The organism is Mycobacterium sp. NPDC006124 (assembly GCF_040614235.1).
Classification (GTDB): domain Bacteria; phylum Actinomycetota; class Actinomycetes; order Mycobacteriales; family Mycobacteriaceae; genus Mycobacterium.
Genome location: NZ_JBEXUA010000019.1, coordinates 1 through 57,671, shown reverse-complemented (window position 1 = coordinate 57,671; position 57,671 = coordinate 1). Strand labels below are relative to the sequence as shown.

50 protein-coding genes and 1 riboswitch (1 of these 51 running past the window's edge) are annotated in these 57,671 nt (G+C 69.1%); of the genes, 19 read left to right on the top strand and 31 right to left on the bottom strand.

The window, feature by feature from the left end; translation table 11 throughout:
* The 7 genes from ABZ195_RS26180 to ABZ195_RS26150 all read right to left on the bottom strand — a co-directional run.
* Positions 1-1,890, bottom strand: the 5' portion of a protein-coding gene (locus ABZ195_RS26180; RefSeq protein ID WP_355222812.1) for a bifunctional aldolase/short-chain dehydrogenase. The gene continues 147 nt to the left of window position 1, outside the view; only the first 1,890 of its 2,037 coding nucleotides appear in the window; its start codon is at positions 1,888-1,890; its stop codon lies beyond the left edge, outside the window.
* Positions 1,891-1,895: 5 nt separating this feature from the next.
* Positions 1,896-3,041: an L-rhamnose isomerase gene (rhaI, locus tag ABZ195_RS26175; RefSeq protein WP_355222811.1), complete on the bottom strand. Its 1,146-nt coding sequence runs from the start codon at positions 3,039-3,041 to the stop codon at positions 1,896-1,898.
* Positions 3,038-4,378: an MFS transporter gene (locus ABZ195_RS26170; protein ID WP_355222810.1), complete on the bottom strand. Its 1,341-nt coding sequence runs from the start codon at positions 4,376-4,378 to the stop codon at positions 3,038-3,040. Before ABZ195_RS26170 ends, rhaI begins: the two co-directional genes overlap by 4 nt.
* Before the next feature lie 8 nt (positions 4,379-4,386).
* Entirely contained in the window at positions 4,387-4,713 is a 327-nt protein-coding gene (locus ABZ195_RS26165; protein WP_355222809.1) for an L-rhamnose mutarotase, read from the bottom strand.
* Between the two features lie 96 nt (positions 4,714-4,809).
* A complete protein-coding gene (locus ABZ195_RS26160; RefSeq protein WP_355222808.1) occupies positions 4,810-6,282 on the bottom strand; it encodes an acetyl-CoA acetyltransferase in 1,473 nt (490 codons plus the stop codon).
* A gap of 26 nt (positions 6,283-6,308) precedes the next feature.
* Positions 6,309-7,754 (bottom strand): aldehyde dehydrogenase, encoded by a 1,446-nt coding sequence (locus ABZ195_RS26155; protein WP_355222807.1) that lies wholly within the window; start codon positions 7,752-7,754, stop codon positions 6,309-6,311.
* Entirely contained in the window at positions 7,751-10,114 is a 2,364-nt protein-coding gene (locus ABZ195_RS26150) for a CoA transferase (protein WP_355222806.1), read from the bottom strand. Before ABZ195_RS26150 ends, ABZ195_RS26155 begins: the two co-directional genes overlap by 4 nt.
* Before the next feature lie 134 nt (positions 10,115-10,248).
* Between ABZ195_RS26150 and ABZ195_RS26145 the strand changes: the two genes are divergently transcribed.
* Positions 10,249-11,013 carry a CPBP family intramembrane glutamic endopeptidase gene (locus ABZ195_RS26145; RefSeq protein ID WP_355222805.1) on the top strand — a complete coding sequence of 255 codons (765 nt, stop codon included), beginning with the start codon at positions 10,249-10,251 and terminating at the stop codon, positions 11,011-11,013.
* Between the two features lie 54 nt (positions 11,014-11,067).
* Here ABZ195_RS26145 and ABZ195_RS26140 read toward each other — a convergent pair whose 3' ends face one another.
* From ABZ195_RS26140 to modA, 5 genes are all read right to left on the bottom strand, one after another.
* A complete protein-coding gene (locus ABZ195_RS26140; protein ID WP_355222804.1) occupies positions 11,068-11,370 on the bottom strand; it encodes a GlsB/YeaQ/YmgE family stress response membrane protein in 303 nt (100 codons plus the stop codon).
* A gap of 117 nt (positions 11,371-11,487) precedes the next feature.
* Positions 11,488-12,411, bottom strand: a complete 924-nt coding sequence (locus ABZ195_RS26135; protein ID WP_355222803.1) for an APA family fibronectin-binding glycoprotein — start codon at positions 12,409-12,411, stop codon at positions 11,488-11,490.
* 197 nt (positions 12,412-12,608) lie between these two features.
* The gene (locus tag ABZ195_RS26130; RefSeq protein WP_355222802.1) at positions 12,609-13,697 is read right to left on the bottom strand and encodes an ATP-binding cassette domain-containing protein; all 1,089 of its coding nucleotides are present in this window, start codon (positions 13,695-13,697) and stop codon (positions 12,609-12,611) included.
* A 3-nt stretch (positions 13,698-13,700) separates the two neighbouring features.
* On the bottom strand, positions 13,701-14,504 hold the full coding sequence (locus ABZ195_RS26125; RefSeq protein WP_355222801.1) for an ABC transporter permease: 804 nt from the start codon (positions 14,502-14,504) through the stop codon (positions 13,701-13,703).
* Positions 14,501-15,283 (bottom strand): molybdate ABC transporter substrate-binding protein, encoded by a 783-nt coding sequence (gene modA, locus ABZ195_RS26120; protein ID WP_355222800.1) that lies wholly within the window; start codon positions 15,281-15,283, stop codon positions 14,501-14,503. The genes ABZ195_RS26125 and modA overlap by 4 nt, the downstream gene beginning before the upstream one ends.
* Positions 15,284-15,416: 133 nt before the next feature.
* On the opposite strand from modA, the gene ABZ195_RS26115 reads away from it, so the two are divergent.
* The 3 genes from ABZ195_RS26115 to ABZ195_RS26105 all read left to right on the top strand — a co-directional run bounded on the left by ABZ195_RS26115 (position 15,417) and on the right by ABZ195_RS26105 (position 18,608).
* Positions 15,417-16,091 carry an SDR family oxidoreductase gene (locus tag ABZ195_RS26115; protein WP_355222799.1) on the top strand — a complete coding sequence of 225 codons (675 nt, stop codon included), beginning with the start codon at positions 15,417-15,419 and terminating at the stop codon, positions 16,089-16,091.
* A gap of 72 nt (positions 16,092-16,163) precedes the next feature.
* Positions 16,164-17,093 carry an LLM class F420-dependent oxidoreductase gene (locus ABZ195_RS26110; RefSeq protein WP_355222798.1) on the top strand — a complete coding sequence of 310 codons (930 nt, stop codon included), beginning with the start codon at positions 16,164-16,166 and terminating at the stop codon, positions 17,091-17,093.
* 129 nt (positions 17,094-17,222) lie between these two features.
* Positions 17,223-18,608 (top strand): NAD(P)/FAD-dependent oxidoreductase, encoded by a 1,386-nt coding sequence (locus tag ABZ195_RS26105; protein WP_355222797.1) that lies wholly within the window; start codon positions 17,223-17,225, stop codon positions 18,606-18,608.
* On the opposite strand, the gene ABZ195_RS26100 is transcribed toward ABZ195_RS26105, so the two are convergent.
* The 8 genes from ABZ195_RS26100 to ABZ195_RS26065 form a co-directional block, all read right to left on the bottom strand.
* Positions 18,605-19,231 carry an urease accessory protein UreD gene (locus ABZ195_RS26100; RefSeq protein ID WP_355222796.1) on the bottom strand — a complete coding sequence of 209 codons (627 nt, stop codon included), beginning with the start codon at positions 19,229-19,231 and terminating at the stop codon, positions 18,605-18,607. The two genes, ABZ195_RS26105 and ABZ195_RS26100, sit on opposite strands and share 4 nt — an antisense overlap.
* A 3-nt stretch (positions 19,232-19,234) precedes the next feature.
* The gene (ureG, locus tag ABZ195_RS26095; protein ID WP_355222795.1) at positions 19,235-19,909 is read right to left on the bottom strand and encodes an urease accessory protein UreG; all 675 of its coding nucleotides are present in this window, start codon (positions 19,907-19,909) and stop codon (positions 19,235-19,237) included.
* A gap of 10 nt (positions 19,910-19,919) precedes the next feature.
* On the bottom strand, positions 19,920-20,555 hold the full coding sequence (locus ABZ195_RS26090) for an urease accessory UreF family protein (protein ID WP_355222794.1): 636 nt from the start codon (positions 20,553-20,555) through the stop codon (positions 19,920-19,922).
* Between the two features lies 1 nt (position 20,556).
* Positions 20,557-22,278 (bottom strand): urease subunit alpha, encoded by a 1,722-nt coding sequence (locus ABZ195_RS26085; protein ID WP_355222793.1) that lies wholly within the window; start codon positions 22,276-22,278, stop codon positions 20,557-20,559.
* Positions 22,275-22,586: an urease subunit beta gene (locus ABZ195_RS26080; protein ID WP_355222792.1), complete on the bottom strand. Its 312-nt coding sequence runs from the start codon at positions 22,584-22,586 to the stop codon at positions 22,275-22,277. The genes ABZ195_RS26085 and ABZ195_RS26080 overlap by 4 nt, the downstream gene beginning before the upstream one ends.
* A gap of 40 nt (positions 22,587-22,626) precedes the next feature.
* Positions 22,627-22,929: an urease subunit gamma gene (locus tag ABZ195_RS26075; protein ID WP_355222791.1), complete on the bottom strand. Its 303-nt coding sequence runs from the start codon at positions 22,927-22,929 to the stop codon at positions 22,627-22,629.
* 59 nt (positions 22,930-22,988) lie between these two features.
* Entirely contained in the window at positions 22,989-23,399 is a 411-nt protein-coding gene (locus tag ABZ195_RS26070; RefSeq protein ID WP_355222790.1) for a PaaI family thioesterase, read from the bottom strand.
* 191 nt (positions 23,400-23,590) lie between these two features.
* Positions 23,591-24,340 (bottom strand): iron reductase, encoded by a 750-nt coding sequence (locus ABZ195_RS26065; protein ID WP_355222789.1) that lies wholly within the window; start codon positions 24,338-24,340, stop codon positions 23,591-23,593.
* Between the two features lie 171 nt (positions 24,341-24,511).
* Between ABZ195_RS26065 and ABZ195_RS26060 the strand changes: the two genes are divergently transcribed.
* The 11 genes from ABZ195_RS26060 to ABZ195_RS26010 all read left to right on the top strand — a co-directional run bounded on the left by ABZ195_RS26060 (position 24,512) and on the right by ABZ195_RS26010 (position 39,425).
* The gene (locus tag ABZ195_RS26060; RefSeq protein ID WP_355222788.1) at positions 24,512-24,928 is read left to right on the top strand and encodes a BlaI/MecI/CopY family transcriptional regulator; all 417 of its coding nucleotides are present in this window, start codon (positions 24,512-24,514) and stop codon (positions 24,926-24,928) included.
* Between the two features lie 14 nt (positions 24,929-24,942).
* Positions 24,943-25,881, top strand: coding sequence for a M56 family metallopeptidase (locus tag ABZ195_RS26055; RefSeq protein ID WP_355222787.1), 939 nt, complete (start codon positions 24,943-24,945; stop codon positions 25,879-25,881).
* 49 nt (positions 25,882-25,930) lie between these two features.
* On the top strand, positions 25,931-27,385 hold the full coding sequence (gene gndA / locus ABZ195_RS26050; RefSeq protein ID WP_355222786.1) for an NADP-dependent phosphogluconate dehydrogenase: 1,455 nt from the start codon (positions 25,931-25,933) through the stop codon (positions 27,383-27,385).
* 109 nt (positions 27,386-27,494) lie between these two features.
* Entirely contained in the window at positions 27,495-28,934 is a 1,440-nt protein-coding gene (locus tag ABZ195_RS26045) for a GuaB1 family IMP dehydrogenase-related protein (RefSeq protein WP_355222785.1), read from the top strand.
* Between the two features lie 176 nt (positions 28,935-29,110).
* On the top strand, positions 29,111-30,466 hold the full coding sequence (locus ABZ195_RS26040) for a hemolysin family protein (protein WP_355222784.1): 1,356 nt from the start codon (positions 29,111-29,113) through the stop codon (positions 30,464-30,466).
* Positions 30,466-31,518, top strand: coding sequence for a hemolysin family protein (locus ABZ195_RS26035; protein WP_355222783.1), 1,053 nt, complete (start codon positions 30,466-30,468; stop codon positions 31,516-31,518). The genes ABZ195_RS26040 and ABZ195_RS26035 overlap by 1 nt, the downstream gene beginning before the upstream one ends.
* Entirely contained in the window at positions 31,511-32,398 is an 888-nt protein-coding gene (locus tag ABZ195_RS26030) for a 3-methyladenine DNA glycosylase (RefSeq protein WP_355222782.1), read from the top strand. The genes ABZ195_RS26035 and ABZ195_RS26030 overlap by 8 nt, the downstream gene beginning before the upstream one ends.
* A 17-nt stretch (positions 32,399-32,415) precedes the next feature.
* Positions 32,416-33,645 carry a lipase family protein gene (locus tag ABZ195_RS26025; RefSeq protein WP_355222781.1) on the top strand — a complete coding sequence of 410 codons (1,230 nt, stop codon included), beginning with the start codon at positions 32,416-32,418 and terminating at the stop codon, positions 33,643-33,645.
* A gap of 45 nt (positions 33,646-33,690) precedes the next feature.
* Entirely contained in the window at positions 33,691-35,052 is a 1,362-nt protein-coding gene (locus ABZ195_RS26020; protein WP_355222780.1) for an alpha/beta hydrolase-fold protein, read from the top strand.
* A gap of 73 nt (positions 35,053-35,125) precedes the next feature.
* The gene (locus ABZ195_RS26015) at positions 35,126-37,318 is read left to right on the top strand and encodes a malate synthase G (RefSeq protein WP_355222779.1); all 2,193 of its coding nucleotides are present in this window, start codon (positions 35,126-35,128) and stop codon (positions 37,316-37,318) included.
* Between the two features lie 55 nt (positions 37,319-37,373).
* Entirely contained in the window at positions 37,374-39,425 is a 2,052-nt protein-coding gene (locus ABZ195_RS26010) for a substrate-binding domain-containing protein (protein WP_355222778.1), read from the top strand.
* Between the two features lie 13 nt (positions 39,426-39,438).
* Here ABZ195_RS26010 and gcvP read toward each other — a convergent pair whose 3' ends face one another.
* The 11 genes from gcvP to secA2 form a co-directional block, all read right to left on the bottom strand.
* Positions 39,439-42,309 carry an aminomethyl-transferring glycine dehydrogenase gene (gcvP, locus tag ABZ195_RS26005; protein WP_355222830.1) on the bottom strand — a complete coding sequence of 957 codons (2,871 nt, stop codon included), beginning with the start codon at positions 42,307-42,309 and terminating at the stop codon, positions 39,439-39,441.
* Positions 42,310-42,457: 148 nt separating this feature from the next.
* A riboswitch (glycine riboswitch) is annotated at positions 42,458-42,555 on the bottom strand.
* Between the two features lie 24 nt (positions 42,556-42,579).
* Complete coding sequence (locus ABZ195_RS26000; RefSeq protein ID WP_355222777.1) at positions 42,580-43,203, bottom strand: MerR family transcriptional regulator; 624 nt, start codon at positions 43,201-43,203, stop codon at positions 42,580-42,582.
* Positions 43,204-43,419: 216 nt separating this feature from the next.
* Complete coding sequence (locus ABZ195_RS25995) at positions 43,420-43,914, bottom strand: bifunctional nuclease family protein (protein WP_355222776.1); 495 nt, start codon at positions 43,912-43,914, stop codon at positions 43,420-43,422.
* Between the two features lie 59 nt (positions 43,915-43,973).
* Entirely contained in the window at positions 43,974-44,720 is a 747-nt protein-coding gene (locus tag ABZ195_RS25990; RefSeq protein ID WP_355222775.1) for a MerR family transcriptional regulator, read from the bottom strand.
* Entirely contained in the window at positions 44,720-45,199 is a 480-nt protein-coding gene (garA, locus tag ABZ195_RS25985) for a glycogen accumulation regulator GarA (RefSeq protein WP_355222774.1), read from the bottom strand. The genes ABZ195_RS25990 and garA overlap by 1 nt, the downstream gene beginning before the upstream one ends.
* Positions 45,200-45,336: 137 nt before the next feature.
* Positions 45,337-45,732: a glycine cleavage system protein GcvH gene (gene gcvH / locus ABZ195_RS25980; RefSeq protein ID WP_355222773.1), complete on the bottom strand. Its 396-nt coding sequence runs from the start codon at positions 45,730-45,732 to the stop codon at positions 45,337-45,339.
* A gap of 16 nt (positions 45,733-45,748) precedes the next feature.
* Positions 45,749-46,507, bottom strand: a complete 759-nt coding sequence (locus tag ABZ195_RS25975; RefSeq protein WP_355222772.1) for a DUF881 domain-containing protein — start codon at positions 46,505-46,507, stop codon at positions 45,749-45,751.
* 3 nt (positions 46,508-46,510) lie between these two features.
* Positions 46,511-46,843, bottom strand: a complete 333-nt coding sequence (locus ABZ195_RS25970; RefSeq protein WP_149482834.1) for a DUF1290 domain-containing protein — start codon at positions 46,841-46,843, stop codon at positions 46,511-46,513.
* Positions 46,840-47,754 carry a DUF881 domain-containing protein gene (locus tag ABZ195_RS25965; RefSeq protein WP_355222771.1) on the bottom strand — a complete coding sequence of 305 codons (915 nt, stop codon included), beginning with the start codon at positions 47,752-47,754 and terminating at the stop codon, positions 46,840-46,842. Before ABZ195_RS25965 ends, ABZ195_RS25970 begins: the two co-directional genes overlap by 4 nt.
* Positions 47,747-48,361 carry a CDP-alcohol phosphatidyltransferase family protein gene (locus tag ABZ195_RS25960; RefSeq protein ID WP_355222770.1) on the bottom strand — a complete coding sequence of 205 codons (615 nt, stop codon included), beginning with the start codon at positions 48,359-48,361 and terminating at the stop codon, positions 47,747-47,749. The genes ABZ195_RS25965 and ABZ195_RS25960 overlap by 8 nt, the downstream gene beginning before the upstream one ends.
* Before the next feature lie 10 nt (positions 48,362-48,371).
* Positions 48,372-50,699 (bottom strand): accessory Sec system translocase SecA2, encoded by a 2,328-nt coding sequence (gene secA2 / locus ABZ195_RS25955; protein ID WP_355222829.1) that lies wholly within the window; start codon positions 50,697-50,699, stop codon positions 48,372-48,374.
* Between the two features lie 157 nt (positions 50,700-50,856).
* On the opposite strand from secA2, the gene ABZ195_RS25950 reads away from it, so the two are divergent.
* The 4 genes from ABZ195_RS25950 to ABZ195_RS25935 all read left to right on the top strand — a co-directional run.
* Entirely contained in the window at positions 50,857-52,752 is a 1,896-nt protein-coding gene (locus ABZ195_RS25950) for an ABC transporter ATP-binding protein/permease (RefSeq protein ID WP_355222769.1), read from the top strand.
* 54 nt (positions 52,753-52,806) lie between these two features.
* Positions 52,807-54,726 (top strand): ABC transporter ATP-binding protein/permease, encoded by a 1,920-nt coding sequence (locus ABZ195_RS25945; protein WP_355222828.1) that lies wholly within the window; start codon positions 52,807-52,809, stop codon positions 54,724-54,726.
* A gap of 25 nt (positions 54,727-54,751) precedes the next feature.
* A complete protein-coding gene (locus ABZ195_RS25940) occupies positions 54,752-56,653 on the top strand; it encodes an ABC transporter ATP-binding protein/permease (protein WP_355222768.1) in 1,902 nt (633 codons plus the stop codon).
* A 281-nt stretch (positions 56,654-56,934) separates the two neighbouring features.
* Positions 56,935-57,671: DUF222 domain-containing protein (locus ABZ195_RS25935; RefSeq protein WP_355222767.1), on the top strand; the 737-nt coding region annotated here is incomplete at its 3' end.

The following is a 57,671-nucleotide window of genomic DNA, read 5'->3' as shown; positions in this document are numbered from 1 at the left end:
GTAGGCGCCCAGCTCCTCTTCGGGCACGCCGTAGACCGCAGCCCGCTTCGCCCCCCAGCCCCCGGCAAAGATGCCCGACCCGCGCACCACGCCGTCGGGGTTGATGCCGTTGACCTTGATGCCGTGCTCACCGAGCTCGGCGGCCAGCAGACGCACCTGATGGGCCTGGTCGGCCTTGGTGGCCGAGTACGCGATGTTGTTGGGACCGGCGAACACCGAGTTCTTCGACGAGATGTAGATGATGTCGCCACCGAGCTTCTGATCGATCAAGGCTCGCGCCGCCGCCTTGGACACCAGGAACGAGCCGCGCGCCATCACGTCGTGCTGCAGGTCCCAGTCCGCGGCGGTGGTCTCCAACAACGACTTCGACAACGACAGGCCGGCGTTGTTGACCACCAGGTCGATGCCGCCGAACGCGAGCACGCAGGCGTCGACCGCCGCCTGGACGGCGGCCTCGTCGGTGACGTCGGCGGCGATCCCCACCGCCACGTCGGAGCCGCCAATCTCCGACGCGGCCGCCCGTGCCTTCTCGGCGTCGAGGTCGGCGATGACGACGCACGCTCCCTCGGCGGCCAAGCGCTGGGCGATGGCCTTGCCGATGCCCGACGCCGCACCGGTCACCAGCGCGATGCGGGTGGCCAGTGGTCTTGGCTTGGGCATGCGCGCGAGCTTCGCCTCCTCCAGGGCCCAGTATTCGATGCGGAATTTCTCCGCCTCGTCGATGGGGGCGTAGGTGGAGATGGCCTCCGCGCCGCGCATCACGTTGACGGCGTTGAGGTAGAACTCCCCCGCCACGCGTGCGGTCTGCTTGTCCTTGCCGTAGCTGAACATGCCGACGCCGGGAATCAGCACGATGGCCGGGTCGGCACCCCGCATCGCAGGTGAGTCCGCGTCGGCGTAACGCTCGTAGTAGGCGGCGTAGTCGGCGCGGTACTGCTCGTGCAGTTCGGTCAGCCTGGCCTTGGCGTCGTCGACGGACGCGTCCGCAGGCAGGTCGAGCACCATCGGCTTGACCTTGGTCCGCAGGAAGTGGTCGGGGCAGCTGGTGCCCAGCGCGGCCAACCTGGGATGCTCTGCACTGCCGAGGAATTCGAGCACCCGCGGGTCGTCGGTGAAATGACCGACCTGGGGCTTGTCGGTCGACGCCAGACCGCGGATGAACGGTGCCAACGCCGCGGCCTTCGCACGCCGCCCGTCGTCCGGCAGCGCACCGTAGCCGTCCAACGGTGCGCCGAACGGCTGCGGCCGCCCGTTGGCGTCGACGTACCTCTGCACCGTGTCGATGATCTCCAGCGACCTCGCCTCGGCCTCGGCCGACGTGTCACCCCAGGCGGTGATGCCGTGCCCGCCGAGGATGGTCCCGATCGCCTGCGGATTGCGCGCCTTGACCTCGGCGATGTCGAGGCCGAGTTGAAAACCGGGCCTGCGCCAGGGGATCCACGACACACGGTCGCCGAAGATCTGCTTGGTCAGGGCCTCGCCGTCGGCGGCGGTCGCCAGTGCGATGCCGGAATCGGGGTGCAGGTGGTCGACGTGGGCCGCGTCGACCAGTCCGTGCATGGCGGTGTCGATCGAGGGCGCGGCCCCGCCGCGGCCGTGCAGGCAGTAGTCGAAGGCGGCGACCATCTCGTCCTCGCGCTCGACTCCGGGGTAGACGTCGACCAGTGCGCGCATGCGGTCCAGGCGCAGCACGGCCAGTCCGTTCTCGGTCAGCGTGCCGAGGTCTCCCCCGGAACCCTTGACCCACAACAGGTCTACGGGCGCACCGGTGACGGGGTCGAGGTCGGTACCCTTCGCCGAGGTGTTGCCCCCGGCGTAGTTGGTGTTCTTCGGGTCGGCGCCGAGCCGGTTGGACCGGGCGATCAAGTCGGCAACGGTGGAATTGGTCATGCTGGTCATGCTCCCCACGAGGATTGGGTGCCGCCGACGCGCTCGGCGACGACGGTGTCCTGGTAACCGGATTCGGCGAAGGCACGCATCGGGTGCTCGGGCAGGCCGCGGTCGGCACGCCACTGGGCCATCGCCGGTCGGACGTCGGTGTAGAACGCGTCCATGAAGATCTCGTTGGCGCCCAGCACGTCGCCGGACTCCTGCGCGACGGTCAGGGCGTCGACGTCGACGAGTTGCGCGCGGGCGGTCATCTCGGCGACGTTGAGCACCGAGCGGATCTGGCCGGGGATCTTGGCCTCCACGTTGTGACACTGGTCGAGCATCAGAGCCAGGTCCGAGTCGGCTTCCAGCCCGCCACCACGGATCACCTCGAACATGATGCGGAACAACTGGAACGGGTCGGCCGCGCCGACGATGAGGTCGTCGTCGGCGTAGAACCGGGAGTTGAAGTCGAAGGACCCCAGCCGTCCGAGGCGCAGCAGCTGCGCGACGATGAACTCGATGTTGGTGCCGGGCGCGTGGTGTCCGGTGTCCAGACACACCATGGCACGCTCACCGAGGGCGCTGACCTGCGCGTAGGACGTGCCCCAGTCGGGAACGTCGGTCATGTACATGGCGGGCTCGAAGAACTTGTACTCCAACACCATTCGCTGGCCCTCGCCGATGTGCTGGTAGATCGCGGCGAGCGATTCGGCCAGCCGGTCCTGCCTGCCGCGGATGTCGCCCTGGCCGGGGTAGTTCGTACCGTCGGCCAGCCAGATCTTCAGGTCCCGCGACGCGGTCTGGTTCATGATCTCGATGCACGCCAGGTGGTGGTCGATCGCCTTCTGCCGCACCGACTTGTCGGTGTGGGTCAGGCTGCCGAACTTGTAGTCGTCGTCCTGGAAGGTGTTGGAGTTGATCGTGCCCAGCGCGACGCCGTGCTCGGCGGCGTGCGCAGCCAGAGCCGTGTAGTCGTCGACCCGGTCCCACGGGATATGCAGGGCGACGGTCGGCGCCATCCCGGTGAAGCGGTGCACCGTCGCCGCGTCGGCGATCTTCTCCTCGACGGTCCGCGGCGTGCCGGGCGTACTGAACACCTTGAACCGCGTACCGGAGTTTCCGAACGCCCACGAGGGCAGTTCGATGGCCACGTTGTCGAGCAGGTTCACTTGGCTGCCACCTCTGTCGCGGTTGGGCTCTTGCTGCCATCATCGTCGGTCGTGGTGCTCCCCTGACACCCGTATCGCTCGAGTTCAATCTGACGTAATGACTTACCCCGAGTCTGCGGGGCCCACACGGCGCCGATGACCAGTGCCACCAGCAACAGTCCGATGAGCAGCAGACCCACGCCCGTCAACCCGGTCAGGGCCAGCAGCGTCGGGAAGAAGTAGCTCAGCAGCCCGGTGAAGCTGCGCACCACGCAGAACATCACGCCCTGGGCGCTGGCTCGATACGGGGTGGCGAACAGCTCGCTGGCCCAGAGTCCGTAGAACGCCTGCGCCCCGATGCCCGCCGAGAGGCCCCACAGCACGGCGAAGGCCAGCATGGTCGGCACGCCGCCGTCGGTGAACGCCACCAGCACGACCCAGCCGGCGACGCCGAGTGCGGCGCCGATGACGTAGAGCAACCGCTGCGACATGCGGTCGGCGTAACGCATGAAGCCGAAGTAGGTCGCCGCGACCGTGCACCCCCACACCAGGACCTGCAGCATGTTCTGCGCCATCGCACTGTGCAGTCCTGCGGCGTCGTAGACGCGAGGCATGAAGATGCCGGCCTGCCCGGCGACGGTGTTCCAGAACAGGTAGATGCCGCCGAGGAACAACAGGGCGGTGACGTTGACCTTGCGGGAGAACAGACCGCGCAGGCCGCGCACTCCGACCCCGTTGGTGGGCACCGATTCCTCGCGGCCCTCCTCCGCCCAGATCGTCGATTCGGCCAGACCTTGGCGCACCCACCAGACCACTGCGGCGACGACGAAGAGGTGCAGGAAGATGATGCGCGAGCCGAGCAGTCCCAGCGGCGCCAGGGCGGCGGCCAGAGCGAACCCGATCAGCGGGCCGACCGACCAGGCCAACTGGGCGGTGCCGACGTGCTTGGCCCGTCCCTCGGTGGGCGCCTGCTCGGCGATGTAGGTCCACGACGCCGGGACGCCCGCACCGACGGCCACCCCGGTCACGACGAAGGCCGCCAGCAGCATGGCGTAGTTCACCGCGAACGCGGCGAGTAGGACACCGGCCATGTAGACCAGCAGATCGTAGGTGTAGATCGCCTTGCGGCCGTACCGGTCGCACAGCGGGCCACCGAGGATGGCACCAAAGGCCGCACCAAAGGCGTTGGCGCTCAACGCCGCCAGCAGTCCGACCGCGAAGTTGCCGAGGTGGAATTCGGACTGCCAGAAGGCCAGGCTGGTGGCGATCGCGATGATCGACCCGGCCTCGATGTAGTTGGACATGGCGACCGCGATGGTCGCCCGCCAGCCAGTGGTGCTGCCTGCTCCGATTCTCATGGGTTCCTTCAGTCGAGGTGGAAGTACTCGGTGAGCGGGGTCATCGCCTCGTCCGGCGCGACGCCGGCGGGGTGGTCGAAGAACTTGGACATCGCGGCCTGCCAGCGGGCGTTGACCTCGGTGGCGGCCATGCGGGCCTGCGCGGCGGCGAAGTCGTCGGTCTCGAGGTACCCGACGACCAGTCCGTCCTCCGGTCGGACGAACAGTGAATAGTCATGCCAGCCTGCGTCTTTCAGGGCGTCGAGCATGTCGGGCCACACGTGCTCGTGCGCGGCGACGTACTCGTCGAGGCGTTCAGGCCTCAGATGAAGGACGAAGCACACCCGTCGACTCATTGGCGCTCCCGGTAATTGAAACGTTTCAATTGGTGACCGCAGTCACGATAGGGAGCGGTCACGAGGAAGTCAACCCCCGCGATGTCGGCGGCGGCCTCAGAGGAGAGTGGCGGTCCCGTCGGCCTCGACCCGGACCTTCCCACCCGCGATGTCCTCGCGGGTGCTGGCCTCGGCCTGCGACTCATCGGTGATGACGGCGAGCGCCCGACTGTCCGACGGTGTGCGCACCGCGAGGAACACCTTCTCCGCGGCACCGTCGCGACTGACCGGGGTCGTCCACGATTCGACGGTCCCGACGCCTTCCCAATGATCCTCGGCAACCCGGGTCGGCTCGGCGTCGACCGCCGATTGCACGTCCTCCCAACGGAATTCACCCGACGGCGGCTCCGTGCCGTATACCCCGAAGCTGTGCTTGGTCAAATAGCCGCCGTTGGCCGTGATCAGCCCGAGCGCGCCGGGCGAGGCCACCAGGTGCTCGGCCATCGTCGCGATCGAGTGCGTGACGTAGTTGTTCCACGGTCCGCCCGCGAAGGTCAGGCCACCGGTGACGGTCAACGGACGGTCACCGTCGAGCGGCAGTCCGAGTTCGCGTGCCGCCACCTGCACCGCGGAGGGGAAGCACGAGTACAGGTCGACGAAGTCCATGTCGTCGACGCCCTTGCCGGCCAACTCGAGCGCGCGCCCACCCGCGATGCGGATGGCGGGTGAGCGGTCCAGGTCGGCCCGCTCGGCGATCAGGTAGGTGTCATGCGCGTCGGTCCCGGCATACGGGAACACCCAGCGGTCGGTTGGAATCTGGAGCTCCTGGGCCTTCTGCACCGACGTCAGGATCAGCACGGCGCCCTGGTCGACCATGTTGTTGGAGTTCATCAGCTTGGTGTACGGCCAGCTGATCATCCGGTTGCTCGCGCTGGGTTCGGCGATCTCCTCGGCGCCGACGACGGTGCGGTTCCACGCGTGCGGGTTGCCCTGGGCGACGGTGCTGAAGCCGGCCCACAGTTCACCGATCCGGCGACGGTGCGCCTCGGGTGACTCCCCCGCCGAGATGCGCAGCGCCTGCTCGAACATCGGGTACACGTACGACGGCCGGTCGAGGTGGATGCGCAGTTCGACCGGGCCGGCGAGCACGAACTCCTCGTCGCCGCCCTGGGGCACGGGCACCGAGTCGTCCTGCTTGGTGTAGTCGAGCTTTCCGCCTGCGGCCCGCACCTTCGTGCGGGTGCGCCACGTCTCGGCCCCGGCGATCAGCACGGTGTCCACGTCACCGGAGGTGATGTCCAGGCACGCCTGGTTGACCAGTGACTGCGGGACGTTGCCGCCGATGGCGGTGTAGCGCCCGTCAGCCCGGGTCGCCCCGATCCGTCGGGCCAGCAGCAGTCCGGGGTTGCGGTAGCGCCACGACAGCAGGTTGACGATGCGGACCGAGTCGACGGCCTCGAGCAGACGGGGGGCGGCGGCGGCCCGCGCCGCGCGCTCCATCAGGTCGACGGGCTCCACGGAGGGGTCGCTGTCGTGCTGGTTGACCTGACCGTAGGCGACGAGCACGGGCGTTCGGGGATCGAGCGGCATGAGATGAGCCTCTTCTGGCAGGCGCGTCAGGCGGGGCCGACGCGGTAGATGGACTTGAGGGTTTGGTACGCGGCGAGGCCCTCGGGGCCAAGTTCGCGGCCCAGGCCGCTGGCCTTGACGCCGCCGAAGGGTGCGTGCATGTCCAGCTGGTAGTCGTTGACGCCGATGCTTCCCGTCCGGACCGCCCGGGCGACGTCGGTGGCGCGCTCGACGTCCGACGACCACACGGTGCCGCCGAGGCCGAACTCACTGTCGTTGGCGATGGCGACGGCGTCTGCGTCGGTGTCGTACGGGATCACCGCGACCACGGGGCCGAAGATCTCCTCCTGGGCGATCCGGGCGGAGTTGTCGACGTCGGCGAAGACGGTCGGCGAGACGAACCAGCCGCGAGGCTGGTCGGCCGGAATCGACCCGCCGGCAACGACTTTGCCGCCCTCGGACTTGCCGATGCCGATGTAGTCCATGACCCGTTCGCGTTGCCGCGCGCTGACGAGCGGTCCGATCTGCGTGGACTTCTGCAGCGGATCGCCGATCTCGAGGCCCTCGGCCAGGGCCGCGACGGCGTCGACGACCTCGCGGTAGCGCGAGCGCGGCGCCAGGATCCGTGAACTGAGGTAGCAGGTCTGCCCGTTGTTGACGAACGACGCCGATCGCAGACCCGTGACCGTGGCGTCGAGGTCGGCGTCGTCGAGGATGATGGCCGCAGACTTGCCACCCAGTTCCAGGGTGACCGGACGCATCAGCCGCCCGCACGTCTCGGCGATGACGCGACCCGCGGCGGTAGACCCGGTGAAGGCCACCTTGTCGACCCCCGGGTGACCCACCAGGTGCGCCCCCGCGGCCGGACCGCCGGCGAGGACGTTGAGCACCCCCGGCGGGAGACCGGCCTCCTGGGCCGCCTCACCGAAGATCACGGCGTCCAGTGCGGTTTCGGGTGCGGCCTTGAGGACCATCGTGCACCCGGCCGCCAGCGCCGGAGCGATCTTCATGGCGGCCAGAGCCTGTGGGTAGTTCCACGGGGTGATCGCCCCGACGACGCCGACGGCTTCGCGGCGGACGATCGTGTGCCCGATCATCGCCGGGCGGATCTCCTCCTCGGCGGCGCCGACGATCAGACCCGCGTAATAGCGCAGGAGCGCGGCGGGGAACGCACCGTTGGACCCCCTCGACAGCCGGATCGGCATGCCGTTCTCGCGGGTGCACAGTTCGTTGGTGACAGTTGCGCGGGCGGCCAGGGCGTCGGCGAACCGGAGCAGGACGGCGGCGCGCTCGGCGGCCGGGGTGCGTCGCCACCCGTCGAGCGCCGTGGCCGCCGCGGCGACCGCGCCGTCGATCTCGGCCTCGGTGGCCGAGGAACCCTCGCCAAGGTGTTCACCAGTCGCGGCCTCGATGACCGGTTCGACCCGGTCCGCCCTGCGGAATCCGCCGTCGACGAAGAGGCGTCCGCCGTCGAAGCCCTCGATGGTCGTCATCTCGCGCTCCCCGCCGTCGCCTCGTCATAGGTGAACAGCACGCCCGCGGTGATCAGCCGGTCGGTCTCCTCGGCGTCGAGACCCAGGACCTCGCCCACGATCTGGCGGGTGTGCTCGCCGGGCATCGGCGCGGGCCGCAACGGCGCGTCGGCGATGCGCCGGAAGTGCGCCGGACGAGTCTCGGTCGGCATGGGTGCCGCGAACAGCGGATGGACCATGTCGGCGTAGAGCTTGCGAGATCTGAGCTGCGGGTCGCCGAGCACGTCGACCGCGCGGTTCATCGGTCCGGCGGGCACGCCCGCCCGCTGCAGCGCATCGACGACCTCCTCCTTGCCCCGCGCCGCGGTCCACTCGGCGACTCGACCTTCGAGAGTGCTTGAGTCGTCGACGTTCTCGGAGTGCCCGAGCACCGCGGCCAGCGCGGCACGGTCCTCCGCGGAGCGTACCGAGACGACGCACCACTCGTCCTCGCCCGCGCACGGGTAGACGCCGTGCACCGCGTCGTCGTCCACCACGTCCAGTCCGGCGGCCCTCGCGGCGTCGACGACGTAGGACGTGGCCAACTGATTGACGGCGGCCTCGGCCTGCGACACGTGCACGTGGGCTCCGGTGTCGGCGCGAGCGATCAGCGCCGCGAGTGCGGCGATGGCGGTGATCCGGGCGACGACGTGGTCGGGAAAGATCGTCGTGGCGTCGTAGAACCCGGAGTCGTCGGGGTCCGGGGACGCCCACAGTCGGCTGATGCCGGTGGTGGCTCGGACCAGCGGGCCGTAGCCCATCCGCTCGCTCCACGGCCCGGTGGAGCCGAAGGCGCTGCTCTCGGCCAGCACGATCCGCGGGTTGACCTTGGCCAGCTCACCATAGGAGAAGCCAAGCGCAGCAAGGGTTCCCGGTTTGAAGTTGGCGAACACCGCGTCGGATTGCGCCACCAGGCGCCGAAACAGCGCGGCGCCCTCGGGTGAGCGCAGATCCAGGCCGAGGCTGACCTCGTTGCGGTGGGTCAGCGCCCACGATCTGCTCATGGGCTGCCCCGGCGGACTCTGCCGAAGCCCGTCGGGATAGGCCGCGCTCTCGACCTTGATCACCTCGGCACCCATGTCGGCGAACAGGCGGCCCAGCTCACCGCCGGCGACGATCACGCCGAGATCCAGGACGCGCAGGCCGCTCAGCGGAGGCCGCTCGGCTCCGTCGGCCGGGGTCACCGGCGCGCGTCCGGCGTCGAGCCAGCCGGCCTCGGCGTCCCCGGGTTCCGGGCGGGCCCGCATGATGCCGGCCCGACGACCGTCGACGACGAATGGACCCGCGGGTACGGGAAGCGTTGCACCGGAACCGATCTGGACCTCGGTCAGGGCACCGACGGATCGGAAGTGCTCCGAGCCCAGCGCCTCGGCGGGGGTGAACACCGCGGCGATGGGGACACCCCGGCGCTGACCCTCGGTCACCAGTGCGTCCATCGTCTGGGGCGCGAACAAGTCACCGATCGCGGCGTTGAGCTCCTCGGAGGCCAGGAAGCGGGCGACGATCGTCTCGAACTTCGGATCGGCGAATTGCTCGGGTTCGCCGAGCCAGGAATGCATGCCGTGCCACTGCCGGGGCGAGAGCAGGCAGATCCGGACGAATCCGTCGCGGCACGGGAACGTCGGGTAGATCTGCTGATTTCGCGGCCGCCCCCGCCACAGGTCACGGGATTGCTTCTGCCCCGCCGCCGCCTGTCCCTCCGAGCCGAACGGCGGGTCGAGGCACTGGACGACGGCCTCGAAGCGGGAGAAGTCGACGTACTCGCCCTGACCGTGCCGCAATCGGTCGTAGTAGGCGACGAGGACGACCCATGCGGCCTGGACGGCGGCAGTCGAGGTGGCCAACCCGGATGGCGGCAATACCGGACGGCCCGCCGTGGGCCCGGATCGCGACAACGCCGTCGACATCGCGTACAGCACGGAATCCGTCGCCCGCCAGTTCGCACGCGGACCCGTCGTCCCGAAGTCGGTCATCTCCAGTGCGACGAGGTGTCCGTGTCGTCGCGCCAACTCGGCCGCCACCGGGCCGTAGGCCGCAGCGCCACGGCCGCCGCCGCCGTCGACCAGGACGTCGGCGTCGGCGACGAGGTCCGCGAAGCGGTCGCGGTCGCCCGCGTCGGCGGGGTCGAGCACGACGCTTCGCTTGTTGGCGTTGTCGAGGGTGAAGGCGACCGACGATCCGGCCACGGTCGGCGTCGCGGTGCGATGCGTCGCTCCGCCTGGACCCTCGACCTTGAGCACGTCGGCACCCAGGTCGGCGAGGATCCTGCTGACACCGTCGGACTGCGGACCACCGACGTCCAGCACCCGCATCGCCGAGAGAAACTGACAGGTGTCAAGCATGCGGCTCAGTATCGTGCAGCGGTCCGTGATGGTGTGGGCCGGGTCTCCATCAGCGGCGTGTCCCAGGGCGATCCGATTCGCGTCGACCGACGACGACCTGGGTGAACAGCCTGCTCACGTATGCTGGCGCGGTCATGATCGATACCGCCACGGCCGACGCGCCGCCCCATCCGCTGATCGGTCAGCTGGCGGCACTGCACCACTTTCGCACCTACGTCGACGTCGGCGTCGTCGTGGTCCTGTTGGTGACCACGAATCTGCTCGCGCACTTCACCACACCGTGGGCCAACGTCGTCGTGGTGCCGGCGGCCGCCGTCGGCCTGGTGCTGCTGGTGCGCTCCCGCGGGCTGGGATGGAACGAACTGGGTCTCTGTCGCGAGACGTGGCGCTCCGGCGTGTGGTACGCGGCCCTGGCCGTCGGGCTGGTCGGGACCGTCATCGCCGTCGGCGCGCTGCTGCCGTGGACGCGTCCGATGTTCATGAACGACCACTACGCCACCATCTCCGGTGCGCTGGTGGCCTCGTTGGTCATCATCCCGCTGCAGACGGTGATTCCGGAGGAACTGGCGTTCCGCGGCGTCCTGCACGGAGCACTGGACCGGGCGTGGGGGTTCCGCGGGGTCGCTGCGGCGGGCTCGCTGCTGTTCGGCATGTGGCACATCGCCACGTCCTTCGGGTTGACGAGCAGCAACGTCGGGTTCACCCACCTCTTCGGCGCCGGCGCCCTCGGCGTGATCGCAGGCATCGTGATGGCCGTGATCGCCACCGGCGCCGCCGGATTCGTCTTCACCTGGCTGCGTCGACGCAGCGGCAGCCTCATCGCCCCGATCGCGCTGCACTGGTCGCTCAACGGTCTCGGCGCGCTCGCCGCCGCGATGGTCTGGCACCTGTCCACCTAGGGGTGGCGCTCGGGGTGCCGAGCGCGATGCCGGCGGCGCCGAGAGCGCCGGGCACTACCTCTTCCGAACCGCGCCGACGATCCACAGCAGGATCACCGAACCGAGGATCGCGGTGAACAGGGTGAACCACCACCCGCCGGCCGCGGTGTCGAGGAAGAAGCTCAGCAGGAAACCACCGATGAGGGCGCCGACGATGCCGATGACGATGTTGAGCAGGATGCCCGAGCCGCCGCCCTTGACGATCTTGCCGGCGATCCAGCCCGCCAGCGCACCGATGATGATGTACCCGATCCATCCCACGCTGGTGAGCGTGCTGGATCGCTCGGCCAGAAATTCCGTAGCCGCGAGCATGTTCATGATCAACTCCTGCCAGTAGCCGTGCCAGCCCGGCGACGCCGCCGGGTGTGCTCCGGTCTACCCCCGATGGGTAACGATTAGGCCCACGAAACGTGCACGGTAATCAGTCGAAGCCGATCAGCCGGCGGGCATCATCCCGGGGGGCGCGTCCGTCACCGGAACCGGGACGCCGACGCCCGGCCGTGCCGGCGGCGCGTTCGGATCAGGCGCGGGCGCGTTGGGGTCCGGCGCGGGCGGCGGCGGTGGTGGCGGCGGAGTGAACGACCGGATCGACTGCGCGAGTGTCGCCGCGGCGGCCTTGTCGACCGGGTGATTGGCCGAGCCCAGCCAGACGACGAACCAGCGTTCCGGCGTCCGGGAACCCCGTGGCGCCCCTGGCGGCGGCACGTCGCCGACGACGCCAGCCCAGATCTGGCCGTTGGGCTTCGTGGTGTCGGTGAACTTGACCTCGTAGGACGAGAATGCGCCCGGCAGACCGCCAGCGTTGAGCGGACCGGCTTCCTGGCCCTGCCGCGTGCCGGCGAAGGGCATGAAGAACTCACCCATGTCCGAGGCCAGCCGGGTGGCGGCCTTCGCGTTGTCGGTCTCGGCACCGGCGAAGAGCTTCAGGTCGAGGCGACCGAGCAGGACGCTGGTGTCCGACGGCGCTTCGGCCCCGGCTTCGGGCACCTTGGTCAGCAGCGCTTGGCCGTAGGAGAGCTGGGTGTTGTCCGACACCTTCCAGCCCGCCGGCACGACGTAGCTGAACCCGCCTGCGGCGTTGTCGACGCGACCGGGCTCGGGGGGCGGCGCCGGCGGCGCGGCGGGATCCGCCGGCGGCGGGGCGTTGGGATCGGCGGGCGGGGGCGGCGCGTTCGGATCCACCGGGGCGGGCGCGGGGGCTGGCACGGGCGCCGGGGCCGGGGCGGGCGCGGGAGCCGGCTCCGGGGCAGGCACGGGGTCGGCGTTGGCGGGAAGCGCGACTGTCACTGCAGTGACGCCCGCGAGGATGGCCGAGGCCAATGCCCGAGGGACGCGCCTGCGTCGAAGAGGGTGCAGCATGGGGAAGAAACTACCGTGTTACGGCCGTGACGCAAGTGTGAGTTGCTCTTAGAGTGTCAATCTTTGAGATTGCTGTACGTTCCAACGTGCCAGGCAAAGGCAAATTCGACGATTGCTGTCGACATGGCGGCACGGCAGAGCGCCCGCGCGGTGCGCGGGAGCCTGCACACTGTTGGTCGCACTGGCGGCAGCCGCCGTTACCGCGCCCGGTGAATCGACACTTCTCGGGCCTTGACGGTGAAGAAGACCCGCTCTCCGGGTGCCAGCCGCAGTGCTGCCGCCGACTCGGCGGTGATGTCGGCCGACAGCCCGGGTGACCCGTCGGACTGCGGCTCGGCACGCACCCGGATGGCGGGCCCGCGGCCGTCGAGCTCGGCGAGCACGACCTCGACCGTGTTGCGCGGACTGCCGTGCGGCTCCTCCCGGTAGACCGCCACCGCCGACGGATGAAACGTGGCCACGACCGGCCCGTCGGCCGCATCCCGGACCTCGTCGTCGAGGATGCCGTGCCACACCCGGCCCGAATCCGTCACCAGCGTCGACCCTCCGCCGACCCGACCCCTGACCAGGTTGATCCCGGCGAAGCGCGCACCGAAGCCGCTGCGAGGGGTGGCCAGGACGGTGGCCGTCGGCCCTGCCTCGACGACGCGGCCCGACTCCACGACCACGACCTCGTCGGCCAGCGTGACCACGTCGAGCAGATCGTGGGTGACCAACACCGACGATCGGCCGTCGCGTACCAGGAATCGCCTCAGCACCGCTCGCATCGCCGCCGCGACGTCGACGTCGAGGCCGGCCAGCGGTTCGTCGAGTAGCAGCACCTCCGGGTCGGCGGCAAGCGCCCTCGCCAGCGCAACCCGCTGGGCCTGCCCGCCCGAGAGCTGCCGCGGCGTGCGGTCGGCGAGATCGGCGGCTCCCACCTCCGCGAGCCATCGGGTGGCAACGTCACGAGACGCCCTGCGGTGCAATCGCTTTCCGTGGCGCGCCCCGAACGCCACGTTGGCGGCGACGGACTGGTGCGGAAACAGCAGAGCGTCCTGCATCAGCAGACCGACCCTGCGCTGGTGTGTGTCGACCTGTACCCCGCCCGGCGACTCCGTCAGGGTCCGGTCGCCGATGCGCACCAACCCCGAGTCGGGCCGGACGAGACCGGCGACCACGTGCAACGCGGTGGACTTTCCCGCCCCATTCGGGCCGAGGATCGCCAACACCCGACCGGGGGGCACCGAGAAGGCGACGTCCACGCCGCGCGCGTCGACCACGGCTCGCAGTTCGACGCCGCTCATCGCCTACTGCCAGCCACTCGCGCCACCCGCCTTGATCCGGCGGCTGCCCAGTCCGACCACGACGACCGCGGCCACCGCCACGAGCAGCACCGACAGTGCCACCGCCGCGTCGGCGTCGACCTCGCGTTGCAGGTAGATCTCCAGCGGCAGCGTGCGCGTCACACCCTCTCGGGAACCCGCGAAGGTCAGTGTCGCCCCGAATTCGCCCAGCGCGCGTGCGAAGGCCAGCACTGCGCCGGAGGCCAGGCCGGGCGCCAGCAACGGCAGCGTCACCCGCCACCACACGGCCGACGGCCGCGCCCCGAGGGTGGCGGCCACCACCTCGAATTCCGACCCGACGGTGCGTGCGGCCCCCTCGAGCGCGATGACCAGGAACGGCAGTGACACGAACGTCTGGGCCAACACCACGGCGGTGGTGGTGAACGCGATGTGCACGCCCGCCGCCTCGAGATACCGCCCGATCAGACCCAGCCGACCGAACGCGTACAGCAGCGCGATGCCACCCACCACCGGCGGCAGCACCAGCGGCAGCAGGATCAACGGCCGCACCCAGCGCACCACGCGAGAACCGCTGCGGGCCAACACCATTGCCATGGGGACGCCGAGCAGGACGCACAGCGCGGTGCTGGCCGCGGCGGTCCTGAAGCTCAGGCCCAGCGCCGTCAACGACGAAGGGCTGGTGATCAGCGACCAGAACTGCGACCAGTCGACCCGCGCGGCGATGGCGACCAATGGGAGCACCACGAAGACGGCGCCGGCGACGGCGGGCACGTAGATCCACCGCGGCAGGCCGCCCGAACCGGTCAAGGCTTGGCGAATCCCGCCTGCGACAAGACCTTCTGGCCCGCCTCGCTCGTCACGAGGTCGACGAACTGCTTGGCCGCCGCAGCGTCGGCCGCCGACTTCAGCACGGCGATCGGATAGACGTTGACCGCCGCCGAGGACTCCGCGAAGTCGACCCGGGCCACCTCGTCCCCCACCCCGAGCGCATCGGTGAGGTAGACGACCCCGGCATCCGCCTGCCCGCTGGTCACCTTCGTCAGCACGTCGGTCACCGAGGACTCCTCGCTGACGGGATTCAACGCGACCTTGGAGGTGTCCTCGACCTTCTTGGTGGCCGAACCGCACGGCACCTGCGGGGCGCAGACCACGACGGACAGGTCGGGCTTGGCCAGGTCGGCGAACGAGGCGACCTTCTTCGGGTTGCCCGGCGCGGTCACGATGACCAAGGTGTTCGACGCGAAGTTCACCGGTTCGCCGGCGAGCAGACCCGCCGTGGCCACCTTGTCCATGTTCTTGGTGTCGGCCGAGGCGAAGACGTCGGCCGTGGCGCCCTGGGTCAGCTGTGTGACCAGATCCGACGAGCCGGCGAAGGTGAAGTCCACCGACCACCCCGGGTGGGCCGCCTTGAACTGGTCGCCGATCTCGGTGAACGTCTTCTTCAGCGACGCGGCGGCGTAGACGGTCAGCGAACCCCCGGCGGGGGCGCCACCGCCGGAGTCGGACCCACAGGCGGTCGTGACCACGGCTAGCAGGACGGACAGGGCGGCAACGGCGCTTCGGCAACCAGCCATGCTTCGGGTCACCCAGGGAACCCTAGGCGAGCCGGGTCGCGGAGTCAGCCGTCGAGCGCGTGGCGTGTGCGTTCGGATAGCTACCGTCCAGTAACATCGACGACGGCTCGCTGGGTTCAGCGTCGAACACGAGGAGGTCGCAACGATGGACGTGCTGCTCACAGGCGGTGACACCGAACTGGGACGCATCATCGCCGAAGGGTTCCGCGACGCAGGGCACCAGGTGGTCATCGCCGGTTCCCGTCGCGACGAGCTCGAGGTGGCCGCGAAGGAACTCGAGGTCGACTCGATCGTCTTCGACAACACCGACCCCGCCAGTCTCGAAGCGGCCCGCGGCCAGTTTCCGCACCACCTCGACGCCATCGTCAACGTGCCCGCACACCGCTGGGACGGCGGCGACCCGCGCACCTACACGTTGACCGAACGCGCCGCGGCGTGGCGCACCGCGATGGACGCCACCGTGCTCTCGGCGGTGCTGACCGTTCAGATCCTGGGCGACCACCTGCGCTCGGGCGGCACGATCGTCAACGTCGTCGGCGACAACGCCGACGAAGGCAGTGCCGAGGCCGCGATCAAGGCCGCCTTGTCGAATTGGACGGCGGGCCAGGCGACTCACTTCGGGATCCGTGGCATCACGCTCAACGCGGTCGCGTCCGGCCGCGGGGCCGAGCCGGGCTACGACGGCGTCGCCAGCACCTCGCCTTCGGTTGCCGCGGAGCTCACCCGGCTTGCGCTGTTCCTGACCACCCCGGCCGCCCGGCACATCACCGGGCAGACGTTGCACGTCAGCCACGGGGCGCTCGCCACCTTCGCCCGCTAGGGGTTTTATTCCGCCGTCCGCCAGGAGCGAAACGGGGTGCCGGTTCCGCTTAGGCGTGGTTAGGGTCACACCGTGACCATTCGACTCGGACTTCAGATCCCCAACTTCACCTACGGCACCGGCATCGAGCAGCTCTTTCCCACCGTCATCGCCCAGGCCCAGGAGGCCGAGGCCGCTGGCTACGACTCCGTCTTCCTGATGGACCACTTCTATCAGCTGCCCGGCCTGGGCACCCCCGACCAGCCGATGCTGGAGGCCTACACCGCGCTCGGGGCATTGGCCGCGGCCACCCAGAAGGTGCAACTCGGCACCCTCGTCACCGGCAACACCTACCGCAACCCGACCCTGCTGGCGAAGGCAATCACGACCCTCGACGTGATCAGCCAGGGCCGGGCGATCCTCGGCATCGGCACCGGCTGGTACGAGCTGGAGCACGACTCGCTGGGCTACGACTTCGGCACGTTCACCGACCGGTTCAACCGCCTCGGGGAGGCGCTGCAGATCATCCTGCCCATGCTCGAAGGCGAGCGCCCGACGTTCTCCGGCACGTACTACCGCACGCAGGAGGCCATGGCCGAGCCCCGCTACCGCGATCACATTCCGCTGATGATCGGCGGCAGCGGCGAGAAGAAGACGATTCCGTTGGCCGCCAAGCACTTCGACCACCTCAACATCATCGCCGGGTTCGACGAGCTGCCGCGCAAGCTCGCGGTGCTCAAGGAGAACTGCGAGAAGATCGACCGGGATCCGTCGACGCTGGAGACCAGCATGCTCGTCGTCGCCATCATCGGCGAGGGCATTACCGCCGACTTCATCCCCGAGGACTTCCGGCAGCAGGCGGTGTTCGGCAGCCCGGAGCAGGTCGCCGACCAGATCAAGACCAAGGTGCTCGACGCCGGCGTCGACGGTGTCATCATCAGCCCGGTCACCAGCATCGACGGCTACCATCCCGGCCCGGCGGCCGAGGTCGCGGAGAAGCTCAAGCCGCTGCTGAACGGGTAAACGGCAGGGGGCTGGAACGGAAACCGGAGGCGTCGGTGCGGGTGGTGGGTCATCTCACCGCACTTGCGGGAACGGGTCCGACTAACCTAGAGGTCGTACTGGACAGGTTTTCGCACGCGAGGAGCAGCAATGAGCCACCCCGGAGCTACGGCAACGGATCGGCATAGGGTCGTCATCATCGGTTCCGGGTTCGGCGGTCTCAACACCGCCCAGAAGCTCAAGAGGGCCGACGTCGACGTCAAGCTGATCGCTCGTACGACGCACCACCTGTTCCAGCCCCTGCTCTACCAGGTGGCGACCGGCATCATCTCCGAGGGCGAGATCGCCCCGCCCACCCGGCTCATCCTGCGCAAGCAGGAGAACGCCCAGGTGCTGCTCGGCGACGTCACCCACGTCGACCTCGCGAACAAGACCGTGACCTCCGAACTCCTGGGTCACGACTACATCACCCCCTACGACAGCCTCGTCATCGCGGCCGGCGCAGGACAGTCCTACTTCGGCAACGACCACTTCGCCGAGTTCGCACCGGGCATGAAGTCGATCGACGACGCGCTCGAACTACGAGGACGCATTCTCGGCGCCTTCGAGCAGGCCGAACGCTCCAGCGATCCCGAGCGCCGCAAGAAGCTGCTGACCTTCGTCGTCGTAGGCGCCGGCCCGACCGGCGTGGAGATGGCCGGACAGATTCAGGAACTCGCCGACCAGACGCTCAAGGGCAGCTTCCGGCACATCGACCCCACCGAAGCGCATGTGATCCTGCTCGACGCAGCGCCGGCGGTGCTGCCTCCGATGGGCAAGAAGCTCGGCCTCAAGGCCCAGGCGCGGCTGGAGAAGATGGGCGTCGAGGTTCAGCTCAACGCGATGGTCACCGACGTCGACCGCAACGGCATCACCGTCAAGGACGCCGACGGCTCCATCCGGCGCATCGAGGCGGCCTGCAAGGTGTGGTCGGCAGGCGTGCAGGCCAGCCCCCTGGGCCGCGACCTCGCCGAGCAGTCCGACACCGAGATCGACCGCGCCGGCCGCGTGAAGGTGCTTCCCGATCTGTCGATTCCGGGCCACCCCGACGTCTTCGTGATCGGCGACATGGCCTACGTCGAGGGCGTGCCGGGCATGGCCCAAGGCGCCATCCAGGGCGCCAAGTACGTCTCCAACATCATCAAGAACGAGGCCAAGGCGCGCGAGCACGGCACCATCCCCAAGCCGCGTGAGCCGTTCAGCTACTTCGACAAGGGCTCGATGGCCACGGTCTCGAAGTACAACGCGGTCGCCCAGGTCGGCAAGCTCGAATTCGGCGGCTTCATCGCCTGGGTCGCATGGCTGGGTCTGCACCTGATCTATCTGGTCGGCTTCAAGACGAAGGTCGCCACGCTGATGTCGTGGGCGGTCACCTTCCTCAGCCGCGAGCGTGGACAGCTGACCATCACCGAGCAGCAGGCCTACGCGAGAACGCGCATCGAACAGCTCGAGGACATGGCGGCGACGCTACGCGAGACGGAGAAGGCCGCCAGCTAGAGACGCTCGCCCTGCCAGGTCGCCAGGCAGCCACCCGCGGCGAGCGTCAGCATGGTACCCGCGCCGTCGAAATCGGCCTGCGGGTAACGCAATTCGCTGACGCACGCCCGCGGTGCACCGAGCTCGTCGTCGGCCACCGCTGCAGCGCCGAGCTCGACGCGGTGCCGCAGCACGGGGGTCGTGTCGGCGTCGGCGCGCATCGAGCCCGACCAAAACCCGTGACGCTCCTGCGATCTGCCGATCTGCACACGCTCACGCAGCCGCACCGTGCCCCCCTGGCCGACCGTCAACCGGGTCGACGTGACGTGTCGCGCCGCACCCGCCACGATGGTGGGCTGGGGGTCGACGTCGAGGTGGCCGTACACCTCGAGATCCCACGTAGCCCGTGACTCCATGGTGACCGTGCCCGGCATCGCCATCGTGGCAGCCGCGCTACGCACCCGCAGGACCGCACCGGCCTCCACCACCACGCGGATCGAGATGGTGTCCCCGCCCAACGGCGTCGCCGCGGCCGAGACGAGGTGCACGGTGTCGGCGTCGGTACGCCGGCCCGCGACACCGCCCACGCATTCGATGCGGGGAGCGCGGCCGGGCGACGCGACGATCAGGACCTCCGAGAGCATGCCCTAGACCGGTACGCGCAGTTGTCGGTACACCCAGTCCGTCACCAGCGTCGCCGCCGGATCCTCGGTGAGCGAGATCAGCACGAACGGGCGCTCGCCGCGCACGGCCGCGGCGTCGCGGCGCATCACGTCGAGGTCGGCCCCGACCATGGGTGCGAGGTCGGTCTTGTTGATCACCAACAGATCCGAGAAGGTGACGCCCGGTCCGCCCTTGCGGGGCACCTTGTCGCCACCGGCCACGTCGACGACGAAGATCTGCACGTCGACCAGTCCCGAGGAGAACGTCGCGGTCAGGTTGTCCCCACCGGACTCGACGAGGATGAGGTCGAGCGTGGGGTTGCCGGCGATCAGGTCGTCGATCGCGTCGAGGTTGGCGGTGATGTCGTCGCGGATCGCGGTGTGGGGGCACCCGCCGGTCTGCACTGCGGCGATCCGCTCGTCGGGGAGCACGGCGTGGCGACGGAGGAAGTCGGCGTCCTCGGTGGTGTAGATGTCGTTGGTGAGCACCGCGAGGGACAGCTCGCCGCGCAACCGTCGACACAGTGCCGCCACCAGGGCGGTCTTGCCGGAGCCCACCGGGCCGCCGATACCGATGCGCAGCGGCTCGCCGGCCTGGCGGACGCGGCGGGGCCTGTCGTGGTGGCCGTGGGGTTCGCCGTCGAGCAGATGTGGTGGCATGGCGGGCCTTTCAGGATGCAAACAGCGGACGGTCGCGCTCGGCGTGCCGCTGGGCGAGCACGTCGAGCAGGGGGTCGGACAGGTCGGCGAGCTCCTTGGCGGCCTCGGCCGCGGTCTGGTCGCACAGGGCGGCGAGCTCGAAGGTCAGGGCGGCGACGTCGCCGGGGTCCAGAGCCAGCAGACGCTGCGCGGCGGTCGCCGAGCCCGTCATGGTCGTATAGACCACCGAGGCGGCGGTCTGCTCGGGCAGCAGCCCGCTGACCGAGCCGACGGCACCCGCGGCTACGCCCAGATGAGGTTTGGGGCCGACGGCGTCCCACTCCCCCTCGGGCCACACCTTGCGCGCCAGCCGCATCAGACCCCGGCCCTGCGCGCGCGACGCAATGCGGGCCGCGGGAGACGGTGTGCGGGCGTCGGTTTCGAGATCGGCGGCGACCAGGTCGAGCGTGCCGGCGTGCACGGCCGCCGCGACCGAGGCGGTGACCAGTCCGGTAGTGCGGATGCGGCGGCGCAGGAACGCCCTCAGCGTCGCGACGTCCCTGACCAGACCGCTGGTGACGGCCTCCTCCACGCTTCCGGAGTGGACGTGACCACCGGTGGGCAGCCGGGAGTCGGCGAGGACGAGCAGGGTCGAGAGGTTCGACATCTCAGAACAGGAAGTATCTCTGCGCCATCGGCAGCTCGACGGCAGGTTGTTCCGCCCAGACGTCGCCGTCGATGGTCACGGTGAACGTGTCGGGGTCGACCTCGATGCGCGGCAGGGCGTCGTTGAGCGGCATGTCGGCCTTTCCGACCTTGCGCACGTCGCGGACCGGGACGAGTCGGCGGTTGACGGCCAACCGGTCGGCCAGGCCGTCGTCGACGGCCTGGGGCGCGACGAAGTGCACCGAGGTCGCTGCCGCCGCTGCCGGCGAGGCGCCGAACATCGGTCGCGGCAACACCGGTTGCGGGGTCGGGATCGACCCGTTGGCGTCACCCATCGCCGCCCACGCGATCATGCCGCCCTTGATGACCGCATGCGGCCGCACCCCGAAGAACGCCGGTTCCCACAGCACCAGATCGGCGAGCTTGCCGACCTCGACCGATCCGATCTCGTGGTCGACACCGTGGGCGACGGCCGGGCAGATCGTGTACTTCGCGACGTAGCGGCGGACTCGATTGTTGTCGGCTCCCCCGTCACCCTCGAGTGCGCCGCGGCGCTTCTTCATCACGTGCGCGGTCTGCCACGTGCGCAGGACCACCTCGCCGATGCGGCCCATCGCCTGGGCGTCGCTGCCGATCATCGAGATGGCGCCGATGTCGTGCAGCAGGTCCTCCGCGGCGATCGTCGACGGCCGGATCCGGCTTTCGGCGAACGCGAGATCCTCTGGCACGCTGGGGTTGAGGTGGTGGCACACCATCAGCATGTCGAGGTGCTCGTCGAGAGTGTTGACGGTGTGCGGCCGCGTCGGATTGGTCGAACTGGGCAGCACGTTGGCGTGGGAGACGACCGTGATGATGTCCGGTGCGTGCCCGCCTCCGGCGCCCTCGGTGTGGTACGCGTGGATGGCGCGACCGTTGATCGCCGCGAGGGTGTCCTCGACGAAGCCCGCCTCGTTCAGGGTGTCGGAGTGCAGGTTGACCTGGACACCGGCCGCATCGGCCACGGTCAGACAGGCGTCGATGGCGGCGGGCGTCGTGCCCCAGTCCTCGTGCAACTTGAATCCCGCAGCGCCGCCGCGCAATTGCTCCCACATCGCGTCGGCACTGACGGTGTTGCCCTTGCCAAGCAGCAGCACGTTGAGCGGCCAATGGTCGAGCGCCTCGAGCATGCGGGCCAGGTGCCAGGAGCCCGGCGTGACGGTGGTGGCCTTGCTGCCCTCCGCCGGGCCGGTGCCGCCGGCGACGATCGTGGTGATGCCGCCGCCGAGCGCCTCCTCCATGATCTGCGGGCAGATCAGGTGGACGTGACAGTCGATGGCACCGGCGGTGAGGATGCGGCCGTTGCCCGCGATGATCTCCGTGGACGGTCCCACCACCAGGTCGGGGTGGACGCCGGACATGACGTCCGGGTTGCCGGCCTTGCCGATGGCGACGATGCGGCCATCGCGAATACCGATGTCTGCCTTGATGATTCCCCAGTAGTCGACGATCACCGCACCGGTGATGACGGTGTCGGGGGCACCGTCGGCCCTCGTCGCGCGGGACTGGCCCATCGACTCGCGCAACACCTTGCCGCCGCCGAAGACGGCTTCGTCACCGGCGCGTCCGGGGCCACCGCTGCGGTCCTCGGTGATCTCGATGAACAGGTCGGTGTCGGCGAGCCGGATGCGGTCTCCCGTGGTGGGGCCGAAGAGCGCCGCGTAGCGGCTCCGTGACAGTTCGCTCACGAGTCGAGCCTTCCGGGTGGTGTCAGCGACAATCCGTGGACCTCGCGACTGCCGCCGAGCGGCACCAGCGAGACGTGCTGAGAGATACCGGGTTCGAAGCGCACCGCCGTACCGGCCGGGATGTCGAGCCGGTGTCCGTGGGCGGCCTCGCGGTCGAAGTCGAGCGCCGCGTTGGCCTGCGGCAGGTGCACGTGGCTGCCGACCTGCACGGGTCGGTCGCCGGTGTTGACGACGTCCATCTCGATCCGATCGGCACCGTCGTTGATCGCGATGTCGCCGTCACCGTAGAGAATTTCGCCTGGAATCACTGGTGCCCTCTGCTCTTCGCGCAAGCGCTCATCGCCGGCCCTAGGCGATCGGGTGGTGGACGGTGACGAGCTTGGTGCCGTCGGGGAAGGTGGCCTCGGCCTGGACGTCGTCGAGCATCTCCGGCACGCCCTCCATCACGTCGGCCCGGCTGAGCACCTCACGCCCGCTGTTCATCAGCTCGGCGACGGTACGACCGTCGCGGGCGCCCTCGAGGATGTGGTCGGTGATGAGGGCGACGGCCTCGGGGTGGTTCAGCCGCAGACCGCGCGCTTGACGTCGGCGGGCGAGTTCGGCCGCGTAGGAGATGAGCAGCCGATCCTGCTCGTGCGGTGACAGGCGCATAGATCGCGATCCTGCCACGGCGGGCGGCACTCAGCAGCGCACGCGCGAATACCCCGGGCTCAGGCCTCGGTGGGCAGGTTCTGCAGACGCACCTGACCGCGGGCGACCATCTTGTCGTTGGTGTCGGTGATCTCGATGAGCCAGATCTGCTGCCGGCGACCGCGGTGAATCGGGGTGGACACGGCCGTGACCATTCCGGCGGTGATGGCACGCAGGAAGTCGGTGTTGTTGTTCACCCCGACGACGTTGCTTCCGGCGCCCTTGGCCTGGAGCCACGTGGCCGCCGAGACGCTGGCGACACTCTCGACGATGGCGCAGTAGACCCCGCCGTGCACGATGCCGTGCGGCTGAAGGTGCCTGGCGTCGACCGTCAATTGCGCCTTCGCGCCGTCCGGCGTCACGTCCAGGTACGTGAGGCCAATCTCGTCGTCGAATCCGCCACCCACGCCGTTCGGCATCCAAGTCGTCACAAGAGAATTGTCTACACGCCCGGCACGAAGCGAGGACGAAGACCCCGGAAAAACGGGTGAGCCCCGCACGCGAGACGCGTGCGGGGCCCACCCTCGAATGGACCGGGGATCTCTGCAGCCCTCAGGATTCCGCGGCGGTCCGGTGGTTCGAAGCGTTCTGATCGCCCGGGATCAATATAGGCAAGGCTGCCCTAATTAAGCAAGGCCTTCCCCGGGTGGGCCCGGCGCACTCCCCGCACGGGAGCTCCAAAGCCGACCAGGGCGTCGAGGACGGCCTGCCCTCGCCGCATGGCCACCAGCTCGCTCGACCCGGCGAGCAGCGGAACCTGGGTGGCGGCGCTGACGACCGCGGTACCCACGCCGTGCCACATCGCGTCCGTCGAGATCGCGCCGGCACAGGCCTCGACCAGAGCGTCGAACAGCGGGCGCAGCGAGCGGTGGCTGCGATGAGCCACCCACGTCGTCAACGCGGCCTCGTTGGGCAGCGCGACGATCCCGGCGCCCGCGTGGAGGTTCGCGTCGTCCGGCAGTGCCCGCAGCGTGGCGTCCACCACGCCGACCCAGTCGATGGCGCCTTCCGAGTCGACGTGCACCCAGAGGTTCTCCGCGCCGGTGTCCCATGCCCTGCCCTCGAGCACGAGCAGGGGAATGACGCGTCCGAGGACGACGTGCGCCAGCGTCGCAGCGAGCTGCTGGGTCACGGCGACGCGGTTGTCGGTCTCGGCGACCGCGGCGTCGAACATCGCACGAAGCCGACCACCGTCGAGCGCGTCGGTCAGCGGCCACCACCGCCGCCGGGACAGATCGGCCATGACGGCGACGCCGTAGACCCGAGGACACTCGGGAGACAGCTCCCGCAGTCGCCGGCTGGACTCGTGCAGCGGCAATGGCGTGTCGACCGCCATCCGCGCGATGAGTGGGTCGTCGACCACGACCGTCATGGGCACCTCCTGTAGTTAGGATAGCCTTACTATAGTGAGGCCGACGAGCAGGAGAAGCCTTCGTGACTCGACTCACAGACAGGGCCGGGCAGCGGCGCCCCGCGACTCATACGACGCACGGTAGTAAGCGCGTAGTACCCTGATCCCATTGCTCAGGAGAGTGAACGAAAAATGGCCAAACAGACGCGACTCGGGGAACTCGAACGCGAGGTGATGGACCACCTGTGGTCCTCGCGCGAACCCCAGACCGTCCGCCAGGTGCACGAAGCACTGGCGGCGCGGCGAGACCTGGCCTATACGACGATCATGACCGTCCTCCAGCGCCTCGCCAAGAAGAACCTCGTCGTGCAGCATCGCGACGACCGGGCCCATCGCTACGCGCCTACCCACGGCCGTGACGAACTGGTGGCCGGCCTCATGGTCGACGCCCTCGACCAGGCCTCGGACTCTGGCAGCAGACGGGCCGCGCTCGTCCACTTCGTCGAGCGGGTGGGGGCCGACGAGGCCGATGCCCTGCGACGCGCACTGGCCGAACTGGAGGCCAAGGACGTTTCTGCCCCGGCCGCTGGTAATCCGGGTACCGCCTGAGGGACACTGGGAGTGTGTCCGCGCTGGCCTTCGCCGCAGTCGCGCTGCTCCTCATAGGACCAGTGCCAGCGTTGTTGGCGCGCTCGTCGTGGCCGTTGCGCGCCCCGCGTGCCGCGGTGGTGCTGTGGCAGTCGGTGGCGCTGGCCGCGGTGCTGTCCGCGTTCAGCGCGGGCATCGCGATCGCCAGCCGGCTCTTCGTCCCCGGACCGGACGGTCGGCCCACCGCCACGGTCACCAGTGAGATCGAAGTCCTCGGGTGGCCGCTGTGGTTGCTCTACGTCGTGGTCTTCGCACTCACCCTCCTGATCGGCGCCCGTCTCATCGTGGCCGTGGTGCAGGTGGCCATTGCCACGCGGCGGCGACGGGCCCACCACCGCATGCTCGTCGACCTCCTCGGCCGATGTCACGACCCCTCGCTGCGACGCTCCCACGGCCTTCGCATCCTCGACGTCGCCCAGCCGCTGGCCTACTGCCTACCTGGCGTCCGCAGTCGGGTCGTGGTGAGTGAAGGGACGCTCACCGCGCTGTCGGACACCGAGATGACGGCCATCCTCAGCCACGAGCACGCGCATCTGAGGGCCCGCCACGACCTGGTGCTCGAGATGTTCACCGCCGTGCACGCCGCCTTCCCCCGCTTCGTCCGCAGTGCCAACGCCCTCGACGCCGTGCGGTTGCTCATCGAACTGCTCGCCGACGACGCCGCGGTCCGCACCGCCGGTCCGACGCCGTTGGCCCGGGCACTGGTCGCATGCGCGTCCTGCCGCGCCCCCTCCGGCGCGCTCGCCGCGGGCGGGCCGCACACCGTGACCCGGGTCCGCCGGCTCTGCGGCAAGCCCAACAGCGTCCCCCTCGCCGTCGCGGCCTATGTCACCGCCGCGGCGCTGCTCGTCGTGCCGACCGTCGCGCTGGCGGTCCCCTGGCTCACCGAGTTGCAGCGGCTCATCACCGGCTAGATTCGATTCTCGAACCTCCCTGCGTCGACCCAACTACGAAAGGCTGCCCGTGAGCTCGCCCGAAACGAATGCAACGGCTCAGATCGGCGTCACCGGACTGGCCGTCATGGGGTCCAACATCGCTCGCAACTTCGCCCATCACGGATACACCGTTGCATTGCACAACCGCACGACCGCCAAGATCGACGCGCTGCTCGAGGCACACGGTGACGAAGGAAAGTTCGTGCGCGGCAACACGATTCCTGAATTCCTCGCCACGCTCGAGAAGCCGCGCCGCGTCCTGATCATGGTGAAGGCCGGAGACCCGACCGACGCCGTGATCGACGAGCTCGCCGACGCGATGGAGGAGGGCGACATCATCATCGACGGCGGCAACTCCCTCTACACCGACACCATCCGCCGCGAGAAGGCCATCCGCGAGCGCGGTCTGCACTACGTCGGCGCCGGCATCTCCGGCGGCGAGGAGGGCGCCCTGCACGGACCGTCGATCATGCCCGGCGGACCCGCCGAGTCCTACAAGAGCCTCGGCCCGCTGCTGGAGGAGATCTCCGCCCACGTCGACGGCGTTCCGTGCTGCACGCACATCGGCCCCGACGGGGCGGGCCACTTCGTCAAGATGGTCCACAACGGCATCGAGTATTCCGACATGCAGCTCATCGGCGAGGCCTACCAGCTGCTTCGCGACGGCCTGGGCAAGTCCGCGCCCGAGATCGCCGACATCTTCGCCGAGTGGAACAAGGGCGACCTGGACAGCTACCTGATCGAGATCACCGCCGAGGTGCTCAAGCAGGTGGACGCCAAGACCGGCAAGCCGCTGGTCGACGTCATCCTCGACGAGGCCGAGCAAAAGGGCACCGGCCGCTGGACGGTCAAGTCCGCGCTCGACCTCGGGGTGCCGGTGACCGGCATCGCCGAGGCCGTGTTCGCCCGCGCCCTGTCCGGCTCGGTCGCGCAGCGCAAGGCCACCACCGAACTGGCCTCCGGCGAGCTGGGCACCAAGCCCGACGATGCCGACCAGTTCGTCGACGACGTCAGCAAGGCCCTGTACGCGTCCAAGATCATCGCCTATGCCCAGGGCTTCAACCAGATTCAGGCCGGCAGCGCCGAATACGACTGGAACATCACCCTGGGCGACATGGCCACCATCTGGCGGGGCGGCTGCATCATCCGCGCCAAGTTCCTCAACCGCATCAAGGAGGCCTACGACGAGAACGGCGAGCTGGCCACCCTCATCGCCGCGCCGTACTTCCGCGACGCGGTCGAGGCCGGCATCGACAGCTGGCGCCGCGTCGTCGTGAAGGCCACCGAGCTGGGCATTCCGGTGCCCGGGTTCGCCTCGGCGCTGTCGTACTACGACGCGCTGCGCACCGAGCGGCTGCCCGCCGCCCTGACCCAGGGGTTGCGCGACTTCTTCGGTGCGCACACCTACGGCCGCATCGACGAGGACCCGAGCAAGAAGTTCCACACCCAGTGGAGCGGTGACCGCAGCGAGTCCCCTGCCTGACCCCTAGCCCTCCCTCCCGACGTCGAGTGTGCTGGGGGATCGCGATCGCTCGCCAGATGGCGATCTGACCGCACACTCGACGCGCGACGGTGCGAACTAGGCTGGGGGCATGCGGTTCCTCGACGGGCATCACCCGCCCTACGACCTGACCTACAACGACGTCTTCGTCGTGCCGGGACGCTCGGACGTCGCGTCCCGGTTCGACGTCGACCTGTCCACCACCGACGGTTCGGGCACCACCATCCCGGTGGTCGTGGCGAACATGACCGCCGTGGCGGGCCGGCGGATGGCCGAGACGGTCGCCCGACGCGGTGGCATCGTCGTTCTGCCGCAAGACCTTCCGACCTCCGCTGTGCGCGACATGGTCGAGTTCGTCAAGAGCCGAGACGTCGTCGTCGACACGCCCGTCACCCTCTCCCCGGAGGATTCGGTCTCCGACGCCACCGCCCTGATCCACAAGCGCGCCCACGGAGCCGCGGTGGTCGTCGACGCCGACGGCGCACCGGTCGGCCTGGTCACCGAGGCGTCCTGCCGCGGGGTGGACCGGTTCGCACGGGTCCGCGACGTCGCGACGGTCGACTTCGTCACCGCACCGGTCGGCACCGATCCGCGCACCGTGTTCGACCAGCTGGAACACAACCCGATCGGGGTCGCGGTGATGACCGGCCCCGACGGTCGCCTGGCCGGGGTGCTCACGCGCACCGGTGCGATCCGGGCGGGCATCTACTCCCCCGCGGTCGACGACTCCGGCCGGCTGCGGATCGCCGCCGCGGTCGGCATCAACGGCGACGTCGCGGCCAAGGCGCAGGCGCTGGCCGAGGCGGGCGTCGACCTGCTGGTCGTCGACACCGCCCATGGCCACCAGCTCAAGATGCTCGACGCCATCAAGGCCGTGTCGTCGCTGGGTCTCGGCCTCCCGCTGGCGGCGGGCAACGTGGTCTCGGCCGAGGGCACCCGCGACCTGATCAGCGCCGGTGCCTCGATCGTCAAGGTCGGTGTCGGCCCCGGTGCGATGTGCACCACCCGGATGATGACCGGCGTCGGACGTCCCCAGTTCTCGGCGGTCGTCGAATGTTCAGCTGCCGCACGGCAATTGGGTGGGCACGTCTGGGCCGACGGCGGCGTGCGCCACCCCCGTGACGTCGCACTCGCGCTCGCCGCCGGAGCCTCCAACGTGATGATCGGCTCATGGTTCGCCGGCACCTACGAGTCGCCGGGCGACCTGCTCTACGACCGCGACGACCGGCTCTACAAGGAGAGCTACGGCATGGCGTCCAAGCGTGCCGTTGCGGCGCGGACCTCGGGCGACAGCCAGTTCGACCGGGCCCGCAAGGCGCTGTTCGAGGAGGGCATCTCGACGTCGAGGATGAGCGTGGACCCGGCACGCGGTGGTGTCGAGGACCTCCTGGACCACATCACCTCAGGTGTGCGGAGCACCTGCACCTACGTCGGCGCCACGACGCTGGAGGAACTCCACGACAAGGTCGTGCTCGGCGTGCAGTCCGCGGCCGGCTTCGCAGAGGGGCATCCACTGCCGTCGGGCTGGTGACCTTGGCGTCAACCCCGCTACGATTGGGCCATCTCGCCGCCGATCGAAAGGGAACACGTGCCGCAGGCACCCGCCGAGGCCCCGGAACCTGAACGGGCCTCCCCGGAGCCGTCCGACGCCGAACCCTCCAGTAGGAAGCCGGGCCTCGAGCCCGGCGCCCGTGGTGCGAGGCTCCGATGAGCCTGGCCCTCAGTCTGGTTGCCTTCCTGCTGCTCACGGCCGGGACTGCGCTCTTCGTCGCCGCCGAGTTCTCGCTGACCGCGCTGGAACGCAGCACCGTCGAGTCCAACGCCAAGTCCGGCGGATGGCGCGATGCCTACGTCCAAAAGGCCCACCGCTCCCTGTCGTTCCAGCTGTCCGGCGCCCAACTCGGCATCTCGATCACGACGCTGGCCACCGGTTACCTCGCCGAACCCGTCGTCGCCACGCTCCTGCACACGCCGCTGGAGCTGATCGGCGTACCCGAGTCCATGCTCGACGGCATCTCGCTGGGCCTGGCGCTGCTGATCGCCACCTCCGTGTCGATGATCTTCGGCGAGCTGGTGCCCAAGAACCTGGCCGTCGCGAAACCGTCGCCCACCGCGAGGTGGGCGGCCCCGCCGCAGTGGTGGTTCTCCCGGTTCCTGACCCCGGCCATCAAGGTGACCAACGGCACCGCGAACTGGATCCTGCGTAGGCTCGGCATCGAGCCCGCCGAGGAGCTGCGGTCCGCCCGCTCCCCGCAGGAACTCGTCTCGCTGGTGCGCACCTCCAAGCGCAGCGGCTCGCTGGACGCCAGCACGGCCGACCTGGTGGACCGTTCGCTGCAGTTCGGTGAGCGCTCGGCCGAGGAACTCATGACGCCGCGCTCGAAGATCGAGTCCCTGCACGTCGACGACACCGTTGCCGACCTGATCCTCAAGGCCATCGACACCGGGTTCTCGCGGTTCCCCATCACCGCAGGCGACCTGGACGAGACCGTTGGGATCGTGCACGTGAAGCAGGCCTTCGCCGTGCCTCACTCGGCGCGCGCCACCACGCAGCTGGTCGCCATCGCCCGGCCCGTGTCCACGGTGCCGTCCAGCCTCGACGGCGACGCCGTGATGACGCAGATCCGCGCGAACGGTCTGCAGACTGCGCTCGTCGTCGACGAATACGGCGGCACCGCAGGCATGGTCACCGTCGAGGACCTCATCGAGGAGATCGTCGGCGACGTGCGCGACGAACACGACGACGCCACCCTCGACGTGGTCGAGGTCCGCGACGGCTGGCGCATCTCGGGGCTGCTGCGCATCGACGAGGTCGAGAGCGAGACGTCGTTCCGGCCACCCGAGGGTGACTACGAGACGATCGGCGGGCTGATCCTGCAGGAGCTCGGTCACATTCCCCAACCCGGCGAGACCGTCGAGCTCACCGAGTTCGACCCCGACGGCCCACTCGACGATCCCGTGCACTGGCAGGCGACGGTGATCCAGATGGACGGCCGACGCATCGACCTGCTGGAGCTCACCGCCCTGGGCCGCCGCGGCGAGTCCGAGGAGGAGGATCGCTGATGGGATCCGACGTCTTCGGGGTGCTCCTCACGGTGGTGCTGCTCGGCGCCAACGCGTTCTTCGTGGGTGCGGAGTTCGCCCTCATCTCGGCCCGCCGCGACCGACTCGAAGCCCTGGCCGAACAGGGCAAGAAGAGCGCGGTCACCGTCATCCGGGCGGGCGAAAGGCTGTCGCTGATGCTGGCGGGCGCCCAGTTGGGCATCACGATCTGTTCGATCCTGCTGGGCCGGGTCGGCGAGCCGGCGGTGGCGCACCTGCTGGAGGTGCCCTTCGGTGTCGTGGGCATTCCCGACACGGTGCTGCACACGGTGTCGTTCGTCATCGCGCTCGGGGTGGTCGTGACGCTGCACGTGCTGCTCGGCGAGATGGTCCCGAAGAACATCGCGATCGCCGGTCCGGAGTCCGCGGCGATGCTGCTGATTCCGCCGTACCTGGTCTACATGCGGCTGGCCAAGCCGTTCATCGCGTTCTACAACTGGTGCGCCAACTCGACGCTGCGGGCGTTCGGCGTGGAACCCAAGGACGAACTCGACGTCACGGTGTCGACGGTGGAGCTCTCGGAGATGATCGCCGAGTCGCTGTCGGAGGGTCTGCTGGATCCCGAGGAGCACGGCCGGCTGACCCGCGCCCTTCAGGTACGCACCCACGTGGTGGCCGACGTCGCGATACCCCTGGCCGACATTCGGGCGGTTCCGGTGGCGGGCCCGGGGCTCGGCCCCACGGTGGCGGCCATCGAACGGGCGCTCGTCGACACCGGCTACTCCCGCTTCCCCGTCACCGACACCACCGGCGCGTTCCTGGGTTACCTGCACATCAAGGACGTGCTCGGCCTGATGAGCGATCCCGACGCGGTCGTCGACGTGGGCACGATTCGGGCGTTGCCCCGGCTGGCCGCGTCGTCGACCGTTCCCGACGCGCTGACCCGGCTGCGCCGCGACAACAGTCACCTCGCACTCGTCACCACCGACGACCGGGTGACGGCGGTCGTCGCCCTGGAGGACCTGGTCGAGGATCTGGTGGGGACGGTGCGCGACGGAACGCACCGTGTCTGACACGGCCGTCGCACCCGTCGTGCTCCCGGAGTCCGACTGGACCGACCGCGAGCGCCGTCACCTCGAGCGAGCCGAGACGTTCCTCGGTCCGCACCGGGTACGGGCCGGCCGCGGTGAGGCACACCCGGTGTGGGACTTCCTGTTCAGCTACTACAGTCTGCGGCCTCGGCAGTTGCGGCGGTGGCATCCCGGTTTCGGCGTCGCGCTCGACGGGGCGGCGGCCGAGACATTCCTCGACCGCACCGGCTATCACCGGGTCGGAACCGCCGTCACGGTGGGCGGCGAACTCCTGCGTGCGCGCCTGGACACCGTCACCTTCGTCGCCGGGTTGCTGCGGGCGACCGCCGAGCGTCCCGCACGGCTCAACTGCTTTGGGCTGCACGAGTGGGCGATGGTCTACCGCGCCGCCGACCTACGTCACGGCCAGGTGCCCCTGCGCCTGGGTTCGGCGGGCACCGACGAGGTGGTCGAGTCGATTCCGTTGCGCTGCAGCCACTTCGACGCCTACCGTTTCTTCACCGAGCCGGCCGCCCCCCGCAACGCGGAGACACTGAGCCGCGAGACCCAGGTCGCCACCGAACAACCCGGCTGCGTGCACGCCAACATGGATCTGTACAAGTGGTGCTACAAGCTCGGCCCGCTGATTCCCTCGGAGCTGCTGATGGACTGCCTCGACCTCGCCGCCGAGGCCAGGATGCTGGACATGCGTGCCAGTCCATACGATCTCGCGTCCTACGGCTTCTCCCCCATTGCGATCGAAACCCCCACGGGCCGAGCTGAATACGTCCGTTCACAGGAAGCTCTCGCTCGACGGGCAGCTCCCTTGCGGGTAGCGATGCTTGGCTGGTGTGGCGAGCTGATCGAGGCCGCAGACGGCTGAGAAGGGGCGACGCACCGATGAGACGCACCGGCGTGGTGATCGGCGTACTGACCCTGGCCTGCGGGATCCTCTCCGCGTGCGGCACCACCTCCGGCCCGCCGCAGCCCGGTCCACCTCGTGGGCCGGCCCTGACCACCGACTTCAGTCACACCGGGCCCGGCGCCCTGGTGTCGGCCGAAGGGCTGGTCGACCTCGACCAGCAACTGCGCGACAGGAGCTCGCTGGCCGCGCGCATCGTCTACGAGTCCACCTCGGGCGTCAACGACAGCCACTCCCTGGTCACCGGCACGGTGTTCGTGCCGAACGGCACCCCGCCACCGGGCGGATGGCCGATCGCGGCGTTCGCCCACCCCGCGACGGGCATCCAGGCACCGTGCGCGCCGTCGGCGTCACCCTCCCTGATGGGCTCGGCGAAGGACGTCGCCGCGCTGCTCGACGCCGGCTTCCTCGTCACCGCCACCGACTACCAGGGCCTGGGCCTGCGGGACACCGACCATTCCTCGGCCGACCCGAGCATCGGGCCGTTCAACGGGTACCACCCGTTCCTGGACTCCACGACCGAGGGCTACAACGTGATCGACGCGGTCCGCGCCGCACGCACGCTGGTGCCGTCCGCGTCGACGTCGTTCGCGGCCTACGGCATCGGCCAGGGTGGGCAGGCGGCCTGGGCAGCCGACGAATTGGCCGCCGACTACCGCGGTGGCCTCACCCTGGTGGGCGTCGCCGCGATCCGGCCGACCGCCGCGCTCGGCGGGTTGGCCGACGCCGCCGCCAACGGCACGCTGACCAGGGACCAGCAGACCACGCTGCAGCAGTATCTGGCCGCGCTCGGCCACGAGAACGACGACTTTCCGCTCGACGCCTACCGGCATGGCGTGGTGAAGCAGCAGTGGGACGTCCTGTCGTCGTGCTGGGGGCCCGCGGTGGCCGACCGGACCCATGCGGTCGAACGGATCGGACCCGCCGACCTGCGGCCCGACGGCCCGGACGCCGAGCAGGTGCTGCGCGGGTATCTGCAGAAGACGACGCTGCCCCAAGCCCCCGCGGCGGCGCCGATGCTGATCGTGCCCGACGGCCCCGAGGGCCCGATCCCGCCGGAGTGGACCGGCGCGGCCGTCACCGCGGCGTGCGGCATGGGCGACGTGATCACGCTGGGTGCGCCCGACGCGGCTCCGGTCACCTGGCTGACCGGTCGCTTCGCCGGGTCCGCCCCGCAGAACGACTGCCCGGTGCCGCCGACCGGCTGACCCGCGCTCAGCTAAATCACGAGTCCGTTTGCGATACCTGGTCTGGTGGATGTCTCCCTCGTACGCGGCTGGGTGCCGGTCGTCCTGCAGGCGGTCACCCTGGCGGTGGTACTCGCCGCCATCGGCTGGCGGTCGCGAACCTGGCGGCTGAGGTGGCTGCCGATCGCCGCCGCGACCGGGGTCGCCCTCGCCGCGGCGGGCTACTGGTTCGTCGCCGACCAGGGTCTGTCCGACGATCCCGCGCCCGTGTTGTTGTGGCCGTGGGTCGCCGTGACGGGCCTGGCGGTCGGGGTGGCGGTTCTCGGCTGGCGGCATACCCGCTGGTGGCGGCGGGTGGCGTCACTGCTGGCGATCCCGCTCTGCGCGGCATGCTCGGCGCTTCTGGTCGACGGTTGGACCGGCTACCTGCCGACGGTGAACTCGGCGCTGGGCCGCGTCACCGGGGCAGCGCTGCCGACTCAGACCGACGAGGCCGGCGTTCGGGACATGCGCGGCCGCCACGCGCATCCGACGGCCGGCACGCTGGTGTCGGTCCGCATCGGCGACGGCGCCTCGGGTTTCCCGCACCGCGACGAGCTGGTGTATCTGCCGCCCGCCTGGTTCGCCGGTGACACCCCGCCCCCGTTGCCCGTGGTGCTCATGGCCGGGGGTGAGTTCGGTCACCCTGCGGACTGGCCGACCGCGGGCGGGGCCCGCCAGAGTGCGGACGCCTTCGCCGCCGCCCACGACGGCAACGCACCCGTCCTGGTGTTCGTCGACACCAGCGGCGAGTTCGCCAACGACACCGAATGCGTCGACGGTGTGCGCGGCAACGCCGCCGACCACCTCACCAAGGACGTGGTGCCCTTCGTGGAATCGCACTTCGGCACCAGCGTCGACCCGTCCCGCTGGGGTTTCGTCGGGTGGTCCGCCGGCGGAACGTGCGCACTGCTCACGACCGTGATGCATCCGGAGCTGTTCTCGAGCTTCGTCGACGTGGACGGCCAACTCGGCCCGACGGCGGGGTCGCGCCAGCAGACCGTCGCGCGGTTGTTCGGCGGGGACGAGTCGGCTTTCGCCGCCTTCGACCCGGCCAGCGTGATGTCGGCGCACGGCCCGTACACCGGGCTGGCGGGATGGTTCGCGGTCTCGACCGCGGGGGCGACGGTCCACTACCCTGCCGGCGGCGTCGCGCCCGACGGGCCACCAGGGGACGTCGGTCTGGAGGACCACCTCGCGGTGGCGTCCTACCTGTGTCCACTGGCAAGCTCCTACGGCGTCGATTGTTCGGTCGTGCCGGTGGCCGACGGCCACGACCTGGCTGCGGCGGGCAGGGCATTCGCCGCGTCGCTGCCGTGGCTGGCCGGTCGACTGGGCACGCCCTCGGCACCCGTGGTGCCCCTGCCCGGTGACGTGCCGACTGCCTGAGGCCCACCCACCTGGCGGCACGGTTCGCGTTTTACCCACGGGTAAGCTGGATCGACGCTTGAGAGAGGAAACCATGACTGACCGCGTGACCGTCGGAAATCTGCGAGTGGCACGGGTGCTGCACGACTTCGTCACCAACGAAGCCCTGCCCGGTACCGGTGTCGACCCCGACAGCTTCTGGGCGGGCGTGGACAAGGTCGTCGCCGATCTCGCGCCGCAGAACGAGGAGCTGCTGGCCCGCCGCGACGAACTGCAGGCCCAGATCGACAAGTGGCACCGCCAGCGCGTCATCGGCCCGTTCGACGCCGAGGAGTACCAGACCTTCCTCACCGACATCGGCTACCTGCTTCCCGAACCGGACGACTTCACGATCACCACCTCGGGCGTCGACGAGGAGATCACCAGCACCGCAGGCCCGCAGCTCGTGGTGCCCGTACTCAACGCGCGGTTCGCCCTCAACGCCTCCAACGCCCGGTGGGGTTCGCTCTACGACGCGCTCTACGGCACCGACGTCATCCCCGAGACCGACGGCGCCGAGAAGGGCGACGGCGGTTACAACCGGGTGCGCGGCGACGAGGTCATCGCCTACGCCCGTGGCTTCCTCGACGAGTCGGTGCCGCTGGCGTCCGGGTCCTACGCCGACGCCACCGCGTTCACCGTCGAGGACGGCCGGCTCGAGGTCGCTCTCGGCGACGAGAAGGTCGGCCTCGCGCACCCCGAGGAGTTCGTCGGCTACCTCGGTGACGCCGACGCCCCCACCTCGATCCTGCTGGTTCACCACGGACTGCACGTCGAGATCGTGATCGACCCCGAGTCGCCCGTCGGCTCGACCGACAAGGCTGGCGTCAAGGACGTCGTGCTGGAGTCGGCCGTCACGACGATCATGGACTTCGAGGACTCGGTCGCCGCGGTCGACGCCGACGACAAGGTGCTCGGCTACCGCAACTGGCTGGGCCTCAACCGTGGCGACCTGACCGAGGAGGTCAGCAAGGGCGGCAAGTCCTTCACCCGGGTGCTCAACGCCGACCGCGTCTTCACCACTCCCGACGGCGACGGCGAACTCACCCTGCCCGGCCGCAGTCTGCTGTTCGTGCGCAACGTCGGACACCTGATGACCAACGACGCCATCGTGTTCGAGGATGGTTCGGAGGTGCCCGAGGGCATTCAGGACGCCCTGTTCACCGGAATGATCGCGATGCACGGCCTGAAGGACGACGAGCAGAACGGGCCCCTGCTCAACAGTCGCAGCGGGTCGATCTACATCGTGAAGCCCAAGATGCACGGCCCCGACGAGGTCGCGTTCACCTGCGAGCTGTTCAGTCGGGTCGAGGACGTGCTGGGGCTGCCGCAGGGCACCATGAAGGTCGGCATCATGGACGAGGAGCGCCGCACGACGGTGAACCTCGAGGCGTGCATCAAGGCCGCCGCCGACCGCGTGGTGTTCATCAACACCGGCTTCCTGGACCGCACCGGCGACGAGATCCACACCTCCATGGAGGCCGGCCCGATGATCCGCAAGGGCGCGATGAAGAGCCAGCCGTGGATCAAGGCCTACGAGGACGCCAACGTCGACGTCGGTCTGGCGGCAGGTCTGTCCGGCAAGGCCCAGATCGGCAAGGGCATGTGGGCCATGACCGAACTGATGGCCGACATGATGGAGCAGAAGATCGGCCAGCCCAAGGCGGGCGCCACCACCGCGTGGGTGCCGTCGCCGACCGGCGCGACCCTGCACGCGATGCACTACCACCAGGTCGACGTGTTCGAGGTGCAGAAGGAACTCGAGGGCAAGAAGCGTGCCTCGCTCGAGGACTTGTTGACCATTCCGTTGGCCAAGGAACTCGCCTGGGCGCCCGAGGAGATCCGCGAGGAGGTCGACAACAACTGTCAGTCGATCCTCGGCTATGTGGTGCGCTGGGTCGACGCGGGTGTCGGCTGCTCCAAGGTGCCCGACATCCACGACGTCGCTCTGATGGAAGATCGTGCAACGCTTCGGATCTCGAGCCAGCTGTTGGCGAACTGGTTGCGGCACGGCGTGATCACCGCCGAGGACGTCAAGGCCAGCCTGCGCCGGATGGCCGCCGTGGTCGACGAGCAGAATGCCAAGGACCCCGATTATCTGCCGATGGCGCCCGACCCCGAGGCCAGCATCGCCTTCGAGGCGGCCCAGGAGCTGATCCTGGCCGGCGCCGCACAACCCAACGGCTACACCGAGCCGATCCTGCATCGCCGCCGCCGGGAGTTCAAGGCTCGCCACGCCAACCGGTGACTAAGATTCGGCGGGTTCAGGTGACCATGCGACTCAACGAACACAGGGGTTAGGAATGGGCAGGCACAGCATTCCCGACCCAGAGGATTCCTCGGAGGTTGGACCGGACGCGGGCGACGATCAGCCACGCGCTCCCCACGCGGATCAGTACCCGAAGTACGACGGATACGACGACGGGTACGACGACGACGCGGACTACGCCGAGTACGACGACGGGTACGACGAATCCGAGCATGAGCAGCCGGGCTACGGCGAAGCGACCAGCAGCCGCGACGAGGACGGCGGCTACCCGCGTCTGGAGGATCGGGAGGCCGCGACCACCGCGTTGCCGACGGCGCCCGGGGCGCCGAACCGTCGCGACTGGGAGAGCAGTGAGTGGACCGGCAGCCACCGGGCCATCACCCCGAAGCGCCGCGGGATCAGCGTCGGGGTGATCGTGGCGCTGGTGACCGTCGTCGTGGTGGTCGGCGCCGTCATCGCCTGGCGATTCTTCGGTGACGCGCTCTCGCAGCGCTCCCAGGCCGGCGCCGCGCGGTGCGTGGCCGGCGAGGTCTCCGTCGCGGTGATGGTCGACCCGTCCATTGCCGACCAGATCACGCCGCTGGCCGAGAAGTACAACCAGTCCGCCGCGCCCGTCGGCGACAAGTGCGTCAAGGTCGGGGTCAAGGCCGCCGACTCCGACCAGGTGGTCACCGGCTTCTCGGGTCCCTGGCCCGGCGACCTGGGTGAGCAGCCGGCACTCTGGATTCCCGGCAGTTCGATCTCCGAGGCCCGCCTCGAGGCCGCGGCCGGAGAGAAGACGGTCAGCGACAGCCGCTCGCTGGTGACCTCGCCGGTGATGCTCGCCATGCGACCGCAGTTGAAGAGCGCACTGGGACAACGCAACTGGGGTGCCCTGCCCGGCCTGCAGAGCAATCCCACCGCGCTCGACGGCATGAACCTGCCCGGGTGGGGATCGCTCAAGTTGGCGTTGCCGCTGACCGGCGACAGCGATGCGACCTATCTGGCCGCCGAGGCCGTCGCATCGGCTTCGGCGCCGCAGGGCCAGCCGCCGACCGCCGGTTCGAGCGCCATCGCCACCCTGCGGGCCGCGCAGCCCAAACTCGCCGACGACAAGACGTCGACGGCCATGGACGCGATGCTCGGCGCGGCCGACCCGGCCACGGCCGACGTGCACGCCGTGGTCGCCACCGAGCAGCAGATCTTCCAGCGGGGTTCGCAGTCCGACGCCAAGGACAAGCTCGCCGCCTGGCTGCCCTCGGGCCCGGCCGCCGTCGCCGACTACCCCACCGTGCTGCTGGCCGGTACCTGGTTGAGCCAGGAACAGGTGAGTGCGGCAAGCGAATTCGCGCGCTTCCTGCGTAAGCCCGAAGCGCTGACCGACCTCGCGGCGGCAGGTTTCCGCGCCGAGGGCACCACCCCGCCGCAGAGCGACGTGACCGACTTCGGCACACTGCCCGCCGCACTGTCAGTGGGCGACCCCGGCATGCGCGCCACGCTGGCCAACCTGGTCAGCGCTCCGGCGCAGAACCCGGCGGTCACCGTGCTGCTGGACCAGTCGATGACGGCTGACGAGGGCGGCAAGTCGCGGCTGGCCAACGTCACCGCCGCGCTCACCGCACGTCTGCAGGCCCTGCCTCCGACGTCGGCGGTCGGGTTGTGGACCTTCGACGGCGTCTCGGGGCGTTCGGAGGTGCCGATGGGACCGCTCGACGAGCAGGTCGGCGGCACCCCACGCTCGCAAGTGTTGACCACCAACCTCAACGGTCAGGTGGCCAGCAACGGTGGCGCGGTGTCGTTCACCACGCTGCGCCTGCTCTACCCCGAGGCGGTCGCCAACTTCCGCGAGGGCCAACCCAATTCGGTGCTCGTCATCACCGCGGGACCGCACACCGACCAGTCGCTCGACGGCGCCGGTCTGCAGGACTTCATCAAGCAGACCTTCAACCAGGCGCGGCCGGTCGCGGTCAACGTCGTCGACTTCGGCGCCGACCCCGACCGGAGCACCTGGGAGGCCGTCGCGCAGACCACCGGCGGGGACTACCAGAACCTCAACGGTTCGGCCGGGCCCGAGCTGACGGCAGCGCTGACGTCCGCCCTGGGCTAGCCCCGCGAGGGCCTTAGGCGAAGGCCTCCACCGGCGGGCACGAGCAGACCAGGTTGCGGTCGCCGTAGGCGCTGTCGATCCGGCGCACCGGCGGCCACACCTTGGGCCGGAAGCCCTTGCCCATCGGGTAGGCGGCCTGCTCCCTGGTGTACGGGTGCTCCCAGTTCTCGACCAGGAGGCACTCGGCCGTGTGCGGAGCTCCACGCAGCGGGTTGTCGTCCGCCGGCCACGCCCCGGATCCGACCTGGTCGATCTCGCGGCGGATGGCGATCATCGCCTCGCAGAACGCGTCCACCTCGGCGAGGCTCTCACTCTCGGTCGGCTCGACCATGAGCGTGCCCGCGACGGGGAAGCTCATCGTCGGGGCGTGGAAGCCGTAGTCCGCCAAGCGCTTTGCCACGTCGTCGACCGTGACGCCGGTCGCCTTGGTGATACCGCGCAGGTCGAGGATGCACTCGTGGGCGACCATGCCGTTCTCGCCGGTGTAGAGCACCGGGTAGTACTCGTCGAGGCGGCGGGCGACGTAGTTCGCCGATGCGATGGCCGTCAGCGTCGCCGCCCGCAGCCCGGGGGCACCCATCATGCGGATGTAAGCCCACGTGATCGGCAGGATCGACGCGGACCCGTACGGCGCCGCCGACACGGTGTAGGTGTCGGACAGCTCCTCGGCCAGCGGGTGACCGGGCAGGAACGGGGCGAGGTGGCTGCGCACGGCGACCGGCCCGACGCCGGGGCCGCCGCCACCGTGCGGGATGCAGAACGTCTTGTGCAGATTGAGGTGGCTGACGTCGCCGCCGAACCGCCCGGGCCGGGCCAGGCCGACGAGCGCGTTGAGATTGGCCCCGTCGACGTAGACCTGGCCGCCGACGTCGTGCACCGCCGCGCAGATCTCCTCCACGTCGTGCTCGAACACCCCGTGCGTCGACGGATAGGTGATCATCAGCGCCGCCACGGCGTCACCGTGCTCGGCGATCTTGGCACGCAGGTCGTCGAGGTCGACGTCGCCGTTCTCGCGGCACGCGACGACCACGACCCGCATCCCGGCCAGGGCGGCAGAGGCCGCGTTGGTGCCGTGCGCACTGGACGGGATCAGGCAGATGTTGCGCTGCGCGTCACCGCGGCTGAGGTGGTAGGCCTGGATCGCGAGCAATCCGGCGTACTCGCCCTGGGAGCCCGCGTTGGGCTGCAGGGAGACCGAGTCGTATCCGGTGAGCTGGGTCAGCCAGCCCTCGAGATCGGCGATCAGCTTGCGCAGTCCCGGCGAGTCCGAGGCAGGCGCATACGGGTGCTGCTTGCCGAACTCCGGCCACGTGATGGGTTCCATCTCGGCGGCCGCGTTGAGCTTCATCGTGCACGAGCCCAGCGGGATCATGCTGCGGTCCAGCGCGATGTCCTTGTCCGACAGCGACCGCAGGTAACGCATCATGTCGGTCTCGGTGCGGTACTTCGTGAACGCCGGGTGGGTCAGGAACGTCGACGTGCGGGTGGCGATCTCGGGGCCCTGCCAGTGGTGTCCACCGCGGGTGGCGCCGAAGGCGGACAGGACGTCCTCGACGTGGGTGGCGGTGGTCGCCTCGTCGCAGGCCACCGACACGTGGTCGCCGTCGACGAGCCACACGTTGATTCCCCGCTCCTTGGCGGCCGCGCGGACCGCCTCGGCGCGACCGGGCACGCGGGCCAACACGGTGTCGAAGAACGCGTCGTGGACGACTTCGACGTCGGCCTCGACGAGGGCGGTCGCGACGGCGAGGGCGTTGCCGTGCACCTTGTGCGCGATGGCCTTGAGCCCGTCGGCGCCGTGGTAACTGGCGTACATGGCCGCCATCACCGCCAGCAGCACCTGCGCGGTGCAGATGTTGCTGGTGGCCTTGTCGCGGCGGATGTGCTGCTCGCGGGTCTGCAACGCCAGGCGGTAGGCCGGCGATCCGTCGGCGTCGACCGAGACGCCGACGAGGCGGCCCGGCAGCTGCCGGGCGTGCTTGGTGTGCACGGCGAGATACCCGGCGTGCGGACCACCGAATCCCATTGGGACGCCGAATCGTTGGGTGGTGCCGAAACCGACGTCCGCGCCGATCTCGCCGGGCGGGGTGATCAGGGTCAGGGCCAGAAGGTCGGCGCCGACGGCGACGAGTGCGCCGCGCTCGTGGGCCTGCTCGACCACGCGGCTCCAGTCCTGGACGCGTCCGCTGGCGCCGGGCAGCTGGACGACCACGCCGAAGAGTTCGCCGTCGGCCAGGTCGCCGGGCAGGCCTTCGCTCAGGTCGGCGGTGACGATGCGAATGCCGAGCGGCGCGGCCCGGGTGGCCAGCACCGCCGCGGTCTGGGCGTAGACGTCGGAGTCGACGAGCAGCGTGTTCCCGGATCCCTTCACCGCACGGTGCATCAACGTCATCGCCTCGGCGGCGGCGGTGGCCTCGTCGAGCATGGACGCGTTGGCCACCTCGAGACCGGTCAGCTCCTCGACCATGGTCTGAAAGTTGAGCAGCGCCTCGAGCCGGCCCTGGCTGATCTCCGGCTGGTATGGCGTGTAGGCCGTGTACCAGGCGGGGTTCTCGAGGACGTTGCGCTTGAGCACCGCCGGGGTGAGCGTGTCGAAGTAGCCCTGCCCGATCATGGACACGGCGACGGTGTTGGCGTCGGCCATGGCCCGCAGTTCGGCCAGCGACTGCTCCTCGGTGGCCGGTGGCGGCAGCTGATCGAGGCCCGGGGACACGCCGTCGGCGGTCAGGGCGTCGAGAATGCCCGCCGGGAGCGCCTTTTCGGCAAGCTCCCCAAGGGTGTCCACGCCGATGACTCGGAGCATGGTCGCGACCGCGTCGGCGTCCGGACCGATGTGCCGGTCGGCGAACCGAGGCTGGTGATGATCATGGGTGGAACCGGACAAGAGTGGACCCCTCACACGTCAGAGCGTGGAACCGCTTGCGGTCCTCCCCCTCTGTCGTCGACCCGTAGCGGGTGCCTGAGAGATTCGGCCGATTGGGCCTTTCCCCATGGGCGGGTGAAGTCGAGCTCACCACTTTCCAGAGGCATCGTGGCTCCGTGCGGTCCGGGTGCCTGAGAGGTTGACGGAGAGGTGTTGCTCCTTCGGCGTCCGTGGCTGGCGGCCACGGAACTCTCCCGCGCGGGGGCGATGCGTGGGCCAGTCTACCGGGGACTAGCCGATCTTGCGGTCGCGGTGCTTGCGGCGCGAGGCGAGCTCGTCCTCCGGGCTGGCGATGGACTCGCCGCCGTCGGCCCGCTCGCCCGGAAAGTCGGCGATGGCGCCGGTGAGTTCGCGCATGGCCCCCGACACCGCGATGCCGAACACACCCTGCCCACCCTGGAGGAGGTCGACGACCTCTTCGGCCGAGGTGCACTCGTAGACGGTGGTGCCGTCGGAGAACAGCGTGATGTTCGCCAGATCCTTCACACCCCGCTGACGCAGGTGGTCCACGGCGACGCGAATGTTGTGCAACGAGATGCCGGTGTCCAGAAGTCTCTTGACGATCTTGAGGACCAGGATGTCCTTGAATGAGTACAGCCGCTGACTGCCCGAACCTGCCGCGCCGCGGATGGACGGCACCACCAGCGACGTCCTAGCCCAGTAGTCGAGCTGACGGTAGGTGATGCCGGCGATCTGGCAGGCGCTCGGCCCGCGGTAACCCACTAGCTCGTCCGGTACGGAGTCGTCGGGGAACAGTCCTGCCTGCACTGCTTCGCTAGGGGCGGCCGAGACTGCCGGCTCCGGTGTGCCGCTGGAGGTGAGATCCAACTGCTCCTGACGTGGCGTGTCGCCCACTGCCCATCCTCTCGCCGATCGAACTGGATCTGTGCGTGGCAGCCATCAACGACGACTCAACACGTTTGCTCCGAGCTCTCGAGTATGTCGAGCATACGCTTCCTGCTCGGCACTCACTGCCCCTCGTAGCGATTCAAAGTATGGCCGCCTCCGACGCGGATCGACGAAACCGGCTCCGCGTGTCGAATGCGTGAGACGCATCCGTGACCATCGGTTTCAGGTCGCCTTGAAGTCGTCGGGAGAGACGCTGTCGAGGAACTCCTTGAACTTCTCCACCTCGTCCTCGCGGACGGCACCGGTGGACTCCTCGTCGGACTCGTCGGGGATCAGCAGACCCGCCTCGGCCAGGACGGCCTCCTCGACGTAGATCGGCACCCCGGCCCGCATGGCGATCGCCACCGAATCCGACGGGCGCGCCGAGACCTTGATGTCGCGGTCGAAGATCAGGTCGGCGTAGAAGGTGCCTTCCTGCAGGTCGACGATCCGGACCTCCTTGAGCGAATGCCCAAGGGCGGTAATCAGATCCCGAATCAGGTCGTGGGTGAGGGGCCGTGCCGGCTCGACCCCCTGCTGTTCCAGGGCGATGGCCTGCGCCTCGGTCTGCCCGATCCAGATCGGAAGATAACGGTCGCCGTTGGACTCTCGCAGCAGCAGGACCGGCTGATTCTGCGGCTGTTCCACGCGAATGCCGATTACTCGAACCTCGCCCATCTATGTCTGCCCTCCGCGCCTGAAAGCCGGTCGTCAGACCGTCGAACCGAGTCTAATCCTCAGCGATCGAGTACGTCGCGCACGGCGGATTTGATCAGCGACGTGTGCAACGTGATGGCCAGTGCGGCGACCTCGCGCGCGACGTCGTCGGCGCGGTCGCGGGCACCCGCCTTCCTGGTCTTGTCGATGGGCCCGGCGATTTGGGCGATCAGATCGGACTGCCGGTCGGCAGCGGAACGGAACGCCCGCAGGTGCCGGGGTTCCACGCCGTAGTCGGCCAGTGCCTTGGCGCATTGCGCGGTGACCACCATGTGCTCGTCGAAGAATCCGCCCGGACCCGACGTCACGACACCGGCCTTGATGAGGGCACCAAGGAGGTCCTCGTCGACGCCCGAGCGCGACAGCAGGTCTTCCCGGCTCAGCCGGACCTGCGCCGGTGCGACCGCGGCCGTGTCATACGCGCCGTCAGCCCCTTCGCCGTCGGCCGGCACCTGAACCAAACGCGGTACGCCGTAACTGGTTCCGGTCTCGGGAAGGGCACCGTCGGGCTGTGCGTCGAGCTGGGACTTGATGACCTTCAGCGGCAGGTAGTGATCGCGCTGCGCCGTCAGGATGAACCTCAGGCGTGCGCAATCGTAGGCGGTGAACCGCCGGTATCCCGACCCCGAGCGCTGGGGCGTGACCAGTCCTTCGGCTTCCAAGAATCGGATCTTGGAGATGGTCACGTCCGGAAAGTCGGGTCGGAGCGATTCGAGGACTGCTCCGATCGACATCCCGGCAAGCGCTGGGGTGTCGGGCGCCGTCATCAGCTGCCGGCGCCGCCGTCGTCGCCCTTGGGTCCGGTCAGGAAGACCAGCCGGAACTTGCCGATCTGGACCTCGTCGCCGTTGGCGAGAACCGCGGAGTCCACCGGCTCGCGGTTGACGTAGGTGCCGTTGAGGCTGCCGACGTCGACGACCTGGAATTCGCTGGACTCGAGGCGGAACTCCGCATGCCGGCGGCTGACCGTGACGTCGTCGAGGAAGATGTCGCTGTCGGGGTGCCGACCGGCCGACGTCCTGGCCTGGTCGAGCAGGAACCGCGACCCGGCGTTGGGTCCACGCTTGACGACGAGGAGGGCCGAGCCCGCGGGCAGGCCTTCGACGCCCGAAACGGCACTTTCACCGCTGGTCGCTGGGGGGGCGTCCAATTCGTTGAGGAAGTCCGATCGGAAGACCGACGTCGTCTCGACCGTCACTTCCCCTTCGGTCTGATCCGCTCCCGAACTGGTGTCGTTGTCCGTCACCCGGTGCTCCTTACTGGCTGCTGTGGCGATGGTTGGCAGACGCGCCGGCGTGACGCCAGCCGTCATGCATCTCCAGACGACCGTACCGCGCGGGGGTGGTCGCCGTGACATGCACTACCGGATCATGTCCGGATTTCTCATTCGTCGAGCGTGGCACCGTAGGCGTCGGCGTCGAGCAGGCCGTCGAGTGCCTCGGACAGCGCCCCGGCCTCGACCTGCAGGTCGATGAGCCAGCCGGCGCCGTAGGGGTCGGAATTGACCAGTTCCGGAGCGTCGGCCACTTCACCGTTGACCGCAACGACTTTGGCGGTGATGGGCGCGAAGAGGTCGGAGTTCGACTTGGTCGACTCGACGGTGCCGAACTCCCCACCGGCCGTGACCTCGGCGTCGACGTCGGGCAGTTCCACGAACACGACGTCACCGAGGGCCGCCTGGGCGTAGTCGGTGATGCCGACGCGAACGGTGTCGTCACCGGTCCGACGCACCCACTCGTGGTCTTCGGTGTAGTAAAGGTCGGACGGAATCTCGCTCACTGGGCTCCTCGTGTGTTCACTTGTCTGGCTGAGCGTATTGGCGGGGTTTCGGTTGCCGCAAGGCGGTCACGTTCACCACGTCCGCCTGAGACACCGACATTGTGCCGCCGACGCGTTCGACGCTGTCGACGGCCCCACCCGGGATGTTCATGGCCGCCGACAACGTCGCCGGATCGCCAATGGCGAGAACGGAATAGGGCGGGGACAGGGTGGTGCCGTCGAGGACCAGGGCCCCGGGGGATCCCACCACCCACGAGTCGACGCCTAGTCGTACCGGCGGCGTGCCTGCGGCACTGATCTGCATCGCCTCCGCACCCGCTGCCCGCAGTTCGTTGACGACGTCGAGCATGGTCTCCGGCGACACCCCCGGCGCGACGTCGTCGATCGTGATCGTCACCCCCGGGCCCGTCGCGGCCACGGTTCCGATCAGGATCGACAGCGCCGCCAGCCGGTCCCGGGCGTTCTCGATCGCGGCCTGGTCGTCGGTGCCCGAGGAGCGCAGCGACTCCAGGGTCCGCTGCAGATCGGCCACCTCGGTGTTCAGCGCCGCCTCGCGCTGCTGCAGCGAGTCGAGCAGGACCAGTAGGTCGGCCGGGCGGGCGGTCTCCAGCGAGTCACCGGACTCGGTCTGGCGGGCCGGGGTGACGATCGCCACGCCCAGCAGCAGGCACAGCAGGACGGCGAGGGCACCGAAGGCCAGCTGACGGCGCGACCGGGGTCGCGCCGCGTCGTCGGGCAGCTCGTGTCGTCCGTGTTCGGGTTCGGAGTCGGCCATCGCTCACGCCCCGAACAGCCGGCGCCGCAGCGCGGCGGCATTGCCGAAGATCCTGATGCCCAGCACGACGATGATGGCCGTGGAGAGCTGGGTGCCCACCCCGAGCTGGTCGCCGACGAAGACGATCAGCGTCGCGACGAGAACGTTGAAGACGAAGGACACCACGAACACCTTCGCGTCGAAGATTCGCTCGAGGTAGGCGCGTAGGCCGCCGAACACCGCGTCGAGCGCGGCGACGACGGCGATCGGCAGATACGGCTGAATCGCCTCGGGCACGCTGGGATGGAACACCAGGCCCAGGACGATGCCGACGACGAGTGCGGCAATTCCAATCATTTCGCCCCAATCTGCTTGGCGAAGTTGACCTCTCGCACCGAACCGGCGGGCAGTTCGAGGTCGTCGGCTTCGCTCACGTTGACGGTCACCCCGTAGCTCGCCTCCAGGAGCCGCAGCCGCTGCAGGCCAGGGCTCTGGTCGAAGGAGTCACCCATGGCATGCGGGGGGCCGACGGCGCGGACCGAATACGGGTTGGCGATGGGCTGGTTGTCGACCAGCAGACCGCCGCCCGCCTGCCGGATGGTCACGTTCGGTCCGATACGGACGTTCCCGATCGCGATGGCCTCGGCGCCGCTGACCCACAGCGAGTCGACGACCAGTTGCAGGTCGCGGTCGAGGATCACCTGGGGACTGCCGGCGACCCGTTGCTTGGACACGTCGCTCAGGTCGCGGGCGGCACTGGCCTCGGTGACGGTGACGTCCAGGCCCGGGCCGTGCACGGCGGTGGCCGCGGCGGCGAACTCGGCGACGTCGAGGTCGGCGAGCAACCGGCGGCCCTGCTCGTCCCCGGCGAGCCGCTCGCGGCGTTCGGACTCGACCTGTCCGGCGAGGGCGTTGCGGCGCGCGGTGCTCGCCTCGGTCGCACGTTCGGCGTTGTGCACCCCCGTCGCCAGCACCTGGCGGGTCTCCTGGGTCGCCGGGGCGACCGACGCCGCCTGCGCGGCGGCCGCGGCGAACACCGCCGTCACCAGCAGCCCCGCCAGAATCTGCCAGCCCCAGCTCGTGGCGGGTCGGGGCGGGGCGGCCGAGGTGCGTCGCTCGGCCGCCGCGGCGTACCCGGGGTCGAGGTGTTCGGAGAGCAGGGAGCGGAGCAACGAGGGCACCGGGATCATCGTCGGGGCGCCCGCCTGGTGAGCGTTGCGTCCGGCGTCCGGGCTGTAGCCGCCGAGCGCGCGCTCGCCGTCAGGCACGTCCCCCGGCGGCCCGGCGCGGCACCTGCCGGACGACCATGGAGGTCTGCAGGAGGTAGAGCGCCCCCGACCACAGGTACATGGCCATCCCCCAGCCGAGGAACGCCCATCCGATGGCCAGGATCACCCTGCTCCACAACGCATCCCATTGGCCGAGCAGCACCAGCGGGAACCCCGACATCAACGCGAACGTGGCGGCCTTGCCGACGTAGGTGACGGTCAGGGCCGTCAGACCGCGGCTGCGCAGGATCGGCAGGGTCAGCGCCAGGACCGCGTCTCGCCCGATCAGCGTTGCGACGAACCACCACGGCACGATGCCGTCGACGGCCATGACCACCGGGACGACGACCATGTAGATGCGGTCGACCGCCGGGTCGAGCAACGCACCGAGGCGTGAGGACTGGTTGTCGAACAGCCGGGCGATCTTGCCGTCGGCCCAGTCGGAGAAGCCGCTGAACATCAGCACGCCGACGGCCCAGGCGTTGGCGTGCGCGACGAGCAGGAGGTAGATGAAGACGGGCACCAAGATCAGCCGCAACACGCTCAGCACGTTGGGGATGGTCAGGATTCGATCCGAGACCACTTCTCCCGTGTCCCCGGCGCCCATACCGATGAACCTAGCGGAATACCCCCGGCAGGCTCAGCGCCGACATGGAGTCCTCGGACAGCGGATTGTCGTGAATCATGTAGGTCCACGTCGAGGTCGGCCTGGCGAGTTTCGACAGATCCAGGCCCTGCTCGTCCTCGACGACGTTGGCGGTCTCGAAGGTCTGCTGCGCGGCTTCGATGGCATCGGCGGCCAGAGAGCCGAACGCGTCGACTGCGAGGCGGTGGAATTCGTCGAGCGGGTTCTGCCTGCCCAGGGCCCGCAGGTGGATGCTCTCGCGGATGTCGGAGAGGTAGGCCTGGTGATCGGCCCAACCGCGGTCGAGGTGGTAGAGCATGATCTTGCGCGTGATCGTCTCGAGCCGCTCCTCGTCGAGCAGTTTCAGCAGCTCCTCATAGCGTTCTGATGATCGCTGCGCCAACTCTTCGCGAGCGGTTGCGGTGCGCAGCAACGTGTTTCGACGTTCGACCAGAATGGCGCGCTGCTGGGCGACCAGCTGGTTGTAGCGCCAGGTGTTGGCGTGCACGTCGAGCAGCCGGCCCTCGGCGATGCGCTGGGCGTGTTCGAGCAGTTGGGCGGCCTTGTCCCCCACGATCCGGCCGTCGTCGTCGGTGGCGGTCGGCAGCTTCTCCGGGTCCAGGTGCGAGACGACGACGTCGTCCTCCCAGCTGGAGAAGAAGATCGACGACCCGGGGTCACCCTGGCGCCCGGCGCGGCCGCGCAGCTGGTTGTCGAGCCGTTCGGTGTGGTGGCGACCGGTGCCGATGACGTGTAGTCCGCCGAGCTTGGCGACGTCTTCGTGGCTGTCCTCGTCGGAACCGCCGAGGCGGATGTCGGTACCGCGACCGGCGATCTGGGTGGACACCGTGACCGCCTCGAGCTGGCCCGCCTCGGCGATGACGCGGGCCTCCTCCTCGTCGTTCTTGGCGTTCAACACGACCGCGGGCACACCGGCCTTGACGAGTCGCTCGTGGAGTTCCTCGGACTCGGCGACGTCGCGGGTGCCGACGAGCACCGGTTGACCGGTCGCGTGGATGGTCTTGATGTGGTCGATGACGGCGTCGATCTTCGCGGCGGCGGTGATGTAGACGCGGTCGACGTCATCCTCGCGAATGTTGGGCGTATTCGGGGGAATTGGCGAGACGCCGAGCTTGTAGAACTGGCGCAACTGCTCGCCGGCGGCCAGCGCGGTGCCCGTCATGCCGCACACCGTCGGGTACCGGTTGATCAGCGCCTGGACGGTGATGGTGTCGAGCACCTCACCGGTCTCGGTGGTCTCGATGCCCTCCTTGGCCTCGACGGCGGCCTGCAGCCCGTCGGGCCAGCGCTGCAGCTGCGCGATGCGCCCGCGCGAGGCGTTGATCAGCTGCACCCGGCCGTCGCGGACGATGTAGTGCACGTCGCGCTGCAGCAGCACGTGCGCGTGCAGGGCCACGTTGATCTCGGTCAGCGTGGTGGTGACGTTCTCCTCGGAGTAGATGTCGACGCCACCGAGCGCCTTCTCCAGCTTGCGGGCGCCGGCGTCGGTGAGATGCACGTTGCGACGGTCGGCGTCGGCTTCGTAATCCTTGCCGGAGACGAGTTCGCCAACCATCCGGATGATCTCCAGCCGCGGCGTCTCACGGTGGGTGGTGCCCGCGAGGACCAGCGGCACCAGCGCCTCGTCGACGAGCACCGAGTCGGCCTCGTCGATGAGCGCGACGTCGGGGTCGGGCGAGACCAGGTCCGCGACGTCGGTGACCAGCTGGTCGCGCAAGACGTCGAAGCCGATCTCGTTGACCGAGGCGTAGGTGACGTCGCAGGCGTAGGCGGCGCGGCGCTCCTCGGGGGTGGACTCGGCGGTGATCCAGCCGACGGTCAGGCCCATGGCCTCGAGCAGGGGTCCCATCCACTCCGCGTCGCGACGGGCGAGGTAGTCGTTGACGGAGATGACGTGCACGCTGCGGCCGGCGATCGCGTAACCGGCGGCGGCGATCGCACCGGCCAGGGTCTTGCCCTCACCGGTGGCCATCTCCACGACGTCGCCGGCGAGCATGCGCAGCGCGCCGAGCAACTGAACGTCGAAGGGCCGCAACGTCGTCGCGCGCTCGGATGCCTCCCGGGCGATCGCGAGGAACTGCGGGATGTCCGAGGACTCGGCGAGACCCTTGAGGTCGAGCAGCTTCGCGGCCGCCTTGAGCTTGTCGTCGTCGAGGCCGGCGGCCTTGTCGTCGAACTCGGCCGACGCGCGCACCAGGTCCATCGACTGGGCCTGATTCTTGTCCGTGCTGGCACCCAGCAGCTTCCAGAATCGGTTGCTGAGCCGACCAGAGGTTCGGTCTTTCGTCTTCGGCGCGATCTTTGGCACGCGTTCACGGTACGCGGGCTCCCGCGTCTCTTGCGAGCGTGCGTGTCGGGCCACGACACGCCGCGCCACGATGGCAGAACCCGCGTGCCCGGGCTGCGGTAACTTGCCGCAGACGGTGGTGTCGCCCTAGGCCCGCAGAGGAGTGGCGATGAATTCGGACGGATTCGCCCCCTCCGTCGACTGGGCCCACGAATTCCTGGCGTCGACGCTGTGGGTGCTCGAGGCATTCGCCGTCTCGGCGGTGTGCCTGGCGCTGATCCTGGTCGTCGTCGGCCGCCACACGGAGTGGGGCCGGCAGTTCTGGCGTCTCAACGGCCCCTACTTCACGACCTCCTCCTCGCGCGTCACGGTGTGGCTGATGCTGGCGGGGTTGCTGGCCTCGGCCGTGCTGTCGGTGCGGATCGCGGTGCTGCTGAGTTATTACGCCAACGACCTGTTCTCGTCCCTGCAGGCGGCGTTCGAGGGCGGGGCCCGGCGGAATTCCGGGGTCGACGGGTTCTGGCAGTCGATGCGGATCTTCGCCGTGCTGGCGACCGTCGCGACCGTGCGGTCGTTGGCCGACCTCTATCTGATGCAACGCTTCACCGTTCGGTGGCGGGTGTGGCTGACGCGGCGACTGGTCGACGACTGGCTCGGCGGTTACGCCTACTACCGCGGGCAGTTGCTCAGCACTCCGATCGACAATCCCGACCAGCGCATCCAGCAGGACGTCGACGTCGTCACCAACGGCACCGGGGAACCGAACGTGCCGTCCCACGGGTCGGGCAACACCCTGCTCTTCGGGGCCGTCGAGTCGGTCCTGAGCGTCGCGTCGTTCGGCGTGATCCTGTGGCAGTTGTCGGGTCCGCTGACCGTGGCCGAGGTGACGCTGCCGCGGGCGCTGTTCTGGATCGTGATCGTCTACGTGCTGGTCGCCACGGTGCTGGCGTTCTGGATCGGCCGGCCGCTGATCCAGCTGAGCTTCCTCAACGAGTTCCGCAACGCCAGCCTTCGGTACGCGATGGTGCGGCTGAAGGAGGCCGCCAGCGCCGTCGGCCTCTACCGCGGCGAGGACGCCGAGCGGCGTCAGTTGACCTCCCGGCTGGACGCGGTGGTCGTCAACTACCGGCACTGGCTCAACCGGATGGTGGCGTTCCTGGGCTTCAACCTCTCGGTGAGTCAGGCGATCAACCCGTTGCCCTACATCGTGCAGGCGCAACGCCTGTTCGCCGGTCGGATCTCCTTCGGCGACGTCATGCAGTCCGCGACGGCCTTCCACGCCATTCACGACGCGCTGTCGTTCTTCCGCAACGCCTACGACGCCTTCGCCAGCTACCGCGCCGCCCTGATCCGCCTCGACGGTCTGCGGACCGCCAACGAGGCCACCCGGGGGCTCCCGCAGCTGACGATCGGTCGATCCTCGGGCGGCGCGGTGCGCCTCGAGGACGTCGACGTGCGCACCCCGGACGGGCAACTCCTGGTCGAGGCGCTCGACGCCCGGCTCGACCCCGGCCAGAGCATGGTGATCACCGGCCCCTCGGGCAGCGGCAAGACCACGCTGCTGGCGAGCCTCGCGGGGTTGTGGCCGCACGCCTCGGGCCGGGTCGAGTTTCCCGTCGCCGAGCGCGAGGTGATGTTCGTGTCGCAGCTGCCCTACATCCCGCTGGGCGATCTGCATGCGGTCGTGTCCTACCCCCGGCCTCCCGACGAGGTCGACGCGGCGCGCGTGCAGCAGGCCCTGCTGAAGGTGGCGCTACCTCACCTCCTCATTCGGATCACCGAGAGCAAGGACTGGGCCCGTGTGCTCTCGGTCGGCGAGCAGCAGCGCGTCGCGTTCGCGCGGATCCTGCTGCACCAGCCGCGGGTGGTGTTCCTCGACGAGTCGACCTCGGCGATGGACGAGGGCCTGGAATTGATGCTCTACCGGCTACTTCGGGACGAGTTGCCGTCGACGATCCTGGTCAGCGTGAGTCATCGCGAGACCGTCGAGCAGCATCACGACCATCAATTGGAGCTGCTCGGTGCCGGCGGCTGGCGGCTCGATCCGGTCACCAGCTCGAGTTGACCCCTCTGACCGGCTGCCACGAGCTGGCCAAGGTACGTTCTCCCGATGACCGGAATGGACATGTGGACTCCGACGCTGGATTGGAGCAACGAGTGGCTCACGTCCGTGTGGTGGATCATCAAGGCCTGGTTGATCTCCGCACTGTCCACGATGGTCATCTTGACGCTGATCGGCCGCTTCACCACGTGGGGCCGCCAGTTCTGGCGCGTCACCGGCGCGTACTTCACCGGCCGTTCGAGCATCGTGGTGTGGCTCTGGCTGGCGGGCCTGTTGTTGTCGGTCATCCTCGGGGTCCGGCTGTCGGTTCTGCTCAGCTATTACGGCAACGACCTGTCGACCAGCTTCCAGGTGGTGGCCGCCGGATTGGCCAGCGGCGACGAAACGGTCAAGCAATCCGGTAAGCACGGCTTCTGGTTCTCCATCGCCGTCTTCTGCGTGCTGGCAACCATTTACGTCGCGCGGGTGATGCTGGATCTGTTCCTGATGCAGCGGTTCATCCTGCGCTGGCGCGCGTGGCTCACCGACCGCCTCACCGGAGACTGGCTCGACGGCAAGGCCTACTACCGCGCCCGCTTCATCGACGACACGATCGACAACCCCGATCAGCGCATCCAGACCGACATCGACATCTTCACCACCGGAGTCGGTCCGACGCCCAACACGCCGAACATCACGACCGGTTCGACGCTGCTGTTCGGCGCCATCAACGCCGTCGCCTCCATGATCTCGTTCACCGCGATCCTGTGGAGCCTGTCCGGGCCGCTGACGTTGTTCGGCATCACACTGCCCAAGGCGATGTTCTGGATCGGCCTGGCCTACGTCGTGTTCGCGTCGGTGATCGCCTTCTGGATCGGCAAGCCGATCATCTGGTTCGCCTTCGACAACGAGAAGTTCAACGCCGCGTTCCGCTACGCGCTGGTGCGGTTGCGCGACGCCTCGGAGGCGGTGGCCTTCTACCGCGGTGAGATCGCGGAGCGCACCGGCCTGCGCCAGCGCTTCAGCGCGGTCGTGGCCAACTACAAGCGCTACATCAACCGGATGATCGGGTTCTACGGCTGGAATCTCTCGCTGAGCCAGGTCATCCAGCCGCTGCCCTACGTGCTGCAGTTCCCGCGGTTCTACGCCGGTGAGATCCAGCTGGGTGACATGACCCAGTCGGCGTCGGCGTTCGGCAGCATCCAGGACGGGCTGTCGTTCTTCCGCAACGCCTACGACCAGTTCGCCGGCTACCGGGCCGCGATCATCCGTCTCGAGGGCTTGGTGGTCGCCAACCAGGAAGGCCGCGAACTGCAGACCGTGACGACCGCCGCCTGCGAGGACGGCACCGTCCGCCTGGAGCAGGTGGAGGTCCGCACCCCCGACGGCCGTCAACTCGTCAACCCGCTGGACCTGCGACTCGAGGTCGGCGACACCATGGTGATCACCGGCAAGTCGGGCAGCGGCAAGACCACCCTGCTGCGCAGCCTCGCCGAACTGTGGCCCTTCACCTCGGGCACGCTGACCCGTCCGTGCGGCCCCAACGAGACGATGTTCCTCTCGCAGATGCCCTACGTGCCGCTCGGTGACCTGCGCGCCGTCGTCTCCTATCCGGGAGAGGAGGGCCAGATCTCCGACGACGAGCTGCAGTCGGTCCTGAGCCGGGTGGCGCTGCCCCACCTCAACGACCGGCTCGACGAGGTGCAGGACTGGGCCAAGGTGCTCTCTCCCGGCGAGCAGCAGCGCATCGCGTTCGCCCGCATCCTGCTGACCAAGCCCAAGGCCGTCTTCCTCGACGAGTCCACCTCCGCCCTCGACGAGGGTCTCGAGATGACGCTGTACCAGCTCGTCCGCAGCGAGCTGCCCGAGATGATCCTGGTCAGCGTCAGCCACCGCAAGACCGTCGAGCAGCACCACGACAAGGAGCTGCGCCTGCTCGGTGACGGCGAGTGGGAGATCGCCGACGTCGGCGAGGAGCCCGAACCCGCGCCGGTCTAGGCCGAGGCCGGGGTAGCTTCCCGGCATGGAGATGTTCACTCCGTCGCTTGACTGGGGCAACGAGGTCGTCGCGTCGCTCGTCTGGGTGACCAAGGCGTGGGCGATCAGCGCCGTCGCGATGCTGACGGTGCTGGCGCTGCTCGCGCGCTTCAGCACCTGGGGCCGTCAGTACTGGCGCATCACTGGGCCGTACTTCGTTGGGCGACAGAGCATTCCGGTGTGGGCGATGGTAGGCGTCCTGTTGATGTCGGTGATGGTGTCCGTGCGGATGGACGTGCTGTTCAGCTACTACGGAAACGACCAGTACTCCGCATTACAGGTCGCATTCGAGGGTGCCAGCGCCGGGGACGACGCAGTGCGCGACTCCGGGATTCGGGGGTTCTGGTTCTCGATCGTGGTGTTCGCCCTCCTGGTCGCCGCCTACCTGACGCAGACACTTCTCGACCTGTATCTGATGCAGTTCTTCATCATTCGGTGGCGGGTCTGGCTCACCGACCGGTTGACGGGCGACTGGCTCGACGGCCGCGCGTACTACCGCGGCCGGTTCCTCGGCGAGGACGCCGTCGACAACCCCGATCAGCGCATCCAGCAGGACGTCGACGTGTTCACCACCGGTACGGGCCCGGAGACGAACACTCCCACGGTGGGCACCCCCACGACGCTGGTGTTCGGCGCGGTGTACTCGATCGTGTCGGTGGTCGCCTTCACGCCCATCCTGTGGAACCTCGCCGGGCCGTTGACCCTCTTCGGGGTGACGGTGCCCAAGGCGCTGTTCTGGATCGTGCTGCTGTTCGTGGCGGGGGCGACGGTCGTGTCGTTCTGGATCGGTCGGCCGATCATCGGGTTGAGTTTCCGCAACGAGATGACCAACGCCGCCTTCCGGTACGCGCTGGTGCGGGTGCGCGATGCCGCGGAGGCGGTCGGCTTCTCACGCGGCGAGCGGGTCGAGCGGCGCGTGCTGTCGGATCGCTTCGGCAGCATCATCGCCAACTATCGAAGGTTGGTCTGGCGTGGGGTCGCATTCCTCGGGTGGAACAAGGCAATGTCTCAGATCGTCGACCCGTTGCCGTTGATCGTCCAGGCGCCACGGCTGTTCGCCGGTGAGATAAACCTCGGCGACGTCAGCCAGTCCTCGAGCGCCTTTCGGTCGGTGCAGGCGTCGCTGTCGTTCTTCCGCGCGGTGTATGACTCCTTCGCGAGCTTCCGGGCCGTCATCATCCGCCTCGACGGGCTCCTGACGGCGAATGAAAGGGCAAGGGCCCTGGGCACACTCGTCGTCGAGACAAGCTCCGACGGCGGCGTGGAGATCGAGGGGGTCGAGGTTCACTCCCCCGCGGGCGACTCGCTGGTGGACGGGCTCGCGGTGCGGCTGGCCGTGGGCGGCTCGTTGGTCATCACCGGCCAATCGGGAACGGGCAAGACCACCCTGCTGCGCAGCCTGGCCGAGATGTGGCCCCACGCCTCGGGCACGGTGCGCTATCCCTCCGCCGACGGGGCGATGTTCTTGCCGCAGTTGCCCTACGCGCCGTTGGGCGACCTGCGCACGGTGTTGTGCTATCCGTCGCCCGCGGAGTCGTTCTCCGACGACGACATTCGCGCCGAACTGGACCGGGTGACGCTCGGGCACCTCGGTGCGCGCCTGGACGAGGCCGCCGACTGGTCGAAGGTGCTCTCCCCCGGCGAGCAGCAGCGCGTGGCGTTCGCGCGGGTACTGCTCAACGCGCCCAGGGCGGTGTTCCTCGACGAGTCCACCTCCGCGCTGGACGAGGGGCAGGAGTTCGCGCTGTATCGCATCCTGCGCGACCGGCTGCCGGATTGCGTCGTGGTCAGCGTGAGCCATCGCAGCACCGTCGAGCAGCACCACGACGACCGGCTCGAACTGCTGGGCGCCGGCCGGTGGCGGTTGGCCGCAACCCCGTCGCAGTAGCACTCCCCTCCGACATTTCGGCGGCTTGGGCGGGGTCATGCCCAGATCGGCCGGTTGTCCACAGAACGCATCTACGACGAGATGCGTAAGCCAATTCTCTCACTGATTGTCGCTACGACGTGCCGTCACTTCGCCTCAAGCAGCCCGCCCGGGCGGTATGACTAGCACTCCCCTCCGACATATTCGAGGGCTCGAGCGGGGTTATGCACAGATCTCTCGTTTATCCACAGAATGCCTGTAGCAGAACGATTTTCGTCAGTATTACGCCCTAGACTGAACTCATGTTCGATCAGTTGGTGGACGCGACGACCGGCACCCGCGGTGCCGGGGCGCTGTCGGCGTGGACGCGGACGGAATCGGCCGCTTGCGCCCGCAAGGTCGCGACGATGGCGGCCATGCTCGACGAGGCCTATGCGCTGTCCGGATCCGCCGATCGGGACCAATGGTGCCTGGACGATTTCGACGCCGTCGCCGCGCATATCGGCGCCGCCCAAAACATCACCCCCGGAGCGGCCGGCAATCAACTGCTGATTGCGGTCGCACTGCACGAACGGTTCCCGAAGGTGGCGGCGGTCTTCGCCGAAGGATTGATCACTTACCAGCTGGTCCGCACCGTGGTGACACGGGCCGCCCTGGTCGTCGACCCCGACGCGCTGCGGACCCTGGACGCATTGTTGGCCGATGCCTTTGGTTCGTGGGAGCCGATGTCGGTGGACAAGACCGAGAAGGCCGTCGACGCCCATGTCGCCCAAGTGGATCCGCAGGCGGTGCGGCGGACCGAGACCAAGGCGCGCAGCAGGTCGGTGGAGATCAGCATCGACCAGGACGGCAGCGGCCTGGCCACCCTGTACGCCACCCTCTTCGCCCACGACGCCAAGGCGTTGCAGGCCCGGCTACGCGCCCTGGCCGCCACCGTCTGCCCAGCCGACCCGCGGACTGCCGATCAACTCCGGGCCGACGCCTTCGGCGCTGGTGGGAACGACCGCATGGCCTGCCTCTGCGGCACCGACGACTGCCC

Bases quoted from the DNA above. Each gene is read 5' to 3' on its own strand.
- ABZ195_RS26160 (WP_355222808.1), bottom strand. From the start codon at position 6,282: ATGCCGCTCGATCCCCGAACGCCCGTGCTCGTCGCCTACGGTCAGGTC.
- ABZ195_RS26045 (WP_355222785.1), top strand. From the start codon at position 27,495: ATGCGGTTCCTCGACGGGCATCACCCGCCCTACGACCTGACCTACAAC.
- ABZ195_RS25975 (WP_355222772.1), bottom strand. From the start codon at position 46,507: ATGGCCGACTCCGAACCCGAACACGGACGACACGAGCTGCCCGACGAC.
- ABZ195_RS26155 (WP_355222807.1), bottom strand. From the start codon at position 7,754: ATGACGACCATCGAGGGCTTCGACGGCGGACGCCTCTTCGTCGACGGC.
- ABZ195_RS25970 (WP_149482834.1), bottom strand. From the start codon at position 46,843: ATGATTGGAATTGCCGCACTCGTCGTCGGCATCGTCCTGGGCCTGGTG.
- ABZ195_RS25960 (WP_355222770.1), bottom strand. From the start codon at position 48,361: ATGGGCGCCGGGGACACGGGAGAAGTGGTCTCGGATCGAATCCTGACC.
- ABZ195_RS25945 (WP_355222828.1), top strand. From the start codon at position 52,807: ATGGACATGTGGACTCCGACGCTGGATTGGAGCAACGAGTGGCTCACG.
- ABZ195_RS26150 (WP_355222806.1), bottom strand. From the start codon at position 10,114: ATGCTTGACACCTGTCAGTTTCTCTCGGCGATGCGGGTGCTGGACGTC.
- ABZ195_RS26065 (WP_355222789.1), bottom strand. From the start codon at position 24,340: ATGACGGTCGTGGTCGACGACCCACTCATCGCGCGGATGGCGGTCGAC.
- ABZ195_RS26165 (WP_355222809.1), bottom strand. From the start codon at position 4,713: ATGAGTCGACGGGTGTGCTTCGTCCTTCATCTGAGGCCTGAACGCCTC.
- ABZ195_RS26035 (WP_355222783.1), top strand. From the start codon at position 30,466: ATGGGATCCGACGTCTTCGGGGTGCTCCTCACGGTGGTGCTGCTCGGC.
- ABZ195_RS26140 (WP_355222804.1), bottom strand. From the start codon at position 11,370: ATGAACATGCTCGCGGCTACGGAATTTCTGGCCGAGCGATCCAGCACG.
- ABZ195_RS26060 (WP_355222788.1), top strand. From the start codon at position 24,512: ATGGCCAAACAGACGCGACTCGGGGAACTCGAACGCGAGGTGATGGAC.
- ABZ195_RS25995 (WP_355222776.1), bottom strand. From the start codon at position 43,914: ATGGGCGAGGTTCGAGTAATCGGCATTCGCGTGGAACAGCCGCAGAAT.
- ABZ195_RS25990 (WP_355222775.1), bottom strand. From the start codon at position 44,720: ATGACGGCGCCCGACACCCCAGCGCTTGCCGGGATGTCGATCGGAGCA.
- ABZ195_RS26145 (WP_355222805.1), top strand. From the start codon at position 10,249: ATGATCGATACCGCCACGGCCGACGCGCCGCCCCATCCGCTGATCGGT.
- ABZ195_RS25950 (WP_355222769.1), top strand. From the start codon at position 50,857: ATGAATTCGGACGGATTCGCCCCCTCCGTCGACTGGGCCCACGAATTC.
- ABZ195_RS26105 (WP_355222797.1), top strand. From the start codon at position 17,223: ATGAGCCACCCCGGAGCTACGGCAACGGATCGGCATAGGGTCGTCATC.
- ABZ195_RS26010 (WP_355222778.1), top strand. From the start codon at position 37,374: ATGGGCAGGCACAGCATTCCCGACCCAGAGGATTCCTCGGAGGTTGGA.
- ABZ195_RS25940 (WP_355222768.1), top strand. From the start codon at position 54,752: ATGGAGATGTTCACTCCGTCGCTTGACTGGGGCAACGAGGTCGTCGCG.
- ABZ195_RS26090 (WP_355222794.1), bottom strand. From the start codon at position 20,555: ATGTCGAACCTCTCGACCCTGCTCGTCCTCGCCGACTCCCGGCTGCCC.
- ureG (WP_355222795.1), bottom strand. From the start codon at position 19,909: ATGCCACCACATCTGCTCGACGGCGAACCCCACGGCCACCACGACAGG.
- ABZ195_RS26100 (WP_355222796.1), bottom strand. From the start codon at position 19,231: ATGCTCTCGGAGGTCCTGATCGTCGCGTCGCCCGGCCGCGCTCCCCGC.
- ABZ195_RS26040 (WP_355222784.1), top strand. From the start codon at position 29,111: ATGAGCCTGGCCCTCAGTCTGGTTGCCTTCCTGCTGCTCACGGCCGGG.
- ABZ195_RS26015 (WP_355222779.1), top strand. From the start codon at position 35,126: ATGACTGACCGCGTGACCGTCGGAAATCTGCGAGTGGCACGGGTGCTG.
- ABZ195_RS26130 (WP_355222802.1), bottom strand. From the start codon at position 13,697: ATGAGCGGCGTCGAACTGCGAGCCGTGGTCGACGCGCGCGGCGTGGAC.
- ABZ195_RS26025 (WP_355222781.1), top strand. From the start codon at position 32,416: ATGAGACGCACCGGCGTGGTGATCGGCGTACTGACCCTGGCCTGCGGG.
- ABZ195_RS26115 (WP_355222799.1), top strand. From the start codon at position 15,417: ATGGACGTGCTGCTCACAGGCGGTGACACCGAACTGGGACGCATCATC.
- ABZ195_RS26075 (WP_355222791.1), bottom strand. From the start codon at position 22,929: ATGCGCCTGTCACCGCACGAGCAGGATCGGCTGCTCATCTCCTACGCG.
- ABZ195_RS26135 (WP_355222803.1), bottom strand. From the start codon at position 12,411: ATGCTGCACCCTCTTCGACGCAGGCGCGTCCCTCGGGCATTGGCCTCG.
- ABZ195_RS26170 (WP_355222810.1), bottom strand. From the start codon at position 4,378: ATGAGAATCGGAGCAGGCAGCACCACTGGCTGGCGGGCGACCATCGCG.